Below are 52,982 nucleotides of genomic sequence, written 5' to 3'. Positions count from 1 at the left end.
CGAACCCGAATCCCGGCACCCGCCCGCGACATCCGTTGCCGGACCCCGCAGGCATGGCGCTCTCGCACAAACGCCCACACTTATCGGCTGTTGATTGTTAAAGATCGCTCGCCCGGCACCCGGACATCCGCCCCCGGCACCAGATCCTCGGCCCTCAGGCCGATTCGCCGCCGCGCTGCATTTGCAGTAATTCGCGATCAGCAGAGAAATGGGATTATGACGGGCCAGTCTTCGGCCGTCAAGCGGGTCGTTTCGATTTCTCGCGGCCTGCTGCTTCCGCATCTCGACGACCCCGGAACCGTTGCGACCATGCCCAAGGCTTGGCCGCCGGCGGATCCGTTCACCCGCTTCCGCGGGCCTTCCGGCCCACGCGACCCGGCTCTTCCGATCCGGATCCTGCCCGGGACTTTCGCCCCGGACCTTCGACTGCGCCAACCCCCGATGAAGAGGTGCCACCGCCGAAAGGGGGCGAAGTGTAGCAGCGGCACCCGGGCGCCGCAAATCGGCGCGCGAGGGCCCCCCCGGGGCCTGCCCGTGGGGACCCGGTGTCCCGCCCGGAAGGCCCCAGGCGCTCCGCTCGACCGCCTCAGCGGTGCTTGAACGCGGGCTTTCGCTTCTCCACGAAGGCCGCCATGCCCTCCTTCTGGTCCTCGGTCGCGAACAGCGAGTGGAAGACCCTCCGCTCGAACAGGACCCCCTCGGACAAGGTGGTCTCGTAGGCGCGATTGATCGCCTCCTTGAGGATCATCACCGACGGCAGCGAGTTGGCGGCGATGACCGCGGCAGCTTCCAGCGCCTCGTCGAGCAGGCGCTCTGCCGGCACCACGCGCGAAACCAGCCCCGAACGCTCCGCCTCGGCCGCGTCCATCATCCGCGCGGTCAGGCAGAGATCCATCGCCTTGGCCTTCGACACCGCCCGCGGCAGCCGCTGGGTGCCCCCGGCGCCGGGAATGATCCCCAGCTTGATCTCCGGCTGGCCGAACTTCGCGGTCTCGGCCGCGATCACGATGTCGCACATCATGGCCAGCTCGCAGCCGCCGCCCAGCGCATAGCCCGCCACCGCGGCGATCACCGGCTTGCGAATGCGGCGGATGGTCTCCCAGTTTCGGGTGATGTACTCGGTCTTGTAGACATCCATGTAGTCCCACCGGGCCATCGCGCCGATGTCCGCGCCCGCCGCGAAGGCCTTCTCGTTGCCGGTGATCACGATCGCGCCGATGGCGTCGTCGGCGTCGAAGGCCAGCAAGGCAGCGCCGAGCTCGTCCATCAGCGCGTCGTTCAGCGCATTGAGCTGCTTCGGGCGGTTCAGGCGGATCAGGCCCACGCGATCGCGGGTCTCGACCAGGATCATCGATTCGGACATTCGCTCGTCTCCTTGAAGATGTCGAGCCGATTCTGCCACGCCGACTGCGGCTAATATGCAGCCAACGCGGCGCGGGCAGGTGGCCAGCGCGACCCCGGGCCGCCCCCGAAGGAACAAGCCAGGAGACACGATGGAAGACAGGACCGTGCGGCTGGAGGTGAACGGCGGCATCGCCCGCATCACGCTCGACCGACCCGACAAGCTCAACGCCTTCTCGCGCACGATGCACGCCCACCTGCGCGAGGCCATGGACCGCGTGGAGCGAGACGACGCGATCCGGGCGGTGGTCCTGGCCGGCGCGGGCCGCGCCTTCTGCGCCGGCCAGGACCTGGCCGACCTGTCCTTCGAGCCCGGCAACATGACCGACCTGGGCGAGCTGATCCACGAGAACTTCAACCCGCTGATCCGCCGCCTGCGCGCATTGCCCAAGCCGATCGTGGCGCGCGTGGCGGGCATCGCCGCCGGCGCCGGGGCGAGCCTGGCGCTGGCCTGCGACATCGTCGTCGCCGGCCGCAGCGCGTCCTTCCTGCAGGCCTTCGTGAACATCGGGCTGGTGCCCGACTCGGGCAGCACCTGGCTGCTGCCGCAGCGGGTGGGCCACGCGCGTGCGCTGGGCCTGGCCATGCTCGGCGAGCGGCTCACCGCCGAGCGCGCCGAGCAGTGGGGGCTGATCTGGAAGTGCGTGGACGACGCGGCGCTGGACGCCGAGGTCGAGGGCCTGGCCGCGCGGCTGGCCGCGATGCCGACCCGCGCGCTGGCCGCGATCAAGCATTCGATCGGCGCGGCGCAGACCAACTCGCTCGACGCCCAGCTCGACCTGGAGCGCGACCTGCAGCACGAGCTCGGCGCCTCGCACGACTACGGCGAAGGCGTGAACGCCTTCCTCGAGAAGCGCAAGCCGGCCTTCACCGGCCGCTGAGCGCCGGCACGGCAGGCAGCAGCGCAGCGGCCATCGCCGCTGCGAAGACGATGACGACGAGGAGACAGGATGAACGAGCCCGGCACTGGCAATCTCTTGCCCGATCCCGGCGAGCGCGCTCATGACCCGTCTGCCACGGACCCGGCCGGAACCGCCCTGGCGCGCGCGCGCGAGGTGGGCCGCCTGATGATGGCCGACGACCGCGCCGCGCACCACCTGGGCATCGAGCTGCTCGACATCGGTCCCGGGCGGGCGCGCATGCAGTTGCGGATACGGCCCGAGCTCACCAACGGGCACGGCATCTGCCATGGCGGCTACATCTTCCTGCTGGCCGACACGACCTTCGCCTACGCCTGCAACAGCCACAATCGACGCTCGGTGGCTGCCGGCTGCTCGATCGAGTTCCTGGCGCCGGCGCACGACGGCGACACGCTGACGGCCGAGGGCGCCGAGCAGCACCTCGCAGGCCGGCACGGGGTCTACGACATCCGCGTGCACGACCAGCACGGCAAGCTGATCGCCCTGTTCCGGGGGAAATCGGCCATGATCAAGGGGCACTTCTTCGAGGAAACGACATGACGAGCGCATCCCCTGCCGCGGCAGGCGCCGGCTTCTCGGCCGGCGGCTTTCCGCTCGAGCCCGTCGAACGCGCCAGCGTGGACGAGCTGCGCGCCCTGCAACTCGAGCGCCTGCGCGGCACGCTGCGCCACGCATGGGAAGGCGTCCCGCACTATCGCAAGCGATTCGAAGCCGCCGGCGTGCACCCCGACGACCTGAAGTCGCTCGACGATCTGGCGCGCTTTCCCTTCACCACGAAGGGCGATCTGCGCGAGAACTACCCCTTCGGCATGTTCGCCGTGCCGCGCGACCGGGTCGTGCGCATTCACGCCTCGAGCGGCACCACGGGCAAGCCCACGGTGGTCGGTTACACCCGCAAGGACATCGACACCTGGTCGGATCTCGTCGCACGCTCGATCCGCGCCGCCGGCGCGCGGCCCGGCGACATGGTCCACGTGAGCTACGGCTACGGCCTGTTCACCGGCGGGCTGGGCGCCCACTACGGAGCGGAGCGGCTGGGCCTCACCGTGGTGCCCTTCGGCGGCGGCCAGACCGAGCGCCAGGTGCAACTGATCGCCGATTTCCGGCCCGACATCATCATGGTCACGCCCAGCTACATGCTGGCGATCGCCGACGAGCTGGAGCGATCCGGGCTCGACCCGCGCGAGTCGAGCCTGCGGATCGGCATCTTCGGCGCCGAGCCCTGGACCAACGAGATGCGCGCCGAGATCGAGAAGCGGCTGGCGATCGACGCGGTCGACATCTACGGCCTGTCAGAAGTGATGGGGCCCGGCGTGGCCAACGAATGCGTGGAGACCAAGGACGGCCCGACCATCTGGGAGGACCACTTCTATCCCGAGATCGTGGACCCCGAAACCGGCCGCGTGCTGCCCGACGGCGAGTTCGGCGAGCTGGTCTTCACCTCGCTCACCAAGGAAGCGCTGCCCATCGTCCGCTACCGCACACGCGACCTGACCCGTCTGCTGCCGGGCACCGCGCGCACCATGCGACGCATGCAGAAGATCACCGGTCGCTCCGACGACATGATGATCATCCGCGGCGTGAACGTGTTCCCGTCGCAGATCGAGGAGCTGATCCTGCAGCGGCCGAACCTGGCCCCGCACTATGTGTGCGAGCTCGGCCGCGAGGACCACATGGACACGCTGACCGTGCGCGTGGAACTGAAGGGCGGCGAGCACCACGACCGCTCGGCCGCTGTCGGCGCGGCCGCCGCGCTCGAGCACGCGATCAAGTCCTACATCGGCGTGACGGTGCGCGTGCTCGTGGAGCCGCCGGGCGCGGTGGAGCGCTCGATCGGCAAGGCCAAGCGGGTGGTCGACAAGCGGCCGAAGGCGTAAAGGCCGCGAGGGGTGTCTCGCAGCCCCCCCGCGGCCCGATCAGCCGCCCGACACCGCGCGCGCTCCGAATGCTCCGACGCCACGCATTCCGTCGGCGGTCTGGAAGCGTAGTCGACCAGCGACCTCGGCGCCTCGACTCGTCGCGGAGCCGAAGAATCGAGCCTCCACGCGCCCTACCGGAACGACCTCACTACCTGTCGAGACAAGCAGATCCGTCGTGGCCGCTTGCCCAGCAAGGTCGTTGACTGGCACTGCGAACACCAAGTCGTTCAAGGGCACGTCCAGAATGATCAGCTTGTTCGCGGAATCCCGGTAGGAGATTTTCATCGACTTGATCTCTCCGGATTGCACCCCGTTGTTGTCGCCGACCACGTTAACCGTTGCGCTGAAACCGTAGCTTCGCGCGCCCGGCTCCGCAGGGGAAAGTACGCCGACCGCAAACCCGGAATAAGCGGTTTGCCCCGAGGGTCGATCATTCGTCACCGAGGTCTCCGAGCGTTTGGAGTACCAACCTCCGAAAAATCCACCATCGGCGGTCTTGTCAGTGAACTGCTCCCAGTACCCGAAGTTAACGAACTCCAGCCTCAGCACTTCGGTGCCTACATCCGCATCCCAGGCATTTCGGAAGTCGACCAGCGCAGTATAGGGTGGCACTGGCAGGATCGAACTAATCGGGTCGCTGGGATCCGCATCCTTCTCGTATGCAGTTCCCCGCACAGCCCCGATGATGTCGCGAACCCCTGGATCAGTCTCGTCGCCGGAGCCAAATGCAACATTCAGGATTTTTGCCGGCGCGTTGAGCGTCAGCGCGTATGACGAGTTTGCGCCGGGGAGCACTGCAGCTTCGATCGGCTGAAACGCCGAACTAGCTACGAGAGTGGCCGGGTTCGTGCACACTCCCAACGAGAAACCAGAGCCTCCTCCGTCGAGAGCAGTGCATCGAACCACCGGTTGCGGCGTCACATCGCCGATCGACGAACCGCCGCCGCAACCCGCCAGCACGAGCGATGCGGCGATCGGCAGCAGGAGGATGCCGCGCGCGCCAGACGCCTTGCCCGTTCTCAAACGCATCGATGGGTCGAAGATCTGCATCGCGCCCTCAAATTGAAAAGTCCTGTTGCGGACCATCATAACGAAGCTCGCCGGACCGGGAATCCTGGCCCCGAGCCGGGAACGGGCTCCTGCCCGTTAAGATCCGAGCGTACCGTGAAATATCGCACGCAAGGAGCCCCCATGCACCGATCCCTTTACCTCGAGAACGACGCCCCCGGCTTTCGCGCAACCCTGCGCGAACTCGACGACGCCGCGCTGGCCGAACATGCCGCGGACGGCAACGTGGTCGTGCGGATCTCGCACTCCACTCTGAACTTCAAGGACGGCCTGGCAATCACGAACCGATCGCCGGTCGTCCGCAAGTGGCCGATGGTGCCCGGCATCGACGGCGCCGGAATCGTGGAGTCCAGCGAGGATCCGCGCTGGAAGGCCGGAGACGCCGTGATCCTCAACGGCTGGGGCGTGGGCGAGACGCACTGGGGCTGCCTGGCACAGAAGGCGCGCCTGAAGGGCGACTGGCTGGTGCGCCTGCCCGAGGGCCTCAGCGCCGCGCAGGCCATGGCCATCGGCACCGCCGGCTACACCGCGATGCTGTGCGCGATGGCGCTCGAGCGCGAGGGCGTGCGGCCCGAGCAGGGCGAGGTGCTGGTCACCGGCGCCGCGGGCGGCGTGGGCAGCGTGGCCATCTCGATCCTGGCCGCGCGCGGCTTCAAGGTCGTGGCCTCCACCGGCCGCCTGGAGGAAGCCGACTACCTGAAGTCGCTCGGCGCCGCCGACATCGTCGACCGCAAGACCCTGTCCGAACCCGGCAAGCCGCTGCAGCGCGAGCGCTGGGCGGGCGTCGTGGATGCGGTCGGCTCGCACACCCTGGCCAATGCCTGCGCGCAGACCCGCTATCGCGGCACGGTGGCCGCCTGCGGGCTGGCGCAGGGCATGGACTTCCCCTCTTCGGTGGCGCCGTTCATCCTGCGCGGCGTCAGGCTGATCGGCGTGGACTCGGTGATGTGCCCCCGCGCCGAGCGCGAGACCGCCTGGGCCAATCTCGCTCGCGAGCTCGATCGCGACCGCCTGGCGGCGATCAGCACCACGATCGGGCTGGCCGACGCGATCGCCGCCGCAGGCGAGGTGCTGGCCGGCAAGGTGCGCGGGCGACTGGTCGTCGACGTGGATCGCTGAGATGCCCGCTGCCCCGATCCGCTACCGCATCCGCCCGTCCGACCCCGACGCCCACCTCTTCGGCGTCGAGATGACCATCGCCGCGCCCGACCCGCAGGGCCAGCGGGTGGCGCTGCCCGCCTGGATCCCGGGCAGCTACATGATTCGCGAGTTCGCCCGGCACATCGTGCGGATCGAGGCGCAGGCCGGCGGCCGCAAGCTCGCGCTGCGCAAGCTCGACAAGGACAGCTGGCAGGCCGCGCCCTGCGAGGGCCCGCTCACGCTCCGCTACCTGGTCTACGCCTGGGATCTCTCGGTGCGTGGCGCGCACCTGGACCGGACGCACGGCTTCTTCAACGGCACCAGCGTGTTCCTGTGCGCGATCGGCCAGGAGCGCTCGCCCTGCGAGGTCATCCTCGAGGCGCCGGACCACCCGGCCTGCGCCGACTGGCGGGTGGCCACCACGCTTCCCGAGGCGGGCGCTCGCCGCTGGGGCTTCGGCCGCTACCGGGCCGCCGACTACGACGCGCTGATCGACCACCCGGTGGAGATGGGCCGCTTCGACAGGGTCTCCTTCGAGGCCGCGGGTGCCCGCCACGAGGTCGCGATCACCGGGCGTCACGACGCCGACGGCAAGCGGCTTGCGCACGACCTGAAGGCGATCTGCGAAGCCCAGGCCGCGCTGTTCGATCCGAAGACCCGGCGCGCGCCCGTCGACCGCTACCTGTTCCAGGTCACCGCGGTCGGCGACGGCTACGGCGGCCTCGAGCACCGGGCCAGCACGGCGCTGATCTGCCGTCGCGCCGACCTGCCCCATCCGGGCATGCCCGGCACGCCCGAGGGTTACCGGTCCTTTCTCGGCCTGTGCAGCCACGAGTACTTCCATACCTGGAACGTCAAGCGGATCAAGCCGGCGGCCTTCGTCGACTACGACCTCGCGCGCGAGACCCACACGCGGCTGCTGTGGATCTTCGAGGGGTTCACCTCGTACTACGACGACCTGATGCTCGCGCGCTCGGGCGTCGTCGACCCCAACGACTACCTGACGCTGCTCTCGGGAACGATCTCCAGCGTGCTGCGCGCGCCCGGACGCTTCGCGCAGAGCGTGGCCGAGTCCAGCTTCGACGCCTGGACCCGCTACTACCGCCAGGACGAGAACTCGCCGAACGCCATCGTCAGCTACTACGCGAAGGGCGCGCTGGTGGCGCTGTGCCTGGATCTTTCCATCCGCGCGCGCACGAACGGCCGGCGCTCGCTCGACGACGTGATGCGGCTGATGTGGCAGCGCTGGGGGCGCGACTTCTACGCCCTGCCGCCCGGGCAGCGCGGCGGACTCGCCGAGGAGGGCTTCCCGGGGCTGCTGGCCGAGGCCACCGGCGTGAAGCTCGACCGCGAGATCCGCGACTGGGCCGAAGGCACCGGCGAGCTGCCGCTGGCAGCCTTGCTGCGCCGGCACGGGATCCGGCTCGAGGCGCGCGGCGCCGACCAGGCCGGCGCCACGATCGGCGCCAGGCTGGCGATGCGCGACGGGATGCTGCAGTGCTCCGGCGTGCTCAACGGCGGTCCGGCCCACGCGGCGGGGCTGTCGGCGGGCGACGCGATCGTGGCGGTCGACGGCCTGCGAATGGCCGACGAGCGCGCGCTCAAGGCGCTGCTCGAGCGGCGCGGAATCGGCGCGCGTCTGCGGGTGCACGCCTTCCGGCGCGACGAGCTGCACGAGTTCGAGCTCGTGCCGACGGCCGCGACGCCGACCGAGGCCATGCTCGGCATCGACCCGAAGGCCGGGGCAGTCGCGCGGCGGCTGCTGTCGGCCTGGCTGTCGGGTTCGACCGGCCGCCCGAAGCGGTCCTGAACGCGCCGGTACGCGACTTCACCGGAATCGGGGTCCGGCGCGGCGTCTTCAGTCGGTTCCGAACAGTGCCGCCAGCGCCTCGCCGGGCTCTGGCGCGCGCATGAAGGCCTCGCCGACCAGGAAGGCGTCCACGCCGGCCGCGCGCATCTTCGCAACGTCGGCCGGCGCCAGGATGCCGCTCTCGGTGACGACCAGCCGATCGGCCGGGATCCGGCCCAGCAGCCCGATCGTCGTGTCGAGCGACACCTCGAAGCTGCGCAGGTCGCGATTGTTGATGCCCACCAGCGGCGTCTTGAGCGCCAGCGCACGGTCGAGCTCGGCTCCGTCGTGGACCTCGACCAGCACGTCCATGTCGAGCGAATGCGCGATCGCCTCGAACTCGGCCATCTGCGCGTCCGACAGGCAGGCCGCGATCAGCAGGATGCAGTCGGCGCCGTTGGCGCGCGCCTCGAAGACCTGCCAGGCGTCGACGATGAAGTCCTTGCGCAGCGCCGGCAGCGTGCAGGCCGCCCGCGCGGCGCGCAGGTAGGCCAGCGATCCCTTGAAGAACTGCTCGTCGGTGAGCACCGAGAGACAGGCCGCGCCGCCGCGCTCGTAGCTCGCCGCAATGGCGGGCGGCGCGAAATCCTCGCGCAGCACGCCCTTGCTCGGGCTGGCCTTCTTGATCTCGGCGATCACCGCGGACCGGCCGGCGGCGATCCTGGCGCGCAGTGCGCGCTCGAAACCGCGCACCGGCTGTGCGGCGCGGGCCGCCTCGGCCTGCGCGCGGATCTCGGCCAGCGAGCAGGCGCGCAGCGCCGCGGCGACCTCGTCGCGCTTGACCGCGACGATTCTCTGGAGGATGTCGGCTGCCATCGTGAGCTCGTGTGCGATCAGTTCGCGAAGCGGCGGGTGAAGGCCACGAAGCGGTCGAGCCGCTCGCGCGCCGCGCCCGAGGCGATCGCCTCGCGCGCGCGATCGATGCCGGCGCCGATCGAGTCGGCCACGTCGGCCGCGTAAAGCGCCACGCCGGCGTTCAGCGTCACGATCTCGCGCGGCGTGCCGGGCTTGTTGCCCAGCGCTTCGAGCACCATCTCCTTCGATTCCTCGGCATCGTCCACCCGCAGGCCGCGGTTGCTGATCATCGACAGCCCGAAGTCCTCGGGGTGGACCTCGTACTCGTGGACCTGGCCGTCCTTGAGCTCGCCGACCAGCGTGGCCGCGCCGAGCGAGACCTCGTCCATGCCGTCCTTGCCCCAGACGACCATCGCGTGCTTCGCGCCGAGCCGCTCCATCACCCGCACCTGGATGCCGACCAGGTCGGGGTGGAAGACGCCCATCAGGATGTTGGGCGCGCCAGCGGGATTGGTGAGCGGGCCCAGGATGTTGAAGATCGTGCGCACGCCCAGCTCGCGGCGCACCGGCGCCACGTTCTTCATCGCCGGATGGTGATTGGGCGCGAACATGAAGCCCACGCCGGTCTCCCGGATGCAGTCGGCCACCCGAGGCGCGCTCAGCATGATGTTGGCGCCCAGCGCCTCCATCACGTCGGCGCTGCCCGATTTCGACGAAACGCCGCGATTGCCGTGCTTGGCCACGGTGCCGCCGGCCGCGGCCACCACGAAGGTGGAGGCGGTCGAGATGTTGAAGGTCTGCGCGCCGTCGCCGCCGGTGCCCACGATGTCCACGAAGTGCGGGCCGCCGTCGACCTGCACCTTGTTCGAGAACTCGCGCATCACCTGGGCCGCGGCGGTGATCTCGCCGATGGTCTCCTTCTTGACCCGCAGGCCCATGAGGATCGCCGCGGTCATCGTGGGCGACATCTCGCCGCTCATGATCATCCGCATCAGCTTGAGCATCTCGTCGTGGAAGATCTCGCGGTGCTCGATGCAGCGCACCAGCGCTTCCTGCGCGGTGATCGTCATGTCAGGTCTCCAGGAAGTTCTTCAGCAGCGCGTGGCCGTGCTCGGTGAGGATCGACTCGGGATGGAACTGGACCCCCTCGACCTTGTGCTCGCGATGGCGCACGCCCATGATCTCGCCGTCGTCGGTCCAGGCGGTGATCTCGAGGCAGTCGGGCAGGCTCTCGCGCTCGATGGCCAGCGAATGGTAGCGAATGACGGTGAACGGGCTGGGCAGCCCGCGGAACACGCCCGCGCCGGTGTGCGTGACCGGCGAGGTCTTGCCGTGCATCACCTGCCGCGCCCGGACGATGCGGCCGCCGTAGGCCGCGCCGATGGACTGGTGGCCCAGGCACACGCCCAGGATCGGGATGCGGCCCTCGAAGCGCCGGATCAGCGGCACCGACACGCCCGCCTCGGCCGGCGTGCAGGGCCCGGGCGAGATCACGATGCGGGCCGGCGCGAGCTTCTCGATACCGGCCAGGTCGATCGCGTCGTTGCGAACGGTGAGCACCTCTTCACCGAGCTCGCCGAAGTACTGGACAAGGTTGTAGGTGAAGCTGTCGTAGTTGTCGATCATCAGCAGCATGTTCGTCGCGCTCCGCTTGCGCCCGTTCAGATCTGGCCGTCGAGGCCGGCCTGCACCAGCTCGGCCGCGCGCAGCACCGCGCGGGCCTTGTTCTCGGTCTCCTGCCATTCGCTCTCGGGCACCGAGTCGGCGACCACGCCGGCCGCAGCCTGCACGTACAGCGTGCCGTCCTTGACGATCGCGGTGCGGATCGCGATCGCGAGGTCCAGGTCGCCCACGAAGGAGATGTAGCCACAGGCGCCGCCGTAGATGCCGCGCTTGGTCGGCTCGAGCTCGTCGATGATCTCCATCGCGCGGATCTTCGGCGCGCCGGTCAGCGTGCCGGCCGGGAAGGTCGCGCGCAGCACGTCGACCGGACCCATGCCGCGCTTGAGCTTGCCCTCGACGTTGGACACGATGTGCATCACGTGCGAGTACTTCTCGATGACCAGCTGGTCGGTGACCTTGACGCTGCCGATCTCGGCGATGCGGCCGATGTCGTTGCGCGCCAGGTCGATCAGCATCACGTGCTCGGCGATCTCCTTCGGGTCGGACAGCAGCTCGCGGGCCAGCGCCTCGTCCTGCGCCGGCGTGCCGCCGCGCTTGCGGGTGCCGGCCAGCGGGCGGATCGTGATCCGGTCGCCGTCGGGCTGGCGCTCCTGGCGCACCAGGATCTCGGGCGAGGCGCCCACGATGTGGAAGCCGCCCAGGTTGTAGAAGTACATGTAGGGCGACGGATTGATGGAGCGCAGCGCCCGGTACAGCGTGAGCGGCGAGTCTCGGAAGGGCTTCTGGATCAGCTGGCCGACCTGGATCTGCATCGCGTCGCCGGCCATGATGTATTCCTTGGCCTTCGCCACCGCCGCCAGGTAGTCGTCCTTCGCGAAGTTGCGCTGCGTGTCGGTCTCGTAGCTCGACTTGAACGAGGGCACGTCGATCGGCCGCGACAGCTGCACGTAGAGCTCGCGCAGCCGCTTGCGCGCACGCTCGTAGGCCTCGGGCTCGGCCGGGTCGGCATAGACCATCAGGTAGATCTTGCCGGTCACGTTGTCGATGATCGCCAGCTCTTCGGTGACCAGCAGGAAGATGTCGGGCACGCCGATCGGGTCGGGCTTCCTCACGCCCGCCAGCTTCGGCTCGATGCAGCGCACCGTGTCATAGGCGAAGTAGCCGGCCAGCCCGCCGCAGAAGCGCGGCAGCCCGGGGCGCACCGCGACCTTGAAGCGCTTCTGGTAGGCGTCGACGAAGTCGAGCGGGTTGCCCTTGAAGTTCTCGATGACCTTGCCGTGGCGCACCACCTCGGCGCCCTTGTCGGTGGAGCGGATGATCGTGCTGGCCGGCAGGCCGATGAACGAGTAGCGGCCGAAGCGCTCGCCGCCGACCACCGACTCGAGCAGGAAGCTGTAGGGCTTGTGCGCGAGCTTCAGGTACAGCGACAGCGGGGTATCCAGGTCGGCGAAGCATTCGAGCAGCAGCGGAATGCGGTTGTAGCCCTGGGCTGCGATCGCCTTGAATTCGAGTTCGGTCATGTCGTCCCTCTGCGGAGGCTCGCCGTTTCCGGTGCGGCCGCTCGCTCGGGGCGGGCCGCCGTATCACGGCGCGGGTACTGGATTCGGGTGTGTCGGTCCGGTGGCGGGATGCTGCTCCGCCAGGATGCCGGCCAGGGAGGCCGGCGGCGGGACCGGCGCGAGCCGGCCCGGGATGCGGGCAATCAGTGCCAGCACCACCAGCGCCACGGCCGCCAGCAGGGGGCCGTGGAACGCGAAACTTGCCAGACCGGAAGGGAACGCATCGGGAGTCCGGGGATGTCGGAGTCGAGTGTTCGGGACGGCGAGACTATACCATCGCGCCGCGCGCGAGTTCCAGCGCCAGCTCGGCCGCCGGGATCTCGCGGCAGCCGCTCGCGTTCTGGCCGGACCAGAGCGGCGAGAAGTCGCCGCTGCCCTGCGCCTCGGCGCGCGCGCGCAAGGGCGCGACCGCCGAAGCGGCCAGCGGAAAACGCGGCGCCGCTGCGCTCAGCGGGCCGATCTCGCGCACGATCCGGTTCACGATGCCGCGCGCGGGGCGCCCGGTGAACACGTTGGTGAGCGCAGTGTGGCGCGCCGCCTCGCTCTTCAGCGCGGCGCGATGCACGGCCGAAGTGGTGGCTTCCGGGCACAGCAGCCAGGCGGTGCCCACCTGAACGGCAGCCGCGCCCAGCGCGAGGGCTGCGGCCACCGCGTTCGCGTCGGCGATGCCGCCCGCGGCGATCACCGGCACGCGGACCGCACGCACGACCTGCGGCACGAGCGCGAGGGTGCCGAGCTGTGCGGTGAGGTCGCCGGACAGGAAGTGGCCGCGGTGGCCGCCCGCCTCGAGCCCCTGCGCGATGACCGCGTCGGCGCCGTGCGCCTCGAGCCAGCGCGCTTCATCCACCGTGGTGGCCGACGACAGGACCTTCGCGCCCCAGGCCTTGACCCGGGCCAGCAGCTCGGGCGAAGGCAGACCGAAGTGGAAGCTGACCACCGGCGGCTCGAATTCGGCCAGCAGCGCGGCGGCTTCCTCGCTGAACGGCGCGCGACCCGGCCCCGCAGGGATGGCCGACGGATCGATGCCGAACTCCCGGTAGCAGGGCTCGAGCGCGGCGCGCCAGCGAGCCTCCTCGCCGGCGTCGGGCTCGGGCGACAGGTGGCAGAAGAAGTTCACGTTGTAGGGCCGGGCCGTCTGCGCGCGGATCGTCTCGAGCTCCCTGCGAAGGGCGTCGGGGGCGAGCATGGCGCAGGGCAGCGAGCCCAGCCCGCCCGCATTCGACACCGCTACCGCCAGCGCGCTTGCCTGCACGCCGGCCATCGGGGCCTGGACGATGGGCAGCTCGATTCCGAGCAGTTCGCGCAGGCGGGACACGGCAAGGTTCATGGCTGGGCGTCCTCGAGCAATGGCGGCACCTCGGCGAGCGAGGCCACGACGCCGTCCGCGTCGATGGCGTCCGCCGGACGGCCTTCGTTGTAACCGTAGGGCACGACGAGCACCGGCATGCCGGCGGCTCGCGCGGCGGCCGCGTCGTTGTCCGAGTCGCCGATCGCGATCATGCGGCCGGGCTCGATGCCGAAGCGCTCGCAGACGTGCAGCATCGGCAGCGGATCGGGCTTGCGGCGGGGCAGCCGGTCGCCGCCGACGACCATGTCGAAGTATGGCGCGAGGCCCTTGGCCGCGAGCAGCGATTCGGAGAAGGCCTGCGGCTTGTTGGTCACGCAGGCGAGCTTCAGGCCGCGGGCCCGCATGGCCTCGAGCCCTTCCACGACGCCCGGGTAGATCCGGCAGCGGGCGCCGTTCTCGCGAGCGTAGTGGCGAAGGAAGGCCTCCATCGCCCGCGCGGCCAGGCCGGCGTCGATTCGCCCGTCGAGCGAACGGGTCAGGGCGCGGTGCACCAGCACCTCGCCGCCCTTGCCGACGTAGCGGGCGACCTCCTCGACCGGAAGGGGCGGCCTGCCGAGCTCGGCGAGCATCGCGTTGGTGCCCGCCGCCAGATCGGCCGCCGTGTCGAGCAGCGTGCCGTCGAGATCGATGATCGCGCCGAGCGCGGGAAATCGCCTGTTCATGGAGGCGATTGTCTCACCGGTCGGGCCGCGAACCCGTTCGCCGGGCCGCGCGTGGCGACCCGGCAGGCGGCGGACGAGGGTCAGTTGGGCAGGATCACCTTGTCGATCACGTGGATCACCCCATTGGAGGCGACCACGTCGGCGGCGACGACGTTCGCGTCGTCGACCATCACCTTGCCACCCATCGCGGACAGCTTCACCGACTGGCCCTGCACGGTCTTCGCCTCGCCGGGCTTCACGTCGGCGGCCATGACCTTGCCCGGCACGACGTGATAGGTCAGCACCTTGGCGAGCGCCTCCTTGTCCTTCAGCAGGTTCTCCAGCGTGCCGGCCGGCAGCTTGGCGAAGGCCTCGTCGGTCGGAGCGAACACGGTGAACGGACCCGGGCCCTTCAGGGTCTCGACCAGGCCTGCCGCCTGCACGGCCTTGACCAGCGTGTTGAACGAACCCGCGCCGACGGCGGTGTCGACGATGTCCTTGGCGTGGGCGACGGTGGCGGCACCGGCCACCAGGGCGGCGGCGACGAATTTCGAGAGCTTCATGAACGGTCTCCTTGCGTGGATACGAGGATCGAGAGGACGCCCTTTTGACTGGGCACCCTCATTGTGACCGTTCAGTCACATAAAGAACTTCAAGTCCATGAAGCCGGCCCGGGCATCCGCGCTCAGGCGTCCCTCAGGGCCTCGCGAAAGCGCGAGATCACGCCGCGATAGCCGCCGTCGGGATCCGGCGCGCCGAACACCGCCGAGCCGGCCACGAAGGTGTCCGCGCCGGCGCGCGCCACCGCCCCGATGTTGTCGATCTTGATGCCGCCGTCGACCTCGAGCCAGATCGGCTGGCCGCCTGCCGCGACATGGGCGTCGATCCGCGCGCGCACCGCGGCGATCTTGGGCAGCGTCGACGCGATGAAGGACTGTCCGCCGAAGCCCGGGTTCACCGACATCAGCAGGATCATGTCCAGCCGGTCCATGACGTGGTCGAGGTGGTGCAAGGGCGTGGCCGGATTGAACACCAGCCCGGCCTTGCAGCCGCTCTCGCGGATCAGCGACAGCGTGCGGTCGATGTGCTCCGACGCCTCGGGGTGGAAGGTGATCAGGTTCGCGCCGGCCTTGGCGAAGTCGGCGGCCAGGCGGTCGACCGGCCGCACCATCAGGTGTACGTCGATCGGGACGGACACGCAGCGGCGAACCGCCTCGCAGACCATCGGGCCCACGGTGAGGTTCGGCACGTAGTGGTTGTCCATCACGTCGAAGTGGACCAGGTCGGCGCCGGCCGTCTCGATCGCGCGGACCTCCTCGCCGAGACGGGCGAAGTCGGCGGACAGGATGCTCGGGGCGATGCGGAAGTTGCGGGATTTCATCGGCGGCTCGGTTGTGCGGTCTACAATCGCCGGCATTCTAGCGACCGCCCATCGAGCCCACGTGTCGGACAAGCGCTACCAGATCCGGATCGAAGTCCAGAGCCGCTACCTGCCCGAACAATCGGACCCCGATGCGGGCCGCTACGGCTTCGCCTACACGATCCGCATCACCAATACCGGCAACGTCACTTCGCAGCTGATCTCCCGGCACTGGCTGATCCGCGACGACGCAGGCCGGCTGATCGAGGTCAAGGGACTCGGGGTGGTCGGCCACCAGCCGCTCCTGCAGCCGGGCCAAAGCTTCGAGTACACCAGCGGCAGCCAGATCGGCACGCCCAGCGGCTCGATGCAGGGCAGCTACTTCTTCGTGGCCGAGGACGGTCACCGCTTCGACGCGCCGATACCGGAGTTCGCGCTCAGCATGCCGCGCACGCTGCACTGAGGGGCGCGGAAGATGCGCTCCCTGCCGAGGGCGCGGCGCTCATTTCTTGCCGCGCATCGTCCACCAGACGAAGAACAGCATCAGGGCCAGCACGCCACCGGCTTCGAGAAACAGGATCCAGCTGTCGGCCAAGACGGAACCTCCGTTCGATCGTCGTTGCGGGATTCTAGCTTCGGGCGGCGCGCGCCCTTGGCGGTGGCCTGGCTGCTCGCAGTGGCTATCGGCCCGCTGCCCGGCACTGCGCTCGGCCAGTCGACCCGCGCCGCCCCATCGGCGCCGACCACGGCCGCACGGAACGCCCCGGCCGGGGACGCGAGCGCCGCCGGCCCGATCGCGGTCGACGAGCTCCCGGGCTGGCAGCGCGACGGGCTCGACGGCCTGGCCGGCGCGCTCGCCCGGCAATGCGCGCTGCGCTCTCCGCCCCAGCCCTGGCCCGCACTGTGCCCCGAACTGCCCGACGTGTCGGCCAGCACCGATGCGCTGCGCGCCTGGATCGAGCGCCGTTTCCAGGCCTGGCCGCTCGCCGGGGAGAACGGCGATGCGCTCGGGCTGATCACCGGCTATCACGAGCCGGTGCTGACCGGCAGCCGCGAGCGCGAGTCGCCCGGCCAGGTGCCGCTCTACCGGCGCCCGGCCGACATGCTCTCCGAAGGCAATGCACGCTGGCGCATCGTGGATGGCGTGCGCCGGCCCTACCCCGCGCGCGCCGAGATCGAGCGCTTCGGCCTGCTCGACGGCCAGGAGCTCGTCTGGCTCGACGACCCGGTCGAGGCCTTCTTCCTGCAGATCCAGGGGTCTGGCCGCGTCGGACTGCGCGACGGCACGACGCTGCGCGTGGGATTCGCCGACCACAATGGCCAGGCCTACCGGGCGATCGGCGCGGAACTGATCGCGCGCGGCGCGCTCGCGCGGGAGCAGGTCGATGCGCCGGCCATCAAGGCCTGGCTGCGGGCCAACCCCGCGCAGGCGACCGAGGTGATGCGAAGCAACCCGCGCTACATCTTCTTTCGCGAGCTGCCCACGCCGGCCGACGCCGGCCCGCCCGGCTCGCTGGGCGTGCCGCTCACGCCGATGCGATCGGTGGCGACCGATCCGGGCTTCGTGCCGCCGGGCGCGCTGCTGTACCTGGAGACCCGCTATCCGGACGACCAGCGGCCGCTGGCCCGGGCGATGCTGAGCCAGGATCGCGGCGCGGCGATCGTGGGCGGCGTGCGGGCCGACATCTTCTTCGGCGCCGGCGAGCAGGCCGAGCGCCTGGCGGGGCTGATGAAGGAGCCCGGCCGCATCTGGCTTCTGCGGCCGCGCTGAGCCGCCCCGCGCGCGCCCCGCGGGGTCTACGCGCTCAACTCTTCCTGGAGTTGTTCGCCAGCCGCTGGCTGAAGCGCTCGGGCGGCTCGTAACCCGACAGCCGCTTGCCGTTCTCGAAGAACACCACCGGCGTTCCGGTGATGCCGAGCTTCTGCGCCAGGTCGCGGACCTTCTCGATCGAAGTGCTGCAGGTGCCGGCGTTGTCCGGCAGGCGGTTGCTCAGCAGCAACTCGTTCCAGGCCTTGACCGGATCGGCCGCGCACAGCGCCTTGCGGGCCTTGGAGTCGGAGTCCGCCGCCAGGAAGGCCATCGGGAAGGTGTAGATGGTGATGTCGTCGAGCTTGACGAGATCCGCGCGCAGCCGCTTGCAGAAACCACAGTTCGGGTCCTCGAAGACCGCGATCCGGCGCGTGCCCTTGCCGATCACCTGCTTGACCGCCAGATCGAGCGGCAGGTCCTCGAAGCGGATCGCCATCAGTTCCTCGACCCGCTCCTGCGTGAGGTTGCGCTGCGCCTTGAGGTCGATCAGGTCGCCTTCCCAGAACAGGTACTGGCCCTTCTCGTCGATGTAGAGCAGCTCGTTGCCGATTCGGGCCTCGTACATGCCGGGTACCGGCGTGCGGCGCACCTCGTCGACCTTGCGGCCGCGCACCACCGGCTCGAGCGCCTTGCGCACGGTGGCGGTCACCGCCTCGGGCGCCGGCTGGCCCGCCTGGGCATGCGCCTCGCCGGCCGGCGCCAGCGCGGAGCCGGCAGCGATGCCCAGCGCCAGCAGCGACGCAAGCAGCGGCAGGCGGAGCGCGGAGCCGGCGGCACGCGCGAAACGAGGCGCGAACGGCGCGCGGACGGATGCGAACTTCAACGACATGAAAACTTCCTCGAAAAGCGGCGCCCGGCGATCACCGGACAGCCTGTGAAACCAGGAGTCGCCTGAGCAGACCCGAACTTGCCACGGCCCGCCAGCCCAGTCCGCGCAACGCCGCCAACGGCGCGCCGAACGGTCCCTGCGACAAGGTCGACCCCGTATCGAACAGCTTCTGCAAGCCATCGGTGGCCAGACGCATGGCCAGCACCGGCTCGGCGCGCGAGCGCTCGTAGCGGCGCAGCAGCAGCAGCTCGCCGGGATCGCGCGGGGCCTCGCGCCCGCGCAGGGTATCGGCGAGCACCTGCACGTCGCCGAAACCCAGGTTCATGCCCTGCCCGGCCAGCGGGTGCACCACGTGGGCAGCGTCGCCCACCAGGGCCACGCGGCGCGCAACCAGCGAATCGACCTTGCCGAGTCGCAGCGGCCAGCCGGCCGCGGGCCCGATCGGGGTCATCCGGCCGAGCGCGCCGCCCGACACCGCCTCGACCCGCGCGGCCAGATCGGCCGGCTCGAGCGCCAGCAACTCGTCGGCCAGCGCGTGTGGCGCCGACCACACGATGCTGCAGCGGCCTGTCGGCACAGCCGTTGGCGCAGCGGCAGACGCGCTCGGCTGCGCATGGCCAGTCCCGGCCGGCAAGGGCAGCAGCGCCAGGATGCCGTGGGCGCCGAACCACTGGTACGCACAATCGCGATGCGGCAGCGAGGTGTCGAAGTTGGCGACCACCGCGCGCTGCGGGTAGTCGGTCAGCGAGCCGGCGATGCCGGCCAGCTCGCGAACCCGCGAACTCGCACCGTCGGCGCCGACCACCAGGCGCGCCTTCAGCGTGCGGCCGTCGCCGAGCACGAGCCTGGCGGCGGCCGGATCCCCTTCGAGGTCGAGCGCCGAGAGGGGCGAATCGAAGGTGGCGAAGCCGGCGAAGCGGCAGGCCTGGGCCAGCGCGCGGGTGAGATTGCGGTTCTCGACGATCCAGGCCAGCGCGTCGATGCCCGCCTGCCAGGCACTGAAGTGGATCGCCTTCGGCGCGAAGGCGGAGGACGGGCCGTCCGCGGCCTCGGGCCAGATCCGCATGTCGTGGACCGGCGCGATCCGCTCGGCGTCCATCGCCTGCCAGGCGCCCAGCGACTCGAGCAGCGCCCGAGACGACGGCGACAGCGCGAAGACCCGGTTGTCCCAGTCGCCGGCCGCATGCGGCGAGGCGGCAACGAAACCGGCCGCCCCCGGCTGGCCCGGCGCGGAGCGCGCGGTCTCGGCGCCCGCCGCATCGGGTCCGACCATGGCCACACGCAGACCCGCGCGGGCGAGCGCGAGCCCGGTCGCGAGGCCGACCGCCGCGCGGCCGACCACAGCGACGTCGAACACCGAGGCGTAGCGCGAGCCGGTCATCGGACGATTATAGGTTCGGCCGGGACACAGCCCCCGCCGCCATGGTGATCGCGTCGCTCCGCCCACCTCGGGGCCGTCGGGCAGGCTGCCCGCGGATTCTGCTATCATTCGCCGCTCGCACGGGGGGCAACCCCGTTTGTCGCGAATGGCCAAGTAGCTCAGTTGGTAGAGCAGAGGACTGAAAATCCTTGTGTCGGTGGTTCGATTCCGCCCTTGGCCACCAGAGAATTCAGTTACTTGGGCCAGCCTCCGTGCTGGCCTTCGTCGTTTTCGGCGTCCGCGCTGGCCGCGGTTCGCCTGTTCACCTGGCCGCGGTTCGCCTGTTTACCTTATTCTTGCACGCGGCAGTCGTGGCGATTGCTTCGTGCCGGCTGGTCGGCGTCCACGTCCGGCTCTCGCCGCGACCACCGCCCGCCTGTGCGCAGCGCTGCACAAGAACCGAGCCACCACACTTGCGCGAGCGCTTGCGTGGCGGACCAGCTCGCCGGCGAACTCGGGCAGGCGGGTTGCCTCGATGGTCAACGGCCCAACGCCTTGTACGAAGATGAACGATGAAGCTCGGAAGCTTCCGCTGTCCCTGGTGGATCTCTTGCTCGACGCCGTCCTGCTGGTCGACGCCGCCGGGCGCGTCGTCTATGTGAATGCGGCGTGTGAACGCATTTTCGGGTATGCGCCCGACGAGATCATCGGTCGATCGATGATCGACCTCGTTGCGCCGGAAGATCGGGACAGGACACTGGAAGAAGCCCGGATCGTCATGACCGGTCAACCAAGGATCGGTTTCGAGAACCGCTATGTTCGCAAGGACGGCAGCCTGGTGCCCATCATGTGGTCGGCGCGCTGGTCGGAAGCGGATCAATTGCGCATCGGTGTCGCACGAGACATCACCGAGAGAAAACAGGCGGAGGAACTGCAGGCTGCGACCTACGCGGTGTCCGAGGCGGCGCACGACGCGGTCGATCTGACCTCCCTGTTTCGGGAGATCGACCAGATCATCGAAAAGCTGGTTCCGCTCGCCGGCCTTGCAGTTGCCACATGCACGCCCGGGACGAACGAGCTGACCTTGTCCTACGAAAGAAACCTTCCGGAACTCCCGTCGGACATGCAGACGACGTTCCTGAAGCGGTATTGCAGCGAAGCCGTTCTCAACGGCCGACCGAGAACCCTGTCGGACGACGAACTGCTCGCCACGAGGCCTGGCAAGGCCGCGGCCAAGGCCGATCAGCCCTATCTCGTGATGCCGCTCATCGATCAGAAGGAAGCGGTCGGAGCGCTGATCCTGAAGAGCCGCCATGGTGCGGGCTATTCCCAAAAGGACAGGGAGCTGCTGCAATTCGTTTCGGCACAGATCGCCACGGCGATCAAGCGAAGGCAGCTGACCGAGAAATTGATGCAGTCAGCGCGATATGACGATCTCACCGGATTGCCGAACCGGCGCCTGCTCTACGATCGAATCAGGTCCGCACTCGCGAGGTCCCGCGGCAGGGGGACTCGCATGGCGGTGCTTTTCATCGACATCGACGGTTTGAAGCAGGTCAACGATTCGCTCGGCCATGCAACGGGCGACAAGTTGCTGACGACGGTCGCGCAGCGATTGAAGGAGTGCCTGCGGGAAGAGGACACTGTCGCGAGACTTGGCGGGGATGAGTTCGTCGTGCTGGTGGAGGACCTCGGTACGCCGCAACACGCAGTGGCGATCGCGGACAAGCTTCGCAGCGCGATAGGGGAACCCGTCGACGTCGACAAGACCGCATTGAAGGCGGCGGCAAGCATCGGCACCGCCGTCTACCCCGAGCATGGCGTGGAGCCCGAACAACTGCTCAGGCATGCCGACGCTGCGATGTATCTGGACAAGAAGGCCAAGGCCGGCGAGACGTCCTGGGATCGCTGAGGCGCCGACCCGGGGGCGCTTCCGGCCGCACGGAGCGCCTCTTCCCGAACGCGTCACAACAAGCGCTCCGCCATCCTCCCGATCGCCTCCATCAGCCGCTGCCACGCCCCGCGCCGCTCCCACTCCTGCGGATCGATCCGGCGCGCGGTGGCCAGGTCCTTCTCGAACAGCGCCTCCATCTCCGCGCCCAGCTCCGCCCCGAGCACGATCACGTTGATCTCGCTGTTCATCACGAAGCTGCGCCAATCCATGTTGCTCGAACCCACGGTGGACAGCACGCCGTCGATCACCGCGGTCTTGGCGTGCAACAGCGCGTGCGCCATCTCGTGGATCTCCACCCCGCAGGCGAGCAGTTGCGAGTAGTAGGACCGCCCGCCGTGCAGCACCAGCGCGAAATCGCTGCGCCCGGGAAGCAGCAGGCTCACGTGCACGCCGCGCCCTGCGGCATCGCAGAGGGCCTGGATCATGTCGGCGCCGGGCACGAAATAGGCCATGGTCACGTGCACGCTGACCCGGGCGGCGTCGATCGCCGACAACAGCACGCGGTAGATGCGGTTCTCCGGATCGCCCGGATCGCTGGTCAGCACCTTGACCACGCGCTCGCCCGGCTGCGCCACGCTTGCCGGATACGCGCCGCCCAGTTCCCCCCGGCAACCCTGCCTGCCCCACATCTCGCCGAAGCTCACCGCCAGTGCGCCGACGACCGGGCCGCGCAGCTCGATCTGGGTGTCGCGCCAGCCATCCAGCACCGCGTCCCCGCCGTCGGTTGGTGGCCGGGGCCGGAAGGAACCCGACGAGTAGACCTGGCTGATGTTGATGCCGCCGGTGAACGCCACTTCGTTGTCGACCACCAGCAACTTGCGGTGGTCGCGGTGATTGATGCCCCAGTAGCCCGGCCGGCGCAGCGGGTTCACCGGGTTGAAGGCGCAGGTGATCACCCCGGACTTCTCGAGCGATGCGAAATACTCCGGCGGCGTTCGCATCGACCCGACGCTGTCGTAGATCAGCGCCACGCTGACCCCCTCGCCGGCCTTGCGCTCGAGCAAGGCGCCGATCTCGGCCGCCACTCCCTGGTCTTCGACGATGTAGCTCTCGAGCAGGATGCGATGGCGAGCCGCGGAGATCGCGCGCTTCATCGCGTCGAAGGCGACCGGGCCGTCCACCAGCAGCCGCACCGCGTTGCCGCGGTAGAGGTCGACATCGCCCGAGCCGGCCATGACCCGGAGGTGATGGGCGACGAGCTCGGCCCTGCCCTCGGCCCCCACTTCGGCGAGCACGCGACGCACCGAACGCGGCTCGACCTTGCCCTGTTCGCCGCGCACCGTGACCCGCTCCCGCATCTCGCCGCGTGACGCCGCCCGGGGTGCGGGGTCGCGCTCGGGGAGCCCCGCGCAGCCGGCCAGGGCCGCGAGCAGCGCGACGGACAGCCAGGCCGTGGCCAGGCGCCTGGCGACCCACGCAGGCAAGCCGGATCCGGAACCGCCCATTTCACTCCCGAACGTGACGCGCCCGGAGCCCCCCGCTCCGATGGCAAGATCGCGGCCCATGATGCACGCGAATCCCCTTCCGGCAAAAATTCTGGCGCTCGACGACCTGAAAGCGATCGAGGCGGTCGCCCGCCGCCACGAAGTGCCCTGCGGCGACGGCGCGATGGTGTGGCACAACTGGGGCGAGGGCGCACCGGTGGTGCTGCTGCACGGCGGCTCGGGCAGCTGGACCCACTGGGTGAGGAACATCGCCGCGCTGGTGGCGGCCGGCCATCAGGCCTGGATACCGGACCTCCCGGGCTTCGGCGACTCGGCTCGCCCGCCTGCCGGTGGCGATGCCGACGCGCTGCCGGATCCCACGGAGGCCGCGCTGCAGTCGTTGCTCGGCGACACGCCGGTCGACCTGGTCGGTTTCTCGTTCGGCAGCATGGTCGCGGCCTTCATGGCGGCCCAGCGGCCCGCGCGCGTGCGCAGGCTGGTGCTGTGCGGCGCCCCCGCGCTGGGCGTCGAGCCCGCCGCGCCGCTGGTGCTGAAGGCCTGGGGCCACCTGGCGCCGGGGCCGGCGCTCGATGCCGCGCATCGCGAGAACCTGGCGCGGCTGATGCTGGCCCGGCCCGAGTCGATCGACGAGCTCGCGCTCGCGATCCACGCGGCCAACCTGCCGCGCGACCGGATGCGCCTGCGCCGGCTCTCGCGCACCGACGTGCTGCTGCGCACGCTGCGCGAGGTGCGCTGCCCGGTCTGGGGCATCTGGGGCAGCGAAGACGTGCTCTACCGCGGCGCGGCCGACCGGATCGCGCCGGCGCTGGCGGCCGCGCCCGACTTCCGAGGCCTCGCGCTGGTTCCCGGCGCCGGCCACTGGGTGCAGTTCGAGGATGCCCCGGCCTTCGACCGGGCGCTCGCGGCGGCGCTGGCCGGCTGAGATTCAGCGCCCGGCCTGCCCGATCGCCGCGGCGAAGGCTGCCGGCAGCGCGTCGAGGCGGCGCACCGCGCGCCAGGCGCCCGGCGCGAAGGCGCTGCGCATCGATGGCGCCCCGGGCCGGAGCGGCCCGGACGACGCCGCTTCGATGTCCAGGCAGCTCACGGCCACGCCCGCACGGGCGGCCTCCCGCAGGGCCATCCTCAGGTCCTCGACCAGGTAGCGTGCGTCGTGGATGTCCACGTCGTGCGGCTCGCCGTCGGAGAGCACCAGCAGGTGCCGGAAGCGCTCGGGCCGGCGCGCCAGCGCGGCCGTGGCATGGCGCAGCGCGGCGCCCAGCCGGGTCGACCAGCGGCTGCGCAGCCCGGCCGCGCGCGCGAGGACCGCGGGGTCGCCGGCGCGCTCGTCGAAACCCTTGAGCGCGAGCACCTCGACCTCGCCGCGTCCATTCGACGCGAAGGCCATCAGCGCGCACGAACTCCCGGTTCGCTCGACGGCTTCGGCGGCCAGCAGCGCAGCGAGGCGGGCGGCATCGAGCACGGTGGCGACCCGCCCTGCGCCGGCGCCTTCGCCGATCGCGACCGCGTCGGGTTTCGACGGACGGGCTGTCGACGCCGACGCATCGAGCAGGATCGCGAAGGCGGCCGGATCTCGCCCGGGCCCGCAGCGCAGGTAGACGCGCGGGTCAGGCGTGCTGCGCATGCGCTGCGCCACGCGGGCGTCGACGAGCGCGCCCGGGTGGAAATCCTCGCCATCGGCCGCGCGCACGGGCCGCTCCCCGCGCCGGGCGCGCTGCAGCGATTCGAGACGGTCGGCCAGCCCCCTCGAAACGGCCGCCCGCCCCCGCAGCGCCGCTTCGAGGCGGCGGATCGCCTCGGGCGAGCCCGGCCGCTCGGGCAGGCGCTCGAAGACCCGGGCCCAGCGCGGCCGGTACCGGGCGATCAGCCGGTCCCACTCGGGATAGGCGACCGATGCCTCGACCGACACCTGCTCCGAGGCGCGGGCGCTCGTGGTCGCGTCGGCGTCCGGCACCCCCTCGGGGGGCAGCGAGGCATCGACCGCCTGCGGCTCGTCGATCCACAGGTGCGAATTGTCGTCACGGTAGGCGGGCTCGATCCGGTAGAGCTTCGCATTGAACTGCAGGCGCATCTGGCCGATGTCGTTGCCGAGCAGTGACGCCGCGCGGCGCAGCGCCTGCGGCGCCCCGACCGCGAGGGCGCGCCCCTCGGCGTCCCCGAAGAACAGGCGCCGCCCCTTCTGCACCCACGGATGGGGATCCCGGTAGCCCGGATCGAGCAGGCTGCGCGCCAGCCGCTGCAGCAGCATCTCGAAGCCGTTGCCGCTCTCGGGACCGGCGGCGTGGAAGGCCAGCCACAGCGCGCGCAGGCCCGGCAGCTCGCGGGCCGCCAGCCACTCGACCCGCGCGTCCTCGAGCAGGCCGACCAGGGCGAGCTGCACCGGCTTCAGCGCGCCACGGTCGAAGGGCGGGCCGCCGTGCGCGCGGTGGGCCCCCGCGTGGGCGGCCGTCGCCAGCGCCAGGTCGCGCGACCCGAGGGCGCCGGCCGGCAGGCGCAGCAGCGCGTCGCCCAGCACCGCGCGAGGCGCCGGCTCGGGCAGCGCGCCGATCGAGACCGGGCTCGCCCACAAGGCCCGGAGATAGGGCCCCAGGTAGCGCGCAGCCTGCGGAGCGGCCATCGGCTCAGGCGAAGCTCGCCTCGACGGCCGCCCGCAGCGCGACCGTGAGATCCGGGTCGTCGCTCAGCGGCAGGGCGATCGCCTGCAGGCAAGCGGCCCGCGGCGCCAGCCCCAGCGCGATCAGCGCGCCGGCGTGCACCAGCATCCGCGTGGAGGCGCCCTGCTCCAGGCCGTCCGCCTCGAGGCGCCGCGTGCGGACCGCCAGCGCGACCAGCGCCTGCGCGGTCTCCGAGGGCAGGCCGCTCTCGCGCGCCACGATCGCCGCCTCGTGCTCAGGCGCCGGGTACCCGAAGTCGATCGCGGTGAAGCGCTGGCGCGTGGAGGGCTTGAGCGACTTGCCCATGCCCTGGTAGCCGGGGTTGTAGGACACCACCAGCTGGAAATCGGGGTGGGCGCGCAGCAGCTCGTTGCGGCGCTCGAGCGGCAGCATGCGGCGCGTGTCGGTCAGCGGATGCAGGACCACCGTGGTGTCGGGCCTGGCCTCGACGATCTCGTCCAGGTAGCAGATCGCGCCGTGGCGCGCCGCCATCGTGAGCGGCCCGTCGTGCCAGCGGGTGCCCTCGGCGTCGAGCAGCCAGCGCCCGACCAGGTCGCCGGCGGTGAGGTCCTCGTGGCAGGCCACCGTGACCAGCGGCATGCCGAGCCGCCACGCCATGTGCTCGACGAAGCGGGTCTTGCCGCAGCCGGTCGGGCCCTTCAGCAGCACCGGCAGGCGCAGCGCATGGGCCGCCTCGAACGCGGCGATCTCGTCGCCCGACGGCAGGTAGAAGGGCTCGCCGGCCGCCCGCCAGTCGGCGAGCGGATCGGAAGCCGCGCCGCCCGCCGCTTCGGCGGGCCTTCGCAATCCGGCGATGCTCATCGATCCGTCGGTGCCGGCGGGTCAACGGTGTCCGGCGGTATCGGGATTGGGAATCCCGTCGATCGGGCACTCCTCCGTCCCGACCGTGGGCCGCGTGATCGATTCGACCATCGCGCGCGTGCCTTCCGGATCGTTGATCCACTTCGCGTAGAAGTCGTAGGGGCAGGCGGCCTCGCCCTTGTCGCCCTCTCGCGAGTTGATCTTGCCGGTGTAGCCGCGATGCAGCAGCTTGAACAGGTGGTTCTCCGACTGCCCGTTCTTGCGGAAGTCGCGGATCAGGCTCTTCGAGAGCGCGGCGTACTGGATCCCGTAGTCCTCCTCGCCGCACTCGCCCAGGGTGCGGCCGTCGAAGCCGATGATCGCCGAGTGGCCGAAGTAGGAGTACACGCCGTCGAAGCCCGACGCGTTGGCCACCGCCACGTAGCTGTTGTTGGCCCAGGCCATCGCCTTGGCCATCAGCACCTGCTGGTCCTTGGCCGGGTACATGTAGCCCTGGCAGCGCACGATCAGCTCGGCGCCCTTCATCGCGCAGTCGCGCCAGATCTCCGGGTAGTTGCCGTCGTCGCAGATGATCAGGCTCACCTTCAGGCCCTTGGGTCCTTCCGACACGTAGGTGCAGTTGCCCGGGTACCAGCCCTCGATCGGCACCCAGGGCATGATCTTGCGGTACTTCTGCACGATCTCGCCCTGGTCGTTCATCAGGATCAGCGTGTTGTACGGCGCCTTGTTCGGGTGCTCCTCGTGACGCTCGCCGGTGAGCGAGAACACGCCCCAGACCTTCGCCTTGCGGCAGGCCTCGGCGAAGATCGCGGTCTCCTCGCCCGGTACCGCCGACGCGGTCTCGTACATCTCCTTCGGGTCGTACATGATTCCGTGGGTGCTGTACTCCGGAAAGATCACCAGGTCGAGCCCCGGCAGCCCGATCTTCATCCCTTCGATCATCTCCGCGATCTTGCGCGCGTTGGCCAGCACCTCGGCCTTCGTGTGCAAGCGCGGCATCTTGTAGTTGACGACGGCGACACCGACGGTGTCGTGGCTGCTGGAGATGTCTCCGTGATGCATGACGGGTTCCTGCTGGGTTCGATGGAAGGAGGGACGGAAGCTTCGGCGGGGAAGGTTCGCCGAGGAGGGCTCAGTGGCTGATCATCCAGGGCCGCTTGGTCGGGAAGGCCTTGGCGCCCGAGGCGCCGCGCACCGTGGCGCTGCGGATGCCGGTGCTGCAGCAGCCGCAGCCGGCCGGGTGCCGCAGGCGGCCATAGCTGCCCGAGCGGCTGTCGGCGTACTCCCGCGAAGACATCGGCGCGTTCGCCGAGCGCTCGTTGGCCTCGATCGCCCGGCGGGCTCCCGTGGCCAGCGCGGACAGCCTCGGCGCGCTCAGCACCCGCGCCGAGGCCGTTCCGCAGCTCGGGCACCCGGCCGGCTCGTTGCGTTCGGCGATGCTGCGGAAGGCGTCGAAGCCGCCGCAGGCCGGACACTCGTAGTCGTAGGTCGGCATGGCCCGGGCTCCTCAGAGATCCGGCGAGATCGGCATGTCGACCGCGCCCGAGATCATCTTCACCGGCCCGTTCGCGCCGGGATTGATGTCGAACTCGAAGATCTCGGTGGGCAGCCAGAGCGTGGCGCAGGCGTTCGGGATGTCCACCACGCCGCTGATGTGGCCCTGCACCGGCGCGGTGCCCAGGATCGAGTAGGCCTGCGCGCCCGAGTAGCCGAACTTCTTCAGGTACTCGATCGCGTTCAGGCAGGCTTGCCGGTACGCGACGTGCACGTCCAGGTAGTGCTGCCTGCCCTGCTCGTCGACCGAGATGCCTTCGAAGATCAGGTAGTCCTTGTAGTTCGGCGTGATCGGGCTCGGCTTGAAGATCGGGTTCCTGATCCCGTACTTCGCCATGCCGCCCTTGATCAGCGACACGCGCATGTGCACCCAGCCGGCCATCTCGATCGCGCCGCAGAAGGTGATCTCGCCGTCGCCCTGGCTGAAGTGCAGGTCGCCCACCGACAGGCCGGCGCCGTCCACGTAGACCGGGAAGAAGACCTTCGAGCCGCGCGACAGGTCCTTGATGTCGCAGTTGCCGCCGTGCTCGCGCGGCGGCACGGTGCGGGCGCCCTCGGCGGCGGCCTTCGCCGCGGCGTCGCCCTTCATCTTGCCCATGTGGGCGGTCTTCGCGAACGGCGGGTTGGCCAGCGGCGGCACCCGGTCGGGCTGGGTCGCGATGAAGTCGACCTCGCGCTCGTTCCACGTGTCGAGCATCTTACGGTCGGGCAGGCAGCCGATCAGGCCCGGATGGATCAGGCCCGCGAACTCCACGCCCGGGATGTGCCGGCTCTTCGTGAACATCCCGTTGAAGTCCCAGATCGACTTCTGCGCGAGCGGGAAGTGCTCGGTCAGGAAGCCGCCGCCGTTCTTCTTCGAGAAGAAGCCGTTGAAGCCCCACAGGCTGTCGGGCTTGGCGCCGATGTCGAGCAGGTCCACCACCAGCAGGTCGCCGGGCTCGGCGCCCTTCACGCCCACCGGCCCGGACAGGAAGTGCACGGTGCTCAGGTCGACGTCGCGCACGTCGTCGGCGCTGTCGTTGTTCTTGATGTAGCCGCCGGTCCAGTCGTAGGTCTCCAGCACGAAGTCGTCGCCGGGATTGACCCAGCAGGCCATCGGGATGTCCGGGTGCCAGCGGTTGTGGATGTTCTCGTTCTCGTACGGCGACTGGGCGAGGTCGACCTTGATCAGGGTGTCGGGCATGGCGTGCCTCCGTGGGGCGTCGTTGAGATGGGCGTCGGCGTTCAGACCGACAGGTACTGCTTGATGCGCGCCTCGTCGGTCTCGGCGCGCGTGGTTTCGTGGACCAGCCGCCCGCCCTCGATGACGAACAGCCGGTCGGCCACGTCCATCGCGAAGGACAGGATCTGCTCCGACACGACGATCGTGATCCGGCGCATCTTGCGGATCTCGTTGAGCGCCTTGGCGATGTCCTTGATGATCGAAGGCTGGATGCCCTCGGTGGGCTCGTCGAGCAGCAGGACCTTGGGGTCGGTCACCAGCGCCCGCGCGATCGCCAGCTGCTGCTGCTGGCCGCCCGACAGGTTCCCGCCCTTGCGCCGGCGCATCTCGAAGAGCACCGGGAAGAGCGCGTAGATCTCGTCGGGAATCCGCTTGCTGCGGCTGTTCTCCAGCCCGGTCTGGATGTTCTCCTCGACGGTGAGCGTCGGGAAGATCATCCGACCCTGCGGCACGTAGGCGATCCCCTTGGCGACGCGGCGAAAGCTCTCGTCCCGCGACACGTCGCTCCCCGCGACCCTGATGCTCCCGGCCTTCAACGGCAGCACCCCCATCAGGCTCTTGAACAGCGTGGTCTTGCCCATGCCGTTGCGCCCCATGATGGCCACCGTCTCGTTGTGGGCGGCGTCGAACGAGATGCCGTGCAGCGCCTCGCTTTGCCCGTAGGCGACGAACAGGTCCTTGACTTCGAGCATGGCTGGCTCCGTTGCGGGTTCGGCGGGTCAGTGACCCAGGTAGACGTCGATCACCTTGGGATCGGCCTGCACCACGTCCATCGGCCCTTCGGCGAGGATCTTTCCCTGGTGCATGACGGTGACCTTCGAGGCGATCTGCTTGACGAAGTCCATGTCGTGCTCGATCACGATCATCGAGCGGTTGCGGCAGATCCGCTTGAGCAGGTCGGCGGTCAGCTCGCGCTCGCGCGCGCTCATGCCCGCGATCGGCTCGTCGAGCATCAGAAGCTCGGGCTCCTGCATCAGCAGCATCCCGATCTCGAGCCACTGCTTCTGGCCGTGCGACAGCAGCCCCGCCTCGGTCTCGAGCTTGTCCGCCAGGCCGATCTCCTCGGCGACCTTGCGGACCCGCTCGAGGACCTCTTCGGTGCGCTCGAAGGACAGCGCGCCGAAGACCGAGCGGCCCTTCGGGAACGAGACCTCGAGGTTCTGGAACACGCTGAGGTTCTCGTAGATCGAGGGCGTCTGGAACTTGCGCCCCACCCCGGACCTGACGATCTCGTGCTCGGGCTTCTTCGTGAGCTCCTCGTCCTTGAACCGGATGCTTCCGGCGCTCGCGCGCGTCTTGCCGCAGATCAGGTCGAGCAGCGTGGTCTTGCCGGCGCCGTTCGGTCCGATGATCACCCGCAGCTCGTCCTTGTCGATGTACAGGTTCAGGCTGTCGATCGCCTTGAAGCCGTCGAACGAGACCGTGAGGTCCTCGATGTACAGCGCGAACTCTTTCTGGCTCATGTCCTACTCCGGTCGATGCGGGAATCAGGCGCGCTGGCCGCTGATGCCGCCGGGCAGCTTCGGTCCGGCCGCCCCGGCTGCGGAAGCCGGCGCGCTCGCGGCGGGCACGCGCGACTCGGGCTGGTCCGGCCACGAGGCCTGGGCGGCGGCCAGGCGCTCGGCCTGCTCGGCGCGCTGCGCCCGGCGCCGCCGCCACCAGGGCTTCAGGTGGCTCTCGACCAGGCCCGCGAGGCCGTTGGGGAAGGCCATGGTCACGCCGATGAACAGCGCGGCCATCAGGAAGAGCCACAGATCGGGGAAGCTCTCCGAGAAGTAGGTCTTGCCGAAGTTCACCAGCAGCGCGCCGTAGACCGCGCCGACCAGGCTCATCCGCCCGCCGACCGCGGCGAAGATCACCATCTCGATCGAGGGCACGATCCCGACGAAGGACGGCGACATGAAGCCGACCTGCAGCGTGAACATCGCGCCGCCGATCGCGGCCAGGATCGCCGCGAGCACGAAGGCGAAGACCTTGAACATCGCCACGTCGTAGCCCGAGAATCGCACCCGGTCTTCCTTGTCGCGCATCGCCAGCAGCAGCGTGCCGAGCTTGCTCGACTGGATCCAGCGGCAGGCCAGGATGCTGGCGAGCAGCAGGCCGGCGCACACGTAGTACAGGATCAGCTTGGAGCCGTCCTCGCGGATGTCCCAGCCCAGCATCGTCTTCAGGTCAGTCATGCCGTTCACGCCGCCGGTGTAGCCCTGCTGGCCGATGATCAGCACCGTGAGGATCAGGGCCACGGCCTGCGTGATGATCGCGAAGTAGACCCCGCCGACCCGCCGCTTGAACATCGCGAAGCCGATGACGAAGGCGAGGATCGCCGGCACCAGGATCACCGCCGCCAGCGCGAAGGGCAGCGACCTGAACGGCTCCCACCAGAGGGGCAGCTCGGTCAGCTGGTTCCAGTCCATGAAGTCGGGAATGCCCGGCGTGGACTGGATCTTCGTGCTCTCGGGGTCGGAGGCCTCGAGCTTGAGGAACATGGCCATCATGTAGCCGCCCAGCCCGAAGAAGACGCCCTGGCCGAGGCTCAGGATGCCGGCGTGCCCCCAGAGCATCACCAGGCCGATCGCCACGAAGCCGTAGGTCAGGTACTTGCCGACCAGGTTCAGCCGGAAGATGTCCAGCGTCAGCGGGAACACCACCAGCAGGATCGCCGCCAGGACCAGGATGCTGCCGGTGCTGGGACGCATCAGGAGTGATTTGAGCGCATTCATCGTGCTTCTCCTCGCGGCCGGTTCAGCGGCGCACCTTGGCCGCGAACAGGCCCTGCGGGCGGATCATCAGGATGGTCACGACCAGCATCAGCGTGAGCACCTTGGCCATCGAGCCGGTCAGGAAGAACTCCGAGATCGACTGCGTCTGGGCGATGCCGAAGGCCGAGGCCACCGTGCCGAGCAGGCTCGCCGCGCCGCCGAAGGTGACAACCAGGAAGGCGTCGACGATGTACAGCGAACCGCTGGTCGGCCCGGTCGAGCCGATCGTGGTGAAGGCCGCGCCCGCCACGCCGGCGATCCCGCAGCCGATGGCGAAGGTCATCCGGTCGGTCATCCGGGTGTTGATGCCGGTGGCGTTGGCCATCGACCGGTTGGCGACCGTGGCCCGCACGCGCAGGCCCCAGCGCGACCGGTACATCGCGAACAGCAGGCCGCCGGTGACCAGCAGGGTCAGCGCCATCACGAACATGCCGTTGATCGGGATGTCCAGGCCCTCGACCGGCGCCCAGGAGCCCATCAGCCAGTCGGGCAGCGTGGGGCTGACTTCCTTGGGGCCCACGAAGGTGCGAAAGACCTGCTGGATCGCCAGGCTCAGGCCCCACGTGGCGAGCAGCGTGTCCAGCGGGCGCTTGTAGAGGTGCCGGATCAGCGCCCACTCGGTGAGCCAGCCGGCGATGAAGGCGAACAGGAAGGCGGCCACGATGGCAAGCGGGAAGTAGGCCTGCATCAGCCCGGGGGCGAAGGTCTCGGTCAGCGTCGATCCGAGGAAGACCGTGTAGGCCCCGATCGTCATGAACTCGCCGTGCGCCATGTTGATGACGCCCATCTGGCCGAAGATCACCGCCAGCCCGAGGCCCATCAGCAGCAGGACCGAGAACAGGCTCAGGCCCGCGAAACCCTGCATCAGGGTGATGTTGAGGATGTCGTTGAAACTCATCTCCGGCTCCTTGCGCACCGATCGGGAAGACCCCTGGACGCGACGCGCGCGGCCAGGGTCGCCGCCGGGGCCTCGGCGGCCCCGGCGATGCCGCGCTTACTGGTAGCCCTTCGGGAAGGGGTTGGGCTCGATCAGGTCCTTGGACTCGGCCACGACCTTGAAGGTGCCGTCGGGCATGCCCTCGGCGATCCGCGCCTTGCTCCACAGGTGGTGGTTCTCGTGGACCTTCACGTAGCCTTCGGGCGCGGTCTTGAGCTCGATGCCGGGCGAGGCCTTGACCACCGCGTCGACGTCGAAACTGCCCGCCCGCTCGACCGCGGCCTTCCAGAGCCAGGGGCCCAGGTAGCCGGCCTGCGTGACGTCGCCGATCACCGACTTCGGACCGTAGGCCGCCTTGAAGGCCTCGACGAACTTCTTGTTGTTGTCGTTCTCGAGCGTCTGGAAGTACTTCATCGACGAGAAGAAGCCGGCGAAGTTCTCGCCGCCCACGCCCAGCATCTCGTCCTCGGTGACCGACAGCGTCAGCAGGAACTGCTTGGCCCCGGTGATGCCGGCGGCCTTGAGTTGCTTGTAGAAGGCGACGTTCGAGCCGCCGACCACCGCCGCGAAGATGCAGTCCGGCTTGGCGATCTTGATCTTGTTGATCAGCGACTGGAAGTTGGTGCTGCCCAGCGCGTAGTACTCCTCGCCGACGACCTTGCCCTTCTGGAAGTTCTCGATGTGCTTGCGCGCGATCTTCATCGAGGTGCGCGGCCAGATGTAGTCCGAGCCGACCAGGAAGAAGGTCTTGGCCTTCTTCTCGTCCTTGGCCCAGTCCAGACCCCAGAGGATCTGCTGGGTGGCTTCCTGGCCGGTGTAGATGACGTTCTTCGACTGCTCGAGGCCTTCGTAGAAGGTCGGGTAGTAGAGGAGGTTGTTCTCCTTCTCGAAGATCGGCAGCACCGCCTTGCGCGAGGCCGAGGTCCAGCATCCGAACACGCAGGCCACCTTGTCGTTGAGGATCAGCTTGCGGGACTTCTCGGCGAAGGTGGGCCAGTCGGAAGCGCCGTCTTCCTTGATCACCTTGATCTTGCGGCCGAGAACGCCGCCCATCGCGTTGATCTGGTCGATCGCCAGCTGCTCGGCCTGGATGGCGCCGGTCTCGGAGATCGCCATCGTTCCGGAGGAGGAGTGAAGCTGGCCGACGACCACCTCGGTGTCGGTGACCGCCTTGCCCGTGGTCATCACCTTGGCGGTCGGGAACTGCTGGGCGAACGCGAGGCCCGGCACGCCGGCCAGCGGAATCGCGCCGAGGCCCTGCAGCAGGCGGCGCCGGGTGACGTCGGAGAGGGCCGGGATGCCCGGTCTGGAGGCGTTTTCGTCGTGGTCGTGCGACATTTCGAGGCTCCTTGCACAAGAAAGGGGGATTCCGGGACACGTCGCGGTGCGTCGAGGCTGGCGTGCGTGCAGGAAGCGACTTTGTGCTCTGCAGCACGAACGGGAAATACGTCGATCGACGTATGCGAGGTCATGGCGCGGTTCTTGCGTTCAATCGAGAGGAACCCATCCGCGCCAGGTGACGCTTGTCCTCCGCTCCGCAGAAAATCCTTCGCATCCGGCGCGACTACAACGCCTGGGTGGCCAACGAGACGCTCGAGGACTACGCCCTGCGCTACACGCCGCGCAGCTTCCGCAAGTGGTCGGAGTTCCGGGTGGCCAACACGGCCTTCGGCGCGGTGTCCTTCCTGGCGCTCGAGGCGATCGGCGGAACGATCGCGCTGAACTACGGGTTCGCGAACGCGCTGTGGGCGATCCTGGCGGTGGGCCTGGTCACCTTCCTGACCGGACTGCCGATCAGCGTCTACGCCGCCCGGCACGGCGTGGACATGGACCTGCTGACTCGCGGCGCGGGCTTCGGCTACCTGGGCTCGACGATCACCTCGCTGGTGTACGCCGGCTTCACCTTCATCTTCTTCGCGCTCGAAGCCGCGATCATGGCGCTGGCGCTGCAGATGGTGGTCGACCTGCCGCTGGTGTGGTGCTACGCGATCTCGGCCGTCGTCGTGATTCCGCTGGTCACGCACGGGATCACGCTGATCTCGCGCCTGCAGGCCTGCACGCAGCCGGTCTGGCTGGCGCTCCTCGCCCTGCCCTTCCTGTTCATCGCCTTCCGGAATCCCCAGGCCCTGACGTCGCTGTCCGGCCTGTCCGGAAGCGTCTCCGGCAGCAGCGGCTTCGATCCGCTGATGTTCGGGGCGGCGGCCACCGTCGCGATCGCGCTGGTCGTGCAGATCGGCGAGCAGGTCGACTACCTGCGCTTCCTGCCCGAGCGCAACGCCGGCAACCGCTGGCGCTGGTGGACGGCGGTCATCGTGGCCGGTCCGGGGTGGGTGGTGCCGGGCATGCTGAAGATGCTGGCCGGCGCCTTCCTGGCCTTCCTCGCCCTCGGGCAGGGCGTTGCCGCGGAGAAGGCGATCCAGCCCACCGAGATGTACCTGGCGGGCTTCCAGCAGGTGTTCGGCGGCTCCGCCTGGGCGGTCGCGGCGACCGTGGTCTTCGTGATCGTCTCGCAGGTCAAGATCAACGTGACCAACGCCTATGCCGGATCGCTGGCCTGGTCGAACTTCTTCGCGCGGCTCACGCACAGCCACCCGGGTCGCGTGGTCTGGCTGGTGTTCAACGTGACGATCGCGCTGCTGCTGATGACGCTCGACGTCTTCGGCGCCCTCGAGCGCGTGCTGGGCCTCTACGCCAACCTCGCGATCGCCTGGGTCGGCGCGCTGGTGGCCGACCTGGTCATCAACAAGCCGCTCGGGCTGAGCCCCCGCCACATCGAGTTCAAGCGGGCCCACCTGTACGACCTGAACCCGGTCGGGCTCGGCTCGATGCTGCTGGCCGCAGCGCTGGCGATCGTGGCCTACAGTGGCGTGCTGGGCCCCGGCGCCGAGGCCTTCTCGCCCTTCATCGCGCTGGGCGCGTCGCTGGCCAGCGCCCCATTGATCGCCTGGCTGACTCGCGGCCGCTACTACCTCGCGCGACGACCGCCGACGGCCTGGAAGCCCGGCCAGATCGTGCGCTGCTCGGTGTGCGAGAACGAATTCGAATCCGAGGACATCGCCGGCTGCCCGGCCTACGGCGCGCCGATCTGCTCGCTGTGCTGCACGCTGGAGTCGCGCTGCCGCGACTGCTGCAAGTCGCGATCGCGCGCCTCCGAGCAGGCTGCCGACGCGGTCGCCGCGGTGCTGCCGGGGCGGCTGACGCGCCGGGTCAATGGCCGGATCGGTTACTTCCTGGTCGTGCTCGCCTCGCTCAGCGCGATGCTCGCCGCGGTGCTGGGCATCGTCTACTACCAGGAAACGCTGGCCTCCGGGACGATCGCGCTGCGCATGCCTTTCGTGAAGGCCTACGCGCTGCTGGTCCTCGTGGCGGCGGTCTGCTCGTGGTGGGTGGTGCTCGCCGGCGAAAGCCGCCGGATGGCGGAAGACGAGTCGACGCGCCAAACCCAGCTGCTCACCCGCGAGGTCGACGCGCACCGGCGCACCGATGCGGCGCTGCAGGCGGCCAAGGACCTGGCGGAATCGGCGAGCCGGGCGAAGACGCGCTACGTGACCGGCATCACGCACGAACTGCGCACGCCGCTCAACAGCATCCTGGGCTACGCGCAGATCCTGCTCAAGGGCAACCAGCTCGCCGGAACGGCGCGCGACGCCGTGGTCACCATCCAGCGCAGCGGCGAGCACCTGCACGCGCTGGTCGACGGCCTGCTCGACCTGGCCCGGATCGAGGCGGGCCGCCTGCGGCTGGACAGCGCGCCGGTGCCGCTTCGCGAGCTGCTCGACGACCTGGTCCGCATGGTGCAGCCCCAGGCGCGCGCCAAGGGCCTCGCCTTCTCCTTCGAGACCGCCGGGCGGGTTCCGACCTACGTGCAGGCCGACGCCAAGCGGCTGCGCCAGATCCTGATCAACCTGCTCGGCAACGCGGTGCGCTACACGCGGAGCGGCGGCGTGACGCTGCGCGTGGACGCCCGGCGCGCGGTGATCGTGTTCGAGGTCATCGACACCGGGATCGGCATCGCACCCCAGGACCTCGAGCGGATCTTCCTGCCCTTCGAGCGCGGCAGCGCCGGACGCCGCTCGAGCGAGCTCGGCACCGGGCTCGGGCTCACGATCACCGGCCTGCTCACCGAACTGATGGGCGGCGAGCTCGCCGTTCGCAGCACGCCCGGCGCGGGCAGCACCTTCTCGGTCCGGCTTTACCTGCGCGAGCTGAGCGCGGCCGGCCTCGCGTCGCTGCCGAGTCCGCCGCGCCATCGGCCGATCTCCGGCTACGCGGGCCCTCGCCGCACGCTGCTGGTGGTCGACGACCAGCCGATCCAGCGCCAGATGATCGCCGGACTCCTGGCGCCGCTGGGCTTCGCGATCCGGGAGGCGGCCAGCGCGCGCGAATGCCTGGAGAGCGTGCGGGAGGTCCGCCCCGATGCGATCCTGCTCGACGTGAGCATGGACGACCTGGACGGATGGCAGGCCGCCCGCATGGTGCGCGAGTCCGGCTTCACCGACCTGCCGATCGTCATGGTCTCGGCCGACCTCTTCGAGAACCGCCCGGAGAACCTCGCGAACGCCCAGGCGCAGGCCTTCGTCGCCAAGCCGGTGATCGAGTCCGAGCTGCTCGACGCGCTCGGTCGTCACCTGGAGATCGAGTGGATCACCGACCTGACCGTGGAGCCGCTGGAGGCGCCGCCCGCGACGCTGGACGTCGCTGCCTTCGGCGTGCCGGTCGAGGCGCTCGCGGAGCTTCGCCGACTGGCGCTGGCCGGCAGGCCGCGCGCGCTGCGCGAGCGCCTCGACGCCCTGGCGCGCGAGCACCCCGACCTGGCCCCGCTGTGCGCGCAGTGGTCGCGCCTGGTCGATGCCTTCGACTTCGACACCCTCCAGCAACAACTCAGGGCATCCGATGACAGTTGAAACCGCCAGCCCGCCGCACGGCACCGTGCTCGTCGTCGACGACGCCCCCGAGACGCTGCGCTGGCTCTGCGACCTGCTCGAGGCCGAACGCTATTCGGTCCTGGTCGCGCGCAGCGGCGAGGAGGCGCTCGAGCGCCTCGAGTACGCGGTTCCCGACGCGGTCCTGCTCGACGCGGTGATGCCGGGCCTGAGCGGATTCGAGACCTGTCGCCGGATCAAGGCGAACCCGGCCTGGTCGCACGTGCCGGTGATCTTCATGACCGGGCTCTCGGAGACCGACTCGATCGTGCGCGGCTTCGACAGCGGCGGCGTCGACTACGTGGTGAAGCCGGTGCGCGCCGAGGAGGTCCTCGCCAGGCTGGCCACGCACGCGCGCAATGCGCGGGTGGCAAGGATGGCGCGCGACGCCGTGGACGTGGGCGGCATCGGCGTGCTGCTGCTCGATGCGCGCGGCCGGATCGCCTGGCGATCGCCGCAGGCGGAGGCCTGGCTGCGCGACCGGTTCGGCAGCGACGATCCGCGGCCGCCGGCCGGGTGGATCGCGCAGGTCCTGGCGCTCGCGCCCGGCGAAGAGGCCGCTGCGGACGGTGCCGACGGCCATCGCCTGGTGGCCAAGAGCCTGGGGCGGGCCGGCCTGGACGAAACCATGCTGCTGCTGCAGCGGCGCGAGGAAGCGGCCGGCGCGCGGCTCGACGATGCCGCGCTCACGCCGCGCGAGACCGAGGTGCTGTCCTGGGTGGCCAAGGGAAAGACCAATCGCGACATCGCCGAGATCCTCGGAATGAGCCCGCGCACGGTGAACAAGCACCTCGAGCACGTGTTCGAGAAGCTGGGCGTGGAGACCCGGGCAGCCGCGGCGGCTCTGGCATCGAGGGCGCTGCGGTGAACGCGCCGCGCGATCTCCGCGATGCTCCGCCTGCGGCCGGCATGCCGGCCGGGGAGCCGGGGTGGCGCGGCAGGCTGGCGCTGCGCTACCGGCGCGACGGCGAACGCACGATCGGCGTCGATCGCCACGACGGCCCGCTGCGCGTGCTCAAGCGGCTTTACCCCGAGGGGCCGGGCACCTGCCACCACGTGCTGGTGCACCCGCCCGGCGGCATCGTGGGCGGCGACCGGCTCGAGATCGACATCGACGTCGGCGAGAACGCCCACGCGCTGGTCACCACGCCCGGCGCGACCCGCTTCTACCGGAGCGCGGGCGGGCTCGCGGCGCAGGAGCTGCGCGCGCGGGTGGCGGCCGGGGGGCGTCTCGAATGGCTGCCGCTGGAGACGATCGCCTACCGCGGCGCGATCGCGGTGAACCGGATGCGCTTCGAGCTCGCGGCAGGCGCGCAGATGATCGGATGGGACATTCTCGCGCTCGGCCTGCCGGCCTCCGGCGAGCGCTTCACGCAGGGCAGGTTCGAGCAAGACCTGGCGCTGCCCGGGGCCTGGCTCGAGCGCGGCATCGTGGACCCGGGCGACCGGCTCGGCGAGCTGCTGCTGCGCAGCCCGCTGGGCTGGGACGGGCAGTCCGCGCTCTTCACGCTCTGGTGCGCCGGCGGCAGCGACTGGCCGGCCCCGCTTGCCGAGGCGCTGCTCGCCGCGGCGCGCGAGCGCCTGCAGGCGGCTCCGGACCCCGGGCGCTGCGGCGCGACCGCCCCGCATCCGCGCGTCGTCGTCGTGCGCGCGCTCGCCGATCGTGTCGAGGCGCTCTGGCCGACCCTGCAGGCCGTCCGCGACGACTGGCGGCACCTGCTCTGGGCATCGGAGCCGGCCTCGCCGCGCGTCTGGCGAACCTGAACCGGACCCGTGCCGCCTGCCCGGACGCCGACGGGCCCGGATCTTGCAACACCTCCGCCGAGGGCCGCGCACCGGACGCGCCCGCCCGCCAAGCGCCGCGCAGCGGCCGAGGAACCGATGGAACTCACGCCCCGCGAGAAGGACAAGCTGCTGATCTTCACCGCCTCCCTGGTCGCCGAGCGGCGCAAGGCGCGGGGAATCAAGCTGAATCATCCCGAGGCCGTCGCGCTGATCAGCGCGACGATCATGGAAGGCGCCCGTGACGGCAAGACCGTGGCCCAGCTGATGAGCGAAGGCAAGGAGGTGCTCACGCGCGCCGACGTGATGCCCGGCGTTGCCGAGATGATTCCCGAAATCCAGGTCGAGGCCACCTTTCCCGACGGCACCAAGCTGGTGACCGTGCACCAGCCCATCGCATGACACTGCACCAGGGCGGGGCGCCCAGCGAAGCCTCGCCTACCCCCCTTTCAATGGAGAGCCGACCGATGATCAGGATCACCTCTCGCGCCGCCACGGCGGCCCTGGCGCTCGCCGCGAGCACCGCCGCGCACACCCACACCGGCGCCGACGGCGGGGCGCACCACGGCGTCTTCCAGGAGATCGCCCACGGCGTGGCCCACCTGGACCCGCTGCTGGCGCTGGCCCTGCTCTGCGCGGCCGCCGTGGGCATCGTCGCCGGCGTCGCGCGCCTGCTTCGGCGCCGCTGATCCCATGGCGATCATCCCTGGCGAACTGATCGTCGAGGCCGGCGACCTTCCGCTCAATCCGGGCCGGCGCACGCTCACGCTGGTCGTGGAGAACGCGGGCGACCGCCCGATCCAGGTCGGGTCCCACTACCACTTCGCCGAGACCAATGCGGCGCTGCGATTCGACCGGAACGCGGCGCGGGGCATGCGGCTGAACATCGCCTCCGGCACCGCCGTGCGCTTCGAGCCGGGCCAGCAGCGCACCGTCGAGCTGGTCGACTACGCGGGCAACCGCGTGGTGCAGGGTTTTCGCGGCCTGGTCCAGGGGGCGCTATGAGCAGCGTGAATCGCCGCGCATACGCGGAGATGTTCGGGCCCACGGTGGGCGACCGGGTCCGCCTTGCGGACACCGATCTCTTCGTGGAGGTCGAGCAGGACTACACCTTGCGCGCCGGCGGCTACGGCGAGGAAGTGAAGTTCGGCGGCGGAAAGACGATCCGCGACGGCATGGGCCAGGGCCAGCGGGTCAACGGCCCCGGGCCGGCGGACGCGATGGACTGCGTGATCACCAATGCGCTGATCGTCGACCACTGGGGCATCGTGAAGGCCGACATCGGCCTGCGCGGCTCGCGGATCGCCGCGATCGGCAAGGCCGGCAATCCCGACGTGCAACCGGGCGTGGACATCGTGATCGGCCCCGGCACCGAGATCATCGCCGCCGAGGGCATGATCGTGACCGCCGGCGGAATCGACTCGCACATCCACTGGATCTGCCCGCAGCAGATCGAGGAAGCGCTGGCGAGCGGCATCACGACGATGCTCGGTGGCGGCACCGGGCCGGCCACCGGCACCTTCGCCACCACCTGCACGCCGGGCCCGGCGAACATCGAGCGGATGCTGATGGCGGCCGAGGCCTTCCCGATGAACCTCGGCTTCTTCGGCAAGGGCAACGCCAGCAGCCCGGATCCCCTGCGCCAGCAGGTGGAGGCCGGCGCGATCGGGCTGAAGCTGCACGAGGACTGGGGCACGACGCCCTCGGCGATCGACTGCTGCCTGGGTGTGGCCGAGGAGCACGACGTGCAGGTGGCGATCCACACCGACACGCTGAACGAGAGCGGGTTCGTGGAGGACACGATCGCGGCCTTCAAGGGCCGCACGATCCACACCTTCCACACCGAGGGCGCGGGCGGCGGCCACGCGCCCGACATCCTCAAGGTGGTCGGCGAGCCGAACGTGCTGCCGAGCTCGACCAACCCCACGCGCCCGTACACGATCAACACGATCGACGAGCACCTCGACATGCTGATGGTCTGCCATCACCTGGACGCGGGCATCGCCGAGGACCTGGCCTTCGCCGAGAGCAGGATCCGGCGCGAGACGATCGCGGCCGAGGACATCCTGCACGACCTGGGCGCGATCAGCATCTTCAGCTCCGACAGCCAGGCGATGGGCCGTGTCGGCGAGGTCATCCTGCGATGCTGGCAGACCGCCCACAAGATGAAGCAGCAGCGCGGCCCGCTGCCGGGCGACGGCCCGCGCAACGACAACTTCCGCGTCAAGCGCTACGTGGCGAAGCTGTCGATCAACGCCGCGCTGACGCACGGCATCGCCCACGAGGTGGGCAGCGTCGAGCCCGGCAAGTGGGCCGACCTGGTGCTCTGGCGACCGGCGTTCTTCGGCGTCAAGCCCTCGCTGATCCTGAAGGGCGGCTTCATCGCCGCTGCCGCGATGGGCGATCCGAATGCGTCGATCCCCACGCCGCAGCCGGTGCACTACCGGCCCATGTTCGGCAGCTACGGCGGCGCGCGGGCGGCCACCTCGCTGAGCTTCCTCAGCGCCGCCGCGCTCGCATCCGGCGTCGCGGATCGGCTCGGATTGCGCAAGACCGTGTCGGCGGTGCGCGGCTGCCGGAGCGTGGGCAAGGCCGACATGGTCCACAACGCCTACGCGCCGCGCATGCAGATCGACGCCCAGACCTACGAGGTGCGCGCCGACGGGCAGTTGCTCACCTGCGAGCCGGCCAGCGTGCTGCCGATGGCGCAGCGCTACTTCCTCTTCTGACCGGACCGCCGCGCGGCCAGGAACGTCCCGATGCTGATCGTGAACAAGCTGATCCCCCGCGGCGCCGGCCTGGCCGCTCCGCTGCTGGCCCGCGCCGCTGAAGTGGCGCTCGGCTGGGACACCCGCCAGAAGAGCCGCTTCGATGCGATCGACTCGACCGGGCGCGCACTCGGCGTCTTCCTGCCGCGCGGCAGCTCGGTGCGAGGCGGCGACGTGCTGGTCGCCGTAGACGGGTCGCTGATCCGCGTGCAGGCCGCGCCGCAAGCGGTGATGATCGTGGAGGCCGCGCCGGGGCGCGGCACGCCCTTCGACCTCGCGCGGGCGGCCTACCACCTGGGCAACCGCCACGTTCAGCTCGAGCTGCAGCCGGACCACCTGAAGCTCGAGCCCGATCACGTTCTCGCGGAGATGCTCGCGCAGATCGGCCTGTCGGTGCGCGAGGCGATGGCGCCCTTCGAACCCGAATCGGGGGCCTATGCCGCGCAGGGCGGGCATTCGCACGGGCACGGGCACTCGCAGGGACACGGGCACGACCACGGGCACTCGCACGGGCATCGGCATGGCCACGAGCACGTCCACGGTCCCGGCTGCGGTCACGCCCACGCGTGATGACGCCGGATCCGCGCCCGCCGGCCGCGCAGCCTGCCACGCTGCTGCAGCTGATCTGGCTGGCCTCGCCGGCGCTGCCGGTGGGCGGCTTCAGCTACTCCGAGGGGCTGGAGTCGGCGATCGACGCCGGCCGGATCACCGACGAAGCCTCCACCGGCGACTGGCTCTGCGACCAGCTCGCGCTGGTCCCCGGCCTGTCGGAGCTGGCCGTCCTCGCCCAGGCGGTGCCGGCCTGGGACCGGCACGACCCGGCCCGGATCGCGACGCTCAACGACTGGCTGATGGCGACGCGCGAGACGGCCGAGCTGCGCAGGCAGACCGAGCAGATGGGCCGCTCGATGCTCGAATGGCTGAGGAACCGAGAAGCCGACGAGCGGGTGGCCACGCTGGCCGCGCTGCGCCCCGCGCCCGGCTACCCGATCGCCTTCGCGCTGGCCGCCGCCCAGGCCGGCGCGCCGGCGCGCGAGGCGCTGCTTGCCTTCGCGTTCGGCTGGGCCGAGAACATGGTGCAGGCGGCGATCAAGGCGGTGCCGCTCGGCCAGGCCGCCGGCCAGCGGATCCTCGCGCGGCTCGCAGCGGCCATTCCCGCCACCGTGGAACACGCGCTGACGCTGGACGATGCGCGGCGCCAGTCCTTCACCCCGATGCTCGCGATCCTCTCCGCGCGGCACGAAACCCAATACTCGAGGCTATTCCGATCATGAGCACCCTGCATTCGATCTCCGGTCGCACCCGCAAGCTGCCGCCCCTGCGCGTGGGCGTCGGCGGCCCGGTGGGCTCGGGCAAGACCACGCTGGTCGAGATGCTCTGCAAGACCATGCGCGAGCGCTACGACCTCGTCGTGATCACCAACGACATCTACACGAAGGAGGACCAGCGCCTGCTCACCGTTGCCGGCGCGCTGGAGCCCGAGCGGATCATGGGTGTCGAGACCGGCGGATGTCCGCACACCGCGATCCGCGAGGACGCATCGATCAACCTCGAGGCCGTCGACCGGATGCTCGAGCGCTTTCCCGACGCCGACATCGTCTTCATCGAATCCGGCGGCGACAACCTGGCCGCGACCTTCAGTCCGGAGCTCTCGGACCTGACGATCTACGTGATCGACGTGGCCGCCGGCGAGAAGATCCCGCGCAAGGGCGGCCCGGGCATCACCAAGAGCGACCTCTTCGTGATCAACAAGACCGACCTGGCCCCGCACGTGGGCGCCAGCCTGGAAGTGATGGAATCCGACACGCGCAGGATGCGGCCGGAGCGGCCGTTCGTGATGACGAACCTGAAGACCCGCGACGGCCTGGCCGACGTGATCGCCTTCATCGAGCGCAAGGGCCTGCTGGCGGCGCAGTGACGTCCCGGCCTCAGCGCGTGAGCTCTGCCCGGATCTCGCGCAGCAGGCGCTTGAGGCGCGCCGCGTTCTCGGGCCCCACGCGGATCATGATCTTGCGCCCCGCCGACAGCGACTCGAGCGCCGGGTCCTCGAACACGTAGTAGACCTTGGGCTGCACCAGCCGGATCGGCTCGGCCGGCGTCGGTGCCGACAACATGTCGTCGATCGCCTCGATGACCCGGTCGTGGAAGTGCCCCTTCGGGTAGCCCATCGCCCGGTACTCCTGCTGGAACAGCGGGTAGTAGCGAAGATAGACCTGCGCGAGCTGTTTCGCGCCCACCGATTCGGCGAAGCCGACGAAGGCGCTGTAGCGGCGGTAGTTCTCGGGCTTCAGCACGATGGCCTCGCCCTCCTTGCCGACCGCCAGCACGCCGGGGATCCGCTGCACCACGCTGTACTGCGCCGGCACCCGTTCGCGCGGCAGGTTGTCCACGGTGATCACCACCCGCCGCGTGAAGTCGCCGATGTTGCCGAAGCGCCCGAGATCGGTTCGCGGCGCGATGCCGGTCAGCGACTCGAGGATCGGGGCATCGCTCTTCGCGAGCTCGGGCAGGGAGGGGTCGCCCTCTTTCGTCACGCCTGCGGGCAGCGGATGCTTCGGGCCGTCGCCAGGCTTCTCCTCCTCCGGCGGCTTCGGCTCGTCGGCGGGCTTCGCGGCGTCCTTCTCGGGCGCATCGGCCGGCGCGTACGGGCCACCGGACTGCGCCGTCGGCGCCGGCCCGCCGGCAGATTCCGGCGACGGGCCGCCGGCGCGCTGCCACCAGTAGTAGAGGCCGGCGGCGATCGCGATCGCGACGATCGCAATCAGCCACCAGGAGGAACCGCTAGCCGTGTTCTGGGGTCTGCGAGGAGGCATCGAATTTCCCTGGGAGATGGGCCGAAAGCGTACATCCGGCACGACCCGGGGACAACCTGCGCCGTTAGCCGAAGCGCCGCGGGCGGGATAAAGTCCGGATCATCCCCCCAGTCATGCCTCCGAGGCATTCGCCCGACAGAGGAGATCGACCCGATGAACGCCCCTTCACCGACCGTTTCGGCCCACGCATCGGGCCTTTCCTACGTCTCGCCGGCGCCCGACAGTCCCTGGAGCACCTACCTTTCCCAGATCGACCGGGTGCTTCCCTACCTGGGATCGCTCGCGCGCTGGGCCGAGACGCTGCGCCGGCCCAAGCGCTCGCTGATCGTCGACGTGCCGATCGAGATGGACGACGGCACGGTGCGTCACTTCGAGGGCTACCGGGTGCAGCACAACCTGTCGCGCGGACCCGGCAAGGGCGGCGTGCGCTACCACCCCGACGTGACCCTCGAGGAGGTGATGGCGCTGTCGGCCTGGATGACGATCAAGAACGCGGCGGTGAACCTGCCCTTCGGGGGCGCGAAGGGCGGCATCCGCGTGGACCCGAAGAAGCTGTCGCTGAAGGAGCTGGAGAAGCTCACCCGGCGCTACACCAGCGAGATCGGCATCGTGATCGGCCCGCAGCAGGACATTCCGGCGCCCGACATGAACACCAACGCGCAGATCATGGCCTGGATGATGGACACCTACTCGGCCAACGCGGGCGCCACGGTCACCGGCGTGGTGACCGGCAAGCCGGTGCACCTCGGCGGATCGCTCGGGCGGGTGAAGGCCACCGGCCGTGGCGTGTTCGTGACCGGCCGGGAGGCGGCCCGCCGGATCGGCCTGGAGCTGAACGGCGCGCGGGTCGCGATCCAGGGCTTCGGCAACGTGGGTTCGGCGGCGGCCGAGCTGTTCGCAGGGGCCGGCGCGAAGATCGTGGCGGTGCAGGACCACACCGGCACGATGGCCAACCCGAACGGCCTGGAGATGGGCGCGCTGATCGGCTCGGCGCGGCTGCATGGCGGCGTGGGCGAATTCCGCGGCGGCGAGCGCATCGACGACGAGGCCTTCTGGGAGACCGACTGCGACATCCTGGTGCCGGCCGCCCTCGAGGGCCAGGTCACCGCGAAGCGGGCGCGTCGCCTGAAGGCGAAGATGCTGCTCGAGGGCGCCAACGGCCCCACCCTGCCTGAAGCCGACGACGTGCTGGCCGAGCGCGGGGTGCTGGTGGTGCCCGACGTGATCTGCAACGCGGGCGGCGTGACGGTCAGCTACTTCGAGTGGGTGCAGGACTTCTCGAGCTTCTTCTGGACCGAGGACGAGATCAACCTGCGGCTCGACAAGATCATGGTCGACGCGCTGAAGAAGATCTGGGACACCGCCGACCGGCACCGGGTCACGCTGCGCACCGCCACCTTCGCGGTGGCCTGCGAGCGGATCCTGACCGCGCGGCAGGAACGCGGGCTCTATCCCTGAGCGGCAGCGGGCGGCGATTCGCCGGCGGCCCCGCCGTCGTCCGCTTCCTCGAACGCACGCTCCAGCGTCTCGGCCGGCAGCGCCCTCGACGGCTTGACGCCCAGCTCGCGCAGCATCTCCGCCTGGCGCACCAGGTTCCCGCGGCCGGTGGCCAGCCGAGACCTGGCGCTGTCATAGCTCTCCTGGGCCTGGCGCAGGCGATCGCCGAGCTTTTCCAGGTCGGCCGCGAAGGACACGAAGCGGTCGTAGAGCTCGGCGCCGCGCTCGGCGATTTCCCGCGCGTTGCGGTCCTGCCGGGCCTGGCGCCACAACTGGGCCACGGTGCGCACCACGAAGAGCAGCGAGGCCGGCCCCACGATCAGCACGTTGCGCTGCCAGGCCTCTTGCCACAGCGCATCGTCTTGCGCGACCGCGGCCGAGAACGCGGCCTCGACCGGCACGAACATGATCACGAAATCCGGCGAGCGCGCCCCGTGCAACTGCTCGTAGTTGCGTCCGGCAAGTCCCTTGACGTGCCCGCGCAGCGATTCCACGTGCCGGCGCATCGCCTCGCCGCGTCCGGCATCGTCGTCCGCGTTGACATGGGCGTTCCAGGCCACCAGCGAGACCTTGGCATCCACCACCAGCAGGCGGTCTTCGGGCAAGCGCACCACCGCGTCGGGCTGCAGCCTGCGGCCCTCGTCGTCGACCAGCGAGACCTGCAGCTCGTACTCGCTGCCGCGGCGCAGGCCGGCCGCCTCGAGGACCCGCTCGAGGATCAGCTCGCCCCAGGCCCCTTGCGCCTTGACCTGGCCCTTCAGCGCACGGGTCAACGCGTGCGCGTCGTCGGACAGCTGGCGGTTGAGCGACATCAGCTGGCGGACCTGCTCGCCGAGCGCGGCGCGGTCGCGCCCCTCGCGCTCGTAGACCTCGTCGACCCGGCTGCGGAACTCGGCAAGCCGCTGCTGCAGCGGCTCGAGCAACTGGCCGAGCTGCTCGCGGTGTCGGTCGCCGACCGCCCGAGATCTCTCGTCGAGCACCTCGGCCGCCAGCGCGCGGAACTGGTCCGCCAGCTGCTGGCGAGCCTCGGCGAGCAGGCGAAGCTTTTCTCCGGACTGCCGGCGCTCGGCGTCGAGTGCCGCCCGAAGGCCGGCCACCTTCTCGGCCAGCGCGCGCGAATCGGCCTGGGCGGCGTCGCGCTGCTCGCTCGCGCGTTCGAGCGCGCGGCTGCGTTCGTCGAGCGTGGCAAGGCAGCCCGCGAGCCGGCCTCGCGCGCGCAGCGCGGCGATGGCCCAGCCCGCGGCGAAGGAGAGCGCCGCGGCAACGAGCAGCGCGAAGGCCAGGGCGGGCGCCGGCCAGCCGGAGAGCGCGCCCGGAATGTCGATCGTCATGCCGCGATTGTCGCGCAGGCGAGGCTCACCGGATGAGCCTGCACGCAGCGCGCGACGAGGGCACGACCTGCCGAAGGCGAAGCGCGCCGGCGCTGTCGGCCGGCCTCGGCCTCAGACCGCGAAGCTCGACCGGTCGGTCCCGGCCTTCTCGGCCTCGACGATCCAGCGCGGCGTGCGGCCGCGGCCGGTCCAGGTGTCGCCGGTTTCGGGGTGACGATACTTGATCGGCACCGCCTTGCGCGGCTTGGCGGCGACTGCCTTGCCCGCGGCCCGGCGCGGCGCGCGCGGCTTGCCCATGGCCTCGGCAATTTCCGCCACGCCGATGTCATGCGCCTTCATCTGCCTGACGATCGCGGCGATCACCGGCTTGCGATCCTTGTCGCGAAGCGCCTGGGCGCGGGCCTGCAGCTTCTTGATCTGTGCCTCGATCGATTTCAGCGATGGCGTGGGCATTTAAACGTTCCTTTTCGACCCGGGGTCGTTCGTTCATCGGAATCCGATATCCCGGATATTATCGGGAATATCCGGGAATATTAATTCGCAATATCATTCCCGTGCAATGCGCCCGGAATGAATCCGAATAATCCGCCCGCAACGAATCCGAATAATCCAGACAAGGAGAACCGACAATGAATGCCCCGTCCAGGAAGGTCGCGATCGTCACCGGCGCAGGCTCGGGCATCGGCAAGGCCAGCGCGGTCGCGCTGCTGCAGGCCGGTTGGCACGTGGCCTTCGCCGGGCGCCGCGCGGATGCGCTCGAGCAGGCGGTGGCCTCGGCCGGCGAGGCGGCCAGCCGGGGGCTCGCGGTGCCGGCCGACGTGTCCGACCCCGAGTCGGTGCGCCGGCTCTTCGCGAAGACCGTCGAGGCATTCGGCCGCGTCGACCTGCTGTTCAACAATGCGGGCGTCAACGCGCCCGGCGTGCCGGTCGAGGACCTGAGCGTCGAGCAGTGGAAGAACGTGGTCGACATCAACCTGACCGGGCCCTTCCTGTGCACGCAGGAGGCCTTCCGCGTGATGAAGAACCAGTCCCCGCGCGGCGGCCGCATCATCAACAACGGCTCGATCTCGGCGCATGCGCCACGGCCGAATTCCGCGCCCTACACCGCCACCAAGCACGCGATCACCGGCCTGACCAAGTCCACCTCCCTCGACGGCCGGAAATACGACATCGCCTGCGGCCAGATCGACATCGGCAACGCCGCCACCGACATGGCCTCGCGCATGGCCAACGGCGTGCCCCAGGCCGACGGCCGCATCGCGCCCGAGCCCCTGATGGACGTCCAGCACGTGGCGCAGACCATCGTTCACATGGCCAGCCTGCCGCTGGAATCGAACGTCCAGTTCGTGACCGTGATGGCCACCAAGATGCCCTTCGTCGGCCGCGGCTGAGGGCGCTGCGGGTAAACCTGCTGCGCGGGGAGCGCGCGAGTTCAACCGAACATCTGGCCGCCGTCTGCCGCGATGGTCTGGCCGGTGACCCAGCTGGCCAGGTCGCTCGCCAGGAAGAGCACCACGTTGGCGATCTCCTCGGGTCGGCCCATCCGGCCCGAGGGAATGCCTTTCAGGATCCGCTCGTAGAGTGCGGGGTTGTTGCGTTTCGCCTCGTCCCAGACACCGCCGGGAAACTCGACCGAGCCGGGCGCCACGCAGTTCACCCGGACGCCCTTGCTCGCCAGCGCCGCGGCCTGGGTCATCGTGTACTGGATCAGCGCCGCCTTGATCGCGCCGTAGGGGGGCGTGCGCACGCTGGGCGCCAGCCCCGAGATCGACGAAATGTGGACGATCGAGCCGCGCGAGCGCTCGAGCCAGGGCAGCGCGGTGCGCGAGGCGCGCACCGTGGCCATCAGGTCGACGTCGATGCTCGCGCCCCAGCCCGCCTCGTCGTCGTTGCGGCCGAAGCCGGAGGCGTTGTTGACCAGCACGTCGATTCCGCCCAGCGCGTCGGCTGCCGCCTCGACCCAGTCGACCACCGCGGCGCCGTCGGCCAGGTCGCAGACCGACTCGTGCACCGTGCTGCCCAGGTTGCGCAGTTCGTCGGCGGTCTGGCGCAGCCGGGCCTCGCCGCGCGCGCAGATCGCCACATGAGCGCCCGCGGCCGCGAAACCCAGCGCGATCGAGCGGCCGATGCCTCGGCTGCCGCCGGCGATCAGTACGCGGCGGCCGGTGAACGAGATGTGCATCGAGGGTCTCCTCCTTTCTTCGTGTGAATGACGGGACAGCCTTGCCCCCGGGCGTGGAGCCAGCTCGACGAATCAGGGCATCGAGAAGCCGGTGATGCGGGTCCAAGCGCGCAGCGCGCCCAGCGGCGTGCGAATCGTATTCTCCGCCTGCACGAAGACGCCGAGCCGCTCCAGGTAGAACACCGTTGCGGACACGCCGACCGGAATCCCCTTGTAACTGCCCTTCCCCTCGCACTCGATCCGGCGCGCCGGCCCCGGCAGCGCCGCGTTCAGCGTGGCGGCCGGCTCCTGGCCGACCACCGTGCAGGCCTGTTCGAGCTTCGCGCCGTCGTCGTGCCAGTCGAGCCGGAAGCGCGCCCCCTGCACGAGAGGAAGCCGCAAGTCCTGGACGGCGACCTCGAGCGCGGTTTCCTCGGGGCGCAGCGTGGTCAGACCGCGCACGCTCAGCACGGGCCGCGCGCCCGAGTCCGGAGCGGCCGGTTGCGGGGCATAGGTGCGGATCATGGGGCTCAGGCCGGCGAACCCGCCCCCTGGCGACCCGAGATAGCGCTCGGAAACGACCTTCGGGTCGCGCATCGGGCGCTTGACTTCGAGCGTCCAGGCGAAGCGCGCCACCGGCTCGCCGGCGCCGATCAGGCCGGCCTCGCGCAGGCCGGCGATCAGCGCCGGCACAGGCAGCAGATCGGGGGCGATCCCTTCGGCGAAGGCGGGCGGGGCGACGAGGCTGGACAGCAGGGCCGCCAGCGCGAGGCCGCGGGTTCGTCCGCCCACCGGTCGGGAACCGCCCCTCACTGCGAGGACCGAAGCCTCGGCGACAGCGCGTCGAGCCTGCGCTCGAGGTCGTCGAGCTGCGAGGCGAACGCCGAAAGCGTGGCTCGGTCGACCAGCTGGCCGGATTCGACCGACAGGTAGCGCACGGCGTTCGACTGCAGGCGGCCGCCGGCATCGCGCAGCGCCCCGGCTGCGGCATCGACTGCGCCCGCGATGCGTTGCGCGGCCACGTCGCCGGTGAAACGGCTGAGGTCCTCGGCCATGTCCCAGCGCAGGTGCTGGGCGAGCTCGCCGAGCGCAGCCGCCAGCATGACGTCGCCCTCGAGCCGAAGATGTCGGGAAAGTTCACGCGGACCGCCGCGCGCGAGGTCGAAGGCCGCGTCGATCGACGGGCGCAGCGTCATGGCGACCGCCGCTTCGGGGCCCTCGCCGACCGCGGGGGCGATCCGCCCGCCCTCGACGATGGACACCAGGATGGCGGGCGGCGGCAGGCCCGGCAAGGCCGGCGCGTCGACCCCGATCAGCACGCGACGGCCGACGTGCATGGAAAGCCGGGCACGCGCCCAGTCGTTCTGCTCGAGCAGGTGATCGAGCGCGGCGACCAGCACGGCAGTGCCCTGCCGCGCCAGCCGCCCGGGCAGGCCCAGCGGCGTGCCGGACCCGCTTTCCATCAGCCCTGCTGGCGGATGCCTGCCAGCACCCAGCCACCGCCGACGAGCGGCTTGGCCAGCACCCAGACCTCGTCGAAGGACTTGGCCTCGGCGCCTTCTTCCTCTCGGATCATGCCGGTGTATCGCACGCTGGCCAGGTAGTCGTTCGCGGTGGTCTCGATGCCGAGCAGTTCGGCGTCGAGCGTCACCACGTCGGTGCGGTTGTCCGAGGCGCCGCGCTCGTCGATGTCGAGCTTGAGCTCGGCGAACATCTCGGGCGTGGTGAACTCGCGCAGGTCGTTCAGATTGCCGGCGTCGTTGGCTGCCTGCAGCCGAACGAACTGGACCTTGGCGGTGCGCACGAAGCCGTCGATGTCGAAGCCCTCCGGCACGCCCGGGAGACCGGTCTGCGCCGAAGCACCCATTGCCGCCGCGCCGCCGGCGGCCCCGGGCATGGAGGCCGGCACGCCGCCGCGGCCCTCATTGGCCGGCGAATAGCGGAAGGCGTTGCCCTGGCCCGCCTGGCCCGCGCCGGCACCCTGGAAGGCGGGGCGCGCGCCGCCCTGCCTGCGGGCGGCCAACATGCGGAAGACGACGACGGCCGCGATCACCAGCAGCGCGATCAGCATGAAGTTGGCGAGCTCCTCGCCAAAGCCCAGCCAGCTGGCGAGCGCGGCCAGGCCGAGACCGGCGGCCAAGCCGGCGATCGGGGCCATCCAGCGGCTGCCGCCGGTGGCGGCGGGACGGGCGGCCTGCGTGGGCGCAGCCGCCGCGGCCGGCGGGGTCGCCTGGCGCTGGGTGACGTCGGACTGGCGACCGAAGGTCTTGCCGCCGCCGAGTCGCCGCGCCTCGGCGTCGACGACCCAGGTCATCGACGCGAACACGACCAGCGCGATGCCGAGCAGGCGCGAGAGGGTGGATTTCATCTGTCTGTGTCTCCTGAAAGGGGAACGGTGCGGGTACTGCGTCGAGCGGACCGGCCGCAACTTACGGCGGCGATCCGGCGCTGCGCGCGACCGGCTGCGCTCAGGGCTTCCAGCCCTCGTGCAGCGCGACCACACCGGCGGCGAGATTGTAGTAGCGGACGCGGACCAGGCCCGCCTCCTCCATCATGGTCTTGAGCGTTTCCTGATCCGGATGCATCCGGATCGACTCGGCCAGGTAGCGGTAGCTCTCCTCGTCGCCGGCCACCCGGGCGCCCAGGCGGGGCAGCACCTGGAAGGAATACAGGTCGTACAGCGGCCCGAGGGGCTTCCAGACCCTGGAGAACTCGAGCACGTAGAGCCGCCCGCCGGGCTCG

At 70.1% G+C, this 52,982-nt stretch carries 52 protein-coding genes and 1 tRNA gene (1 of these 53 running past the window's edge); 22 read left to right on the top strand and 31 right to left on the bottom strand.

Going from position 1 to position 52,982, the window contains the following annotated elements; genetic code table 11:
- Positions 1-586: 586 nt before the first annotated feature.
- Complete coding sequence (locus FHP08_RS12435; RefSeq protein WP_147704771.1) at positions 587-1,363, bottom strand: enoyl-CoA hydratase; 777 nt, start codon at positions 1,361-1,363, stop codon at positions 587-589.
- A gap of 130 nt (positions 1,364-1,493) precedes the next feature.
- Between FHP08_RS12435 and paaG the strand changes: the two genes are divergently transcribed.
- The 3 genes from paaG to paaK all read left to right on the top strand — a co-directional run bounded on the left by paaG (position 1,494) and on the right by paaK (position 4,198).
- Positions 1,494-2,282, top strand: coding sequence for a 2-(1,2-epoxy-1,2-dihydrophenyl)acetyl-CoA isomerase PaaG (gene paaG, locus FHP08_RS12430; RefSeq protein ID WP_147704770.1), 789 nt, complete (start codon positions 1,494-1,496; stop codon positions 2,280-2,282).
- A 186-nt stretch (positions 2,283-2,468) separates the two neighbouring features.
- Complete coding sequence (gene paaI / locus FHP08_RS12425; protein ID WP_147704804.1) at positions 2,469-2,861, top strand: hydroxyphenylacetyl-CoA thioesterase PaaI; 393 nt, start codon at positions 2,469-2,471, stop codon at positions 2,859-2,861.
- Complete coding sequence (gene paaK / locus FHP08_RS12420) at positions 2,858-4,198, top strand: phenylacetate--CoA ligase PaaK (protein ID WP_147704769.1); 1,341 nt, start codon at positions 2,858-2,860, stop codon at positions 4,196-4,198. Before paaI ends, paaK begins: the two co-directional genes overlap by 4 nt.
- A 39-nt stretch (positions 4,199-4,237) precedes the next feature.
- Here paaK and FHP08_RS12415 read toward each other — a convergent pair whose 3' ends face one another.
- Positions 4,238-5,290 (bottom strand): hypothetical protein, encoded by a 1,053-nt coding sequence (locus FHP08_RS12415; RefSeq protein WP_147704768.1) that lies wholly within the window; start codon positions 5,288-5,290, stop codon positions 4,238-4,240.
- Between the two features lie 141 nt (positions 5,291-5,431).
- Here FHP08_RS12415 and acuI point away from each other — a divergent pair, with 141 nt between their 5' ends.
- Complete coding sequence (gene acuI, locus FHP08_RS12410; protein WP_147704767.1) at positions 5,432-6,427, top strand: acrylyl-CoA reductase (NADPH); 996 nt, start codon at positions 5,432-5,434, stop codon at positions 6,425-6,427.
- Between the two features lies 1 nt (position 6,428).
- Positions 6,429-8,258: a M61 family metallopeptidase gene (locus FHP08_RS12405; protein ID WP_147704766.1), complete on the top strand. Its 1,830-nt coding sequence runs from the start codon at positions 6,429-6,431 to the stop codon at positions 8,256-8,258.
- Positions 8,259-8,306: 48 nt separating this feature from the next.
- On the opposite strand, the gene trpC is transcribed toward FHP08_RS12405, so the two are convergent.
- From trpC to rpe, 8 genes are all read right to left on the bottom strand, one after another.
- The gene (gene trpC, locus FHP08_RS12400) at positions 8,307-9,113 is read right to left on the bottom strand and encodes an indole-3-glycerol phosphate synthase TrpC (protein ID WP_147704765.1); all 807 of its coding nucleotides are present in this window, start codon (positions 9,111-9,113) and stop codon (positions 8,307-8,309) included.
- A 17-nt stretch (positions 9,114-9,130) separates the two neighbouring features.
- Positions 9,131-10,162: an anthranilate phosphoribosyltransferase gene (gene trpD, locus FHP08_RS12395; RefSeq protein ID WP_147704764.1), complete on the bottom strand. Its 1,032-nt coding sequence runs from the start codon at positions 10,160-10,162 to the stop codon at positions 9,131-9,133.
- A gap of 1 nt (position 10,163) precedes the next feature.
- Positions 10,164-10,727, bottom strand: coding sequence for an aminodeoxychorismate/anthranilate synthase component II (locus tag FHP08_RS12390; RefSeq protein ID WP_147704763.1), 564 nt, complete (start codon positions 10,725-10,727; stop codon positions 10,164-10,166).
- A 26-nt stretch (positions 10,728-10,753) separates the two neighbouring features.
- On the bottom strand, positions 10,754-12,235 hold the full coding sequence (gene trpE, locus FHP08_RS12385) for an anthranilate synthase component I (RefSeq protein WP_147704762.1): 1,482 nt from the start codon (positions 12,233-12,235) through the stop codon (positions 10,754-10,756).
- 307 nt (positions 12,236-12,542) lie between these two features.
- Complete coding sequence (locus FHP08_RS12380; protein ID WP_147704761.1) at positions 12,543-13,601, bottom strand: NAD(P)H-dependent flavin oxidoreductase; 1,059 nt, start codon at positions 13,599-13,601, stop codon at positions 12,543-12,545.
- A complete protein-coding gene (locus tag FHP08_RS12375; protein WP_147704760.1) occupies positions 13,598-14,284 on the bottom strand; it encodes a phosphoglycolate phosphatase in 687 nt (228 codons plus the stop codon). The genes FHP08_RS12380 and FHP08_RS12375 overlap by 4 nt, the downstream gene beginning before the upstream one ends.
- Before the next feature lie 80 nt (positions 14,285-14,364).
- Positions 14,365-14,826 carry a fasciclin domain-containing protein gene (locus FHP08_RS12370; protein WP_147704759.1) on the bottom strand — a complete coding sequence of 154 codons (462 nt, stop codon included), beginning with the start codon at positions 14,824-14,826 and terminating at the stop codon, positions 14,365-14,367.
- 122 nt (positions 14,827-14,948) lie between these two features.
- Positions 14,949-15,644, bottom strand: coding sequence for a ribulose-phosphate 3-epimerase (gene rpe, locus FHP08_RS12365; RefSeq protein ID WP_147704758.1), 696 nt, complete (start codon positions 15,642-15,644; stop codon positions 14,949-14,951).
- A 61-nt stretch (positions 15,645-15,705) separates the two neighbouring features.
- On the opposite strand from rpe, the gene apaG reads away from it, so the two are divergent.
- Complete coding sequence (gene apaG, locus FHP08_RS12360) at positions 15,706-16,086, top strand: Co2+/Mg2+ efflux protein ApaG (protein WP_225879120.1); 381 nt, start codon at positions 15,706-15,708, stop codon at positions 16,084-16,086.
- Between the two features lie 195 nt (positions 16,087-16,281).
- On the top strand, positions 16,282-17,394 hold the full coding sequence (gene mltA / locus FHP08_RS12355; protein ID WP_225879125.1) for a murein transglycosylase A: 1,113 nt from the start codon (positions 16,282-16,284) through the stop codon (positions 17,392-17,394).
- Positions 17,395-17,428: 34 nt separating this feature from the next.
- Here mltA and FHP08_RS12350 read toward each other — a convergent pair whose 3' ends face one another.
- Positions 17,429-18,262: a DsbC family protein gene (locus FHP08_RS12350; protein WP_147704755.1), complete on the bottom strand. Its 834-nt coding sequence runs from the start codon at positions 18,260-18,262 to the stop codon at positions 17,429-17,431.
- 31 nt (positions 18,263-18,293) lie between these two features.
- Positions 18,294-19,643: an FAD-dependent monooxygenase gene (locus FHP08_RS12345; protein WP_187272281.1), complete on the bottom strand. Its 1,350-nt coding sequence runs from the start codon at positions 19,641-19,643 to the stop codon at positions 18,294-18,296.
- Positions 19,644-19,790: 147 nt separating this feature from the next.
- Between FHP08_RS12345 and FHP08_RS12340 the strand changes: the two genes are divergently transcribed.
- Both FHP08_RS12340 and FHP08_RS12335 read left to right on the top strand, forming a co-directional pair.
- Positions 19,791-19,866, top strand: a tRNA-Phe gene (locus FHP08_RS12340).
- Between the two features lie 321 nt (positions 19,867-20,187).
- Positions 20,188-21,534: a sensor domain-containing protein gene (locus FHP08_RS12335; RefSeq protein ID WP_147704753.1), complete on the top strand. Its 1,347-nt coding sequence runs from the start codon at positions 20,188-20,190 to the stop codon at positions 21,532-21,534.
- A gap of 53 nt (positions 21,535-21,587) precedes the next feature.
- Here FHP08_RS12335 and FHP08_RS12330 read toward each other — a convergent pair whose 3' ends face one another.
- A complete protein-coding gene (locus FHP08_RS12330; RefSeq protein WP_187272280.1) occupies positions 21,588-23,000 on the bottom strand; it encodes a phospholipase D-like domain-containing protein in 1,413 nt (470 codons plus the stop codon).
- An 82-nt stretch (positions 23,001-23,082) separates the two neighbouring features.
- Here FHP08_RS12330 and FHP08_RS12325 point away from each other — a divergent pair, with 82 nt between their 5' ends.
- A complete protein-coding gene (locus FHP08_RS12325; RefSeq protein ID WP_225879119.1) occupies positions 23,083-23,943 on the top strand; it encodes an alpha/beta fold hydrolase in 861 nt (286 codons plus the stop codon).
- Positions 23,944-23,946: 3 nt separating this feature from the next.
- On the opposite strand, the gene FHP08_RS12320 is transcribed toward FHP08_RS12325, so the two are convergent.
- From FHP08_RS12320 to urtA, 10 genes are all read right to left on the bottom strand, one after another.
- The gene (locus FHP08_RS12320) at positions 23,947-25,635 is read right to left on the bottom strand and encodes a nitric oxide reductase activation protein NorD (RefSeq protein WP_147704750.1); all 1,689 of its coding nucleotides are present in this window, start codon (positions 25,633-25,635) and stop codon (positions 23,947-23,949) included.
- 4 nt (positions 25,636-25,639) lie between these two features.
- Positions 25,640-26,494: a CbbQ/NirQ/NorQ/GpvN family protein gene (locus FHP08_RS12315; protein WP_147704749.1), complete on the bottom strand. Its 855-nt coding sequence runs from the start codon at positions 26,492-26,494 to the stop codon at positions 25,640-25,642.
- 21 nt (positions 26,495-26,515) lie between these two features.
- A complete protein-coding gene (locus tag FHP08_RS12310; RefSeq protein WP_147704748.1) occupies positions 26,516-27,556 on the bottom strand; it encodes an aliphatic amidase in 1,041 nt (346 codons plus the stop codon).
- 70 nt (positions 27,557-27,626) lie between these two features.
- Entirely contained in the window at positions 27,627-27,989 is a 363-nt protein-coding gene (locus FHP08_RS12305) for an FmdB family zinc ribbon protein (protein WP_147704747.1), read from the bottom strand.
- A 12-nt stretch (positions 27,990-28,001) separates the two neighbouring features.
- Entirely contained in the window at positions 28,002-29,231 is a 1,230-nt protein-coding gene (gene fmdA / locus FHP08_RS12300; RefSeq protein WP_147704746.1) for a formamidase, read from the bottom strand.
- Positions 29,232-29,272: 41 nt separating this feature from the next.
- A complete protein-coding gene (gene urtE, locus FHP08_RS12295) occupies positions 29,273-29,962 on the bottom strand; it encodes an urea ABC transporter ATP-binding subunit UrtE (protein WP_147704745.1) in 690 nt (229 codons plus the stop codon).
- A gap of 27 nt (positions 29,963-29,989) precedes the next feature.
- Complete coding sequence (urtD, locus tag FHP08_RS12290) at positions 29,990-30,733, bottom strand: urea ABC transporter ATP-binding protein UrtD (RefSeq protein ID WP_147704744.1); 744 nt, start codon at positions 30,731-30,733, stop codon at positions 29,990-29,992.
- A 24-nt stretch (positions 30,734-30,757) separates the two neighbouring features.
- On the bottom strand, positions 30,758-31,990 hold the full coding sequence (urtC, locus tag FHP08_RS12285) for an urea ABC transporter permease subunit UrtC (RefSeq protein WP_147704743.1): 1,233 nt from the start codon (positions 31,988-31,990) through the stop codon (positions 30,758-30,760).
- Between the two features lie 22 nt (positions 31,991-32,012).
- Positions 32,013-32,927, bottom strand: a complete 915-nt coding sequence (gene urtB / locus FHP08_RS12280; protein ID WP_147704742.1) for an urea ABC transporter permease subunit UrtB — start codon at positions 32,925-32,927, stop codon at positions 32,013-32,015.
- 96 nt (positions 32,928-33,023) lie between these two features.
- Positions 33,024-34,304, bottom strand: a complete 1,281-nt coding sequence (gene urtA / locus FHP08_RS12275) for an urea ABC transporter substrate-binding protein (protein WP_147704741.1) — start codon at positions 34,302-34,304, stop codon at positions 33,024-33,026.
- Positions 34,305-34,489: 185 nt separating this feature from the next.
- On the opposite strand from urtA, the gene FHP08_RS12270 reads away from it, so the two are divergent.
- The 10 genes from FHP08_RS12270 to ureG all read left to right on the top strand — a co-directional run bounded on the left by FHP08_RS12270 (position 34,490) and on the right by ureG (position 44,356).
- Positions 34,490-37,870: a hybrid sensor histidine kinase/response regulator gene (locus tag FHP08_RS12270; protein WP_147704740.1), complete on the top strand. Its 3,381-nt coding sequence runs from the start codon at positions 34,490-34,492 to the stop codon at positions 37,868-37,870.
- Positions 37,860-38,756: a response regulator transcription factor gene (locus FHP08_RS12265; protein ID WP_225879118.1), complete on the top strand. Its 897-nt coding sequence runs from the start codon at positions 37,860-37,862 to the stop codon at positions 38,754-38,756. Before FHP08_RS12270 ends, FHP08_RS12265 begins: the two co-directional genes overlap by 11 nt.
- On the top strand, positions 38,753-39,652 hold the full coding sequence (locus FHP08_RS12260; RefSeq protein WP_225879117.1) for an urease accessory protein UreD: 900 nt from the start codon (positions 38,753-38,755) through the stop codon (positions 39,650-39,652). The genes FHP08_RS12265 and FHP08_RS12260 overlap by 4 nt, the downstream gene beginning before the upstream one ends.
- A gap of 117 nt (positions 39,653-39,769) precedes the next feature.
- The gene (locus FHP08_RS12255; RefSeq protein ID WP_147704738.1) at positions 39,770-40,072 is read left to right on the top strand and encodes an urease subunit gamma; all 303 of its coding nucleotides are present in this window, start codon (positions 39,770-39,772) and stop codon (positions 40,070-40,072) included.
- Between the two features lie 65 nt (positions 40,073-40,137).
- Positions 40,138-40,359 (top strand): hypothetical protein, encoded by a 222-nt coding sequence (locus FHP08_RS12250; protein ID WP_147704737.1) that lies wholly within the window; start codon positions 40,138-40,140, stop codon positions 40,357-40,359.
- A 10-nt stretch (positions 40,360-40,369) separates the two neighbouring features.
- A complete protein-coding gene (locus FHP08_RS12245) occupies positions 40,370-40,675 on the top strand; it encodes an urease subunit beta (protein ID WP_147704802.1) in 306 nt (101 codons plus the stop codon).
- Positions 40,672-42,399 carry an urease subunit alpha gene (ureC, locus tag FHP08_RS12240; RefSeq protein ID WP_147704736.1) on the top strand — a complete coding sequence of 576 codons (1,728 nt, stop codon included), beginning with the start codon at positions 40,672-40,674 and terminating at the stop codon, positions 42,397-42,399. Before FHP08_RS12245 ends, ureC begins: the two co-directional genes overlap by 4 nt.
- A gap of 30 nt (positions 42,400-42,429) precedes the next feature.
- Positions 42,430-43,008: an urease accessory protein UreE gene (ureE, locus tag FHP08_RS12235; RefSeq protein ID WP_147704735.1), complete on the top strand. Its 579-nt coding sequence runs from the start codon at positions 42,430-42,432 to the stop codon at positions 43,006-43,008.
- On the top strand, positions 43,008-43,712 hold the full coding sequence (locus tag FHP08_RS12230) for an urease accessory protein UreF (RefSeq protein ID WP_147704734.1): 705 nt from the start codon (positions 43,008-43,010) through the stop codon (positions 43,710-43,712). Before ureE ends, FHP08_RS12230 begins: the two co-directional genes overlap by 1 nt.
- Positions 43,709-44,356: an urease accessory protein UreG gene (ureG, locus tag FHP08_RS12225; RefSeq protein WP_147704733.1), complete on the top strand. Its 648-nt coding sequence runs from the start codon at positions 43,709-43,711 to the stop codon at positions 44,354-44,356. Before FHP08_RS12230 ends, ureG begins: the two co-directional genes overlap by 4 nt.
- A gap of 10 nt (positions 44,357-44,366) precedes the next feature.
- Here ureG and FHP08_RS12220 read toward each other — a convergent pair whose 3' ends face one another.
- Positions 44,367-45,251 carry a DUF3014 domain-containing protein gene (locus tag FHP08_RS12220; RefSeq protein ID WP_147704732.1) on the bottom strand — a complete coding sequence of 295 codons (885 nt, stop codon included), beginning with the start codon at positions 45,249-45,251 and terminating at the stop codon, positions 44,367-44,369.
- Between the two features lie 153 nt (positions 45,252-45,404).
- Here FHP08_RS12220 and FHP08_RS12215 point away from each other — a divergent pair, with 153 nt between their 5' ends.
- Positions 45,405-46,709, top strand: a complete 1,305-nt coding sequence (locus FHP08_RS12215; protein ID WP_147704731.1) for a Glu/Leu/Phe/Val family dehydrogenase — start codon at positions 45,405-45,407, stop codon at positions 46,707-46,709.
- Here the strand turns inward: FHP08_RS12215 and FHP08_RS12210 are convergent.
- Both FHP08_RS12210 and FHP08_RS12205 read right to left on the bottom strand, forming a co-directional pair.
- A complete protein-coding gene (locus FHP08_RS12210) occupies positions 46,700-48,079 on the bottom strand; it encodes a DNA recombination protein RmuC (protein ID WP_147704730.1) in 1,380 nt (459 codons plus the stop codon). The genes FHP08_RS12215 and FHP08_RS12210 overlap by 10 nt on opposite strands.
- Positions 48,080-48,190: 111 nt before the next feature.
- On the bottom strand, positions 48,191-48,532 hold the full coding sequence (locus tag FHP08_RS12205) for an H-NS histone family protein (RefSeq protein WP_147704729.1): 342 nt from the start codon (positions 48,530-48,532) through the stop codon (positions 48,191-48,193).
- A gap of 176 nt (positions 48,533-48,708) precedes the next feature.
- Here FHP08_RS12205 and FHP08_RS12200 point away from each other — a divergent pair, with 176 nt between their 5' ends.
- A complete protein-coding gene (locus FHP08_RS12200; RefSeq protein ID WP_147704728.1) occupies positions 48,709-49,470 on the top strand; it encodes an SDR family oxidoreductase in 762 nt (253 codons plus the stop codon).
- A gap of 41 nt (positions 49,471-49,511) precedes the next feature.
- Here the strand turns inward: FHP08_RS12200 and FHP08_RS12195 are convergent, their stop codons facing one another.
- The 5 genes from FHP08_RS12195 to ubiE form a co-directional block, all read right to left on the bottom strand.
- On the bottom strand, positions 49,512-50,261 hold the full coding sequence (locus tag FHP08_RS12195; protein WP_147704727.1) for an SDR family NAD(P)-dependent oxidoreductase: 750 nt from the start codon (positions 50,259-50,261) through the stop codon (positions 49,512-49,514).
- Positions 50,262-50,333: 72 nt separating this feature from the next.
- Positions 50,334-51,032 (bottom strand): hypothetical protein, encoded by a 699-nt coding sequence (locus tag FHP08_RS12190; RefSeq protein WP_147704726.1) that lies wholly within the window; start codon positions 51,030-51,032, stop codon positions 50,334-50,336.
- Positions 51,033-51,049: 17 nt separating this feature from the next.
- On the bottom strand, positions 51,050-51,703 hold the full coding sequence (locus FHP08_RS12185; protein ID WP_147704725.1) for a ubiquinone biosynthesis accessory factor UbiJ: 654 nt from the start codon (positions 51,701-51,703) through the stop codon (positions 51,050-51,052).
- Complete coding sequence (locus tag FHP08_RS12180; protein WP_147704724.1) at positions 51,703-52,608, bottom strand: Tim44 domain-containing protein; 906 nt, start codon at positions 52,606-52,608, stop codon at positions 51,703-51,705. Before FHP08_RS12180 ends, FHP08_RS12185 begins: the two co-directional genes overlap by 1 nt.
- Before the next feature lie 100 nt (positions 52,609-52,708).
- A protein-coding gene (gene ubiE / locus FHP08_RS12175) for a bifunctional demethylmenaquinone methyltransferase/2-methoxy-6-polyprenyl-1,4-benzoquinol methylase UbiE (RefSeq protein WP_147704723.1) crosses the window boundary here: on the bottom strand, positions 52,709-52,982 show its 3' end. It continues 467 nt past the right edge of the window; 274 of the gene's 741 nt are visible here — the last part of the coding sequence; its start codon lies off the right edge, out of view — the gene reads right to left on this strand; its stop codon occupies positions 52,709-52,711.

It is taken from the genome of Zeimonas arvi, from assembly GCF_008039575.1.
GTDB lineage: Bacteria > Pseudomonadota > Gammaproteobacteria > Burkholderiales > Burkholderiaceae_E > Zeimonas > Zeimonas arvi.
Note: the sequence above shows the minus strand (reverse complement) of the source record. Positions and strands in the feature narration are given on the sequence as shown.

Bases quoted from the DNA above. Each gene is read 5' to 3' on its own strand.
- FHP08_RS12435 (WP_147704771.1), bottom strand. From the start codon at position 1,363: ATGTCCGAATCGATGATCCTGGTCGAGACCCGCGATCGCGTGGGCCTG.
- paaG (WP_147704770.1), top strand. From the start codon at position 1,494: ATGGAAGACAGGACCGTGCGGCTGGAGGTGAACGGCGGCATCGCCCGC.
- paaI (WP_147704804.1), top strand. From the start codon at position 2,469: ATGATGGCCGACGACCGCGCCGCGCACCACCTGGGCATCGAGCTGCTC.
- paaK (WP_147704769.1), top strand. From the start codon at position 2,858: ATGACGAGCGCATCCCCTGCCGCGGCAGGCGCCGGCTTCTCGGCCGGC.
- FHP08_RS12415 (WP_147704768.1), bottom strand. From the start codon at position 5,290: ATGCAGATCTTCGACCCATCGATGCGTTTGAGAACGGGCAAGGCGTCT.
- acuI (WP_147704767.1), top strand. From the start codon at position 5,432: ATGCACCGATCCCTTTACCTCGAGAACGACGCCCCCGGCTTTCGCGCA.
- FHP08_RS12405 (WP_147704766.1), top strand. From the start codon at position 6,429: ATGCCCGCTGCCCCGATCCGCTACCGCATCCGCCCGTCCGACCCCGAC.
- trpC (WP_147704765.1), bottom strand. From the start codon at position 9,113: ATGGCAGCCGACATCCTCCAGAGAATCGTCGCGGTCAAGCGCGACGAG.
- trpD (WP_147704764.1), bottom strand. From the start codon at position 10,162: ATGACGATCACCGCGCAGGAAGCGCTGGTGCGCTGCATCGAGCACCGC.
- FHP08_RS12390 (WP_147704763.1), bottom strand. From the start codon at position 10,727: ATGCTGCTGATGATCGACAACTACGACAGCTTCACCTACAACCTTGTC.
- trpE (WP_147704762.1), bottom strand. From the start codon at position 12,235: ATGACCGAACTCGAATTCAAGGCGATCGCAGCCCAGGGCTACAACCGC.
- FHP08_RS12380 (WP_147704761.1), bottom strand. From the start codon at position 13,601: ATGAACCTTGCCGTGTCCCGCCTGCGCGAACTGCTCGGAATCGAGCTG.
- FHP08_RS12375 (WP_147704760.1), bottom strand. From the start codon at position 14,284: ATGAACAGGCGATTTCCCGCGCTCGGCGCGATCATCGATCTCGACGGC.
- FHP08_RS12370 (WP_147704759.1), bottom strand. From the start codon at position 14,826: ATGAAGCTCTCGAAATTCGTCGCCGCCGCCCTGGTGGCCGGTGCCGCC.
- rpe (WP_147704758.1), bottom strand. From the start codon at position 15,644: ATGAAATCCCGCAACTTCCGCATCGCCCCGAGCATCCTGTCCGCCGAC.
- FHP08_RS12350 (WP_147704755.1), bottom strand. From the start codon at position 18,262: ATGTCGTTGAAGTTCGCATCCGTCCGCGCGCCGTTCGCGCCTCGTTTC.
- FHP08_RS12345 (WP_187272281.1), bottom strand. From the start codon at position 19,643: ATGACCGGCTCGCGCTACGCCTCGGTGTTCGACGTCGCTGTGGTCGGC.
- FHP08_RS12335 (WP_147704753.1), top strand. From the start codon at position 20,188: ATGAACGATGAAGCTCGGAAGCTTCCGCTGTCCCTGGTGGATCTCTTG.
- FHP08_RS12325 (WP_225879119.1), top strand. From the start codon at position 23,083: ATGCACGCGAATCCCCTTCCGGCAAAAATTCTGGCGCTCGACGACCTG.
- FHP08_RS12320 (WP_147704750.1), bottom strand. From the start codon at position 25,635: ATGGCCGCTCCGCAGGCTGCGCGCTACCTGGGGCCCTATCTCCGGGCC.
- FHP08_RS12315 (WP_147704749.1), bottom strand. From the start codon at position 26,494: ATGAGCATCGCCGGATTGCGAAGGCCCGCCGAAGCGGCGGGCGGCGCG.
- FHP08_RS12310 (WP_147704748.1), bottom strand. From the start codon at position 27,556: ATGCATCACGGAGACATCTCCAGCAGCCACGACACCGTCGGTGTCGCC.
- FHP08_RS12305 (WP_147704747.1), bottom strand. From the start codon at position 27,989: ATGCCGACCTACGACTACGAGTGTCCGGCCTGCGGCGGCTTCGACGCC.
- fmdA (WP_147704746.1), bottom strand. From the start codon at position 29,231: ATGCCCGACACCCTGATCAAGGTCGACCTCGCCCAGTCGCCGTACGAG.
- urtE (WP_147704745.1), bottom strand. From the start codon at position 29,962: ATGCTCGAAGTCAAGGACCTGTTCGTCGCCTACGGGCAAAGCGAGGCG.
- urtD (WP_147704744.1), bottom strand. From the start codon at position 30,733: ATGAGCCAGAAAGAGTTCGCGCTGTACATCGAGGACCTCACGGTCTCG.
- urtC (WP_147704743.1), bottom strand. From the start codon at position 31,990: ATGAATGCGCTCAAATCACTCCTGATGCGTCCCAGCACCGGCAGCATC.
- urtB (WP_147704742.1), bottom strand. From the start codon at position 32,927: ATGAGTTTCAACGACATCCTCAACATCACCCTGATGCAGGGTTTCGCG.
- urtA (WP_147704741.1), bottom strand. From the start codon at position 34,304: ATGTCGCACGACCACGACGAAAACGCCTCCAGACCGGGCATCCCGGCC.
- FHP08_RS12265 (WP_225879118.1), top strand. From the start codon at position 37,860: ATGACAGTTGAAACCGCCAGCCCGCCGCACGGCACCGTGCTCGTCGTC.
- FHP08_RS12255 (WP_147704738.1), top strand. From the start codon at position 39,770: ATGGAACTCACGCCCCGCGAGAAGGACAAGCTGCTGATCTTCACCGCC.
- FHP08_RS12250 (WP_147704737.1), top strand. From the start codon at position 40,138: ATGATCAGGATCACCTCTCGCGCCGCCACGGCGGCCCTGGCGCTCGCC.
- ureC (WP_147704736.1), top strand. From the start codon at position 40,672: ATGAGCAGCGTGAATCGCCGCGCATACGCGGAGATGTTCGGGCCCACG.
- ureE (WP_147704735.1), top strand. From the start codon at position 42,430: ATGCTGATCGTGAACAAGCTGATCCCCCGCGGCGCCGGCCTGGCCGCT.
- FHP08_RS12230 (WP_147704734.1), top strand. From the start codon at position 43,008: ATGACGCCGGATCCGCGCCCGCCGGCCGCGCAGCCTGCCACGCTGCTG.
- ureG (WP_147704733.1), top strand. From the start codon at position 43,709: ATGAGCACCCTGCATTCGATCTCCGGTCGCACCCGCAAGCTGCCGCCC.
- FHP08_RS12220 (WP_147704732.1), bottom strand. From the start codon at position 45,251: ATGCCTCCTCGCAGACCCCAGAACACGGCTAGCGGTTCCTCCTGGTGG.
- FHP08_RS12215 (WP_147704731.1), top strand. From the start codon at position 45,405: ATGAACGCCCCTTCACCGACCGTTTCGGCCCACGCATCGGGCCTTTCC.
- FHP08_RS12210 (WP_147704730.1), bottom strand. From the start codon at position 48,079: ATGACGATCGACATTCCGGGCGCGCTCTCCGGCTGGCCGGCGCCCGCC.
- FHP08_RS12205 (WP_147704729.1), bottom strand. From the start codon at position 48,532: ATGCCCACGCCATCGCTGAAATCGATCGAGGCACAGATCAAGAAGCTG.
- FHP08_RS12200 (WP_147704728.1), top strand. From the start codon at position 48,709: ATGAATGCCCCGTCCAGGAAGGTCGCGATCGTCACCGGCGCAGGCTCG.
- FHP08_RS12195 (WP_147704727.1), bottom strand. From the start codon at position 50,261: ATGCACATCTCGTTCACCGGCCGCCGCGTACTGATCGCCGGCGGCAGC.
- FHP08_RS12185 (WP_147704725.1), bottom strand. From the start codon at position 51,703: ATGGAAAGCGGGTCCGGCACGCCGCTGGGCCTGCCCGGGCGGCTGGCG.
- FHP08_RS12180 (WP_147704724.1), bottom strand. From the start codon at position 52,608: ATGAAATCCACCCTCTCGCGCCTGCTCGGCATCGCGCTGGTCGTGTTC.